The sequence below is a fragment of the Bradyrhizobium sp. Kon58 genome, assembly GCF_055807455.1.
Map to the genome: position 1 here is coordinate 281,379 of NZ_JBVVOT010000004.1, position 56,887 is coordinate 338,265.

General features: G+C 64.3%; 50 protein-coding genes (2 of these 50 only partly in view). 29 read left to right on the plus strand and 21 right to left on the minus strand.

The window, feature by feature from the left end; genetic code table 11:
• Both AC0L20_RS10055 and AC0L20_RS10060 read left to right on the plus strand, forming a co-directional pair.
• Positions 1–294, plus strand: the end of a protein-coding gene (locus AC0L20_RS10055; protein ID WP_473288380.1) for a polyhydroxyalkanoate depolymerase. It extends 1,035 nt beyond the left edge of the window; the window shows 294 of its 1,329 coding nt (coding positions 1,036–1,329); its start codon lies beyond the left edge, outside the window; it ends in the stop codon at positions 292–294.
• Between the two features lie 216 nt (positions 295–510).
• Entirely contained in the window at positions 511–1,350 is an 840-nt protein-coding gene (locus tag AC0L20_RS10060; RefSeq protein WP_007615997.1) for a M48 family metallopeptidase, read from the plus strand.
• A 177-nt stretch (positions 1,351–1,527) separates the two neighbouring features.
• Here AC0L20_RS10060 and AC0L20_RS10065 read toward each other — a convergent pair whose 3' ends face one another.
• Together AC0L20_RS10065 and AC0L20_RS10070 are read right to left on the minus strand one after the other, a co-directional pair.
• Positions 1,528–2,187: a hypothetical protein gene (locus AC0L20_RS10065; protein WP_473288381.1), complete on the minus strand. Its 660-nt coding sequence runs from the start codon at positions 2,185–2,187 to the stop codon at positions 1,528–1,530.
• A gap of 346 nt (positions 2,188–2,533) precedes the next feature.
• Positions 2,534–4,753 carry a transglycosylase domain-containing protein gene (locus AC0L20_RS10070; RefSeq protein ID WP_473288382.1) on the minus strand — a complete coding sequence of 740 codons (2,220 nt, stop codon included), beginning with the start codon at positions 4,751–4,753 and terminating at the stop codon, positions 2,534–2,536.
• A gap of 167 nt (positions 4,754–4,920) precedes the next feature.
• Between AC0L20_RS10070 and AC0L20_RS10075 the strand changes: the two genes are divergently transcribed.
• Positions 4,921–5,346 carry a DUF1330 domain-containing protein gene (locus AC0L20_RS10075; RefSeq protein WP_473288383.1) on the plus strand — a complete coding sequence of 142 codons (426 nt, stop codon included), beginning with the start codon at positions 4,921–4,923 and terminating at the stop codon, positions 5,344–5,346.
• Positions 5,347–5,406: 60 nt separating this feature from the next.
• Here AC0L20_RS10075 and AC0L20_RS10080 read toward each other — a convergent pair whose 3' ends face one another.
• From AC0L20_RS10080 to AC0L20_RS10090, 3 genes are all read right to left on the minus strand, one after another.
• Positions 5,407–6,633, minus strand: a complete 1,227-nt coding sequence (locus AC0L20_RS10080; RefSeq protein WP_007615994.1) for an ABC transporter substrate-binding protein — start codon at positions 6,631–6,633, stop codon at positions 5,407–5,409.
• A gap of 245 nt (positions 6,634–6,878) precedes the next feature.
• Positions 6,879–8,105, minus strand: coding sequence for an ABC transporter substrate-binding protein (locus AC0L20_RS10085; RefSeq protein WP_473288384.1), 1,227 nt, complete (start codon positions 8,103–8,105; stop codon positions 6,879–6,881).
• A 135-nt stretch (positions 8,106–8,240) separates the two neighbouring features.
• Entirely contained in the window at positions 8,241–8,684 is a 444-nt protein-coding gene (locus AC0L20_RS10090) for a DUF1304 domain-containing protein (protein WP_473288385.1), read from the minus strand.
• Between the two features lie 9 nt (positions 8,685–8,693).
• On the opposite strand from AC0L20_RS10090, the gene AC0L20_RS10095 reads away from it, so the two are divergent.
• Positions 8,694–9,224 (plus strand): methylated-DNA--[protein]-cysteine S-methyltransferase, encoded by a 531-nt coding sequence (locus tag AC0L20_RS10095; RefSeq protein WP_473288387.1) that lies wholly within the window; start codon positions 8,694–8,696, stop codon positions 9,222–9,224.
• A 93-nt stretch (positions 9,225–9,317) separates the two neighbouring features.
• Here the strand turns inward: AC0L20_RS10095 and AC0L20_RS10100 are convergent, their stop codons facing one another.
• A complete protein-coding gene (locus AC0L20_RS10100) occupies positions 9,318–9,686 on the minus strand; it encodes a nuclear transport factor 2 family protein (RefSeq protein WP_473288389.1) in 369 nt (122 codons plus the stop codon).
• A gap of 184 nt (positions 9,687–9,870) precedes the next feature.
• On the opposite strand from AC0L20_RS10100, the gene AC0L20_RS10105 reads away from it, so the two are divergent.
• Positions 9,871–10,773 carry a LysR substrate-binding domain-containing protein gene (locus AC0L20_RS10105; protein ID WP_473288390.1) on the plus strand — a complete coding sequence of 301 codons (903 nt, stop codon included), beginning with the start codon at positions 9,871–9,873 and terminating at the stop codon, positions 10,771–10,773.
• Between the two features lie 25 nt (positions 10,774–10,798).
• Here the strand turns inward: AC0L20_RS10105 and AC0L20_RS10110 are convergent, their stop codons facing one another.
• Positions 10,799–13,588: a [protein-PII] uridylyltransferase gene (locus AC0L20_RS10110; RefSeq protein WP_247357500.1), complete on the minus strand. Its 2,790-nt coding sequence runs from the start codon at positions 13,586–13,588 to the stop codon at positions 10,799–10,801.
• 187 nt (positions 13,589–13,775) lie between these two features.
• Between AC0L20_RS10110 and AC0L20_RS10115 the strand changes: the two genes are divergently transcribed.
• The 6 genes from AC0L20_RS10115 to AC0L20_RS10140 all read left to right on the plus strand — a co-directional run bounded on the left by AC0L20_RS10115 (position 13,776) and on the right by AC0L20_RS10140 (position 20,134).
• Positions 13,776–14,747: an aliphatic sulfonate ABC transporter substrate-binding protein gene (locus tag AC0L20_RS10115; protein WP_473288391.1), complete on the plus strand. Its 972-nt coding sequence runs from the start codon at positions 13,776–13,778 to the stop codon at positions 14,745–14,747.
• Positions 14,748–14,908: 161 nt separating this feature from the next.
• Positions 14,909–15,754, plus strand: coding sequence for an ABC transporter permease (locus tag AC0L20_RS10120; protein WP_473288392.1), 846 nt, complete (start codon positions 14,909–14,911; stop codon positions 15,752–15,754).
• 4 nt (positions 15,755–15,758) lie between these two features.
• Positions 15,759–16,544: an ABC transporter ATP-binding protein gene (locus AC0L20_RS10125; RefSeq protein WP_473288393.1), complete on the plus strand. Its 786-nt coding sequence runs from the start codon at positions 15,759–15,761 to the stop codon at positions 16,542–16,544.
• A gap of 53 nt (positions 16,545–16,597) precedes the next feature.
• The gene (locus tag AC0L20_RS10130) at positions 16,598–17,107 is read left to right on the plus strand and encodes an OsmC family protein (protein ID WP_027566043.1); all 510 of its coding nucleotides are present in this window, start codon (positions 16,598–16,600) and stop codon (positions 17,105–17,107) included.
• A 178-nt stretch (positions 17,108–17,285) separates the two neighbouring features.
• On the plus strand, positions 17,286–18,083 hold the full coding sequence (locus AC0L20_RS10135; RefSeq protein ID WP_473288394.1) for a hypothetical protein: 798 nt from the start codon (positions 17,286–17,288) through the stop codon (positions 18,081–18,083).
• A 374-nt stretch (positions 18,084–18,457) separates the two neighbouring features.
• Positions 18,458–20,134: a methyl-accepting chemotaxis protein gene (locus AC0L20_RS10140; RefSeq protein WP_473288395.1), complete on the plus strand. Its 1,677-nt coding sequence runs from the start codon at positions 18,458–18,460 to the stop codon at positions 20,132–20,134.
• Positions 20,135–20,243: 109 nt separating this feature from the next.
• Here the strand turns inward: AC0L20_RS10140 and mutS are convergent, their stop codons facing one another.
• Complete coding sequence (gene mutS / locus AC0L20_RS10145; protein ID WP_473288396.1) at positions 20,244–22,982, minus strand: DNA mismatch repair protein MutS; 2,739 nt, start codon at positions 22,980–22,982, stop codon at positions 20,244–20,246.
• Between the two features lie 214 nt (positions 22,983–23,196).
• On the opposite strand from mutS, the gene pcaF reads away from it, so the two are divergent.
• From pcaF to AC0L20_RS10175, 6 genes are all read left to right on the plus strand, one after another.
• Complete coding sequence (pcaF, locus tag AC0L20_RS10150; protein WP_473288397.1) at positions 23,197–24,405, plus strand: 3-oxoadipyl-CoA thiolase; 1,209 nt, start codon at positions 23,197–23,199, stop codon at positions 24,403–24,405.
• Between the two features lie 115 nt (positions 24,406–24,520).
• Entirely contained in the window at positions 24,521–25,414 is an 894-nt protein-coding gene (locus AC0L20_RS10155) for a dioxygenase family protein (RefSeq protein ID WP_473288398.1), read from the plus strand.
• A 92-nt stretch (positions 25,415–25,506) separates the two neighbouring features.
• Positions 25,507–26,208 carry a protocatechuate 3,4-dioxygenase subunit beta gene (gene pcaH / locus AC0L20_RS10160; protein WP_027514573.1) on the plus strand — a complete coding sequence of 234 codons (702 nt, stop codon included), beginning with the start codon at positions 25,507–25,509 and terminating at the stop codon, positions 26,206–26,208.
• Complete coding sequence (pcaG, locus tag AC0L20_RS10165) at positions 26,209–26,799, plus strand: protocatechuate 3,4-dioxygenase subunit alpha (protein WP_473288399.1); 591 nt, start codon at positions 26,209–26,211, stop codon at positions 26,797–26,799.
• Between the two features lie 207 nt (positions 26,800–27,006).
• The gene (locus AC0L20_RS10170; protein ID WP_473288400.1) at positions 27,007–28,698 is read left to right on the plus strand and encodes a methyl-accepting chemotaxis protein; all 1,692 of its coding nucleotides are present in this window, start codon (positions 27,007–27,009) and stop codon (positions 28,696–28,698) included.
• Between the two features lie 48 nt (positions 28,699–28,746).
• On the plus strand, positions 28,747–29,835 hold the full coding sequence (locus AC0L20_RS10175) for a phosphotransferase (protein WP_473288401.1): 1,089 nt from the start codon (positions 28,747–28,749) through the stop codon (positions 29,833–29,835).
• A gap of 52 nt (positions 29,836–29,887) precedes the next feature.
• Here AC0L20_RS10175 and AC0L20_RS10180 read toward each other — a convergent pair whose 3' ends face one another.
• Genes AC0L20_RS10180 through AC0L20_RS10190 form a run of 3 tightly spaced genes read right to left on the minus strand, consistent with a single transcriptional unit; the run spans position 29,888 to position 33,110 of the window.
• On the minus strand, positions 29,888–31,444 hold the full coding sequence (locus tag AC0L20_RS10180; protein WP_027566034.1) for an MDR family MFS transporter: 1,557 nt from the start codon (positions 31,442–31,444) through the stop codon (positions 29,888–29,890).
• Between the two features lie 15 nt (positions 31,445–31,459).
• Positions 31,460–32,635, minus strand: coding sequence for an HlyD family secretion protein (locus AC0L20_RS10185; protein ID WP_473288402.1), 1,176 nt, complete (start codon positions 32,633–32,635; stop codon positions 31,460–31,462).
• A complete protein-coding gene (locus tag AC0L20_RS10190) occupies positions 32,628–33,110 on the minus strand; it encodes a MarR family winged helix-turn-helix transcriptional regulator (RefSeq protein ID WP_007598134.1) in 483 nt (160 codons plus the stop codon). Before AC0L20_RS10190 ends, AC0L20_RS10185 begins: the two co-directional genes overlap by 8 nt.
• Before the next feature lie 157 nt (positions 33,111–33,267).
• On the opposite strand from AC0L20_RS10190, the gene AC0L20_RS10195 reads away from it, so the two are divergent.
• From AC0L20_RS10195 to AC0L20_RS10220, 6 genes are all read left to right on the plus strand, one after another.
• Entirely contained in the window at positions 33,268–33,762 is a 495-nt protein-coding gene (locus AC0L20_RS10195; protein WP_473288403.1) for a Fur family transcriptional regulator, read from the plus strand.
• Positions 33,763–33,798: 36 nt separating this feature from the next.
• Complete coding sequence (locus tag AC0L20_RS10200; protein ID WP_007615962.1) at positions 33,799–34,752, plus strand: DMT family transporter; 954 nt, start codon at positions 33,799–33,801, stop codon at positions 34,750–34,752.
• 12 nt (positions 34,753–34,764) lie between these two features.
• Positions 34,765–36,048 carry a flavodoxin-dependent (E)-4-hydroxy-3-methylbut-2-enyl-diphosphate synthase gene (ispG, locus tag AC0L20_RS10205; RefSeq protein ID WP_027514566.1) on the plus strand — a complete coding sequence of 428 codons (1,284 nt, stop codon included), beginning with the start codon at positions 34,765–34,767 and terminating at the stop codon, positions 36,046–36,048.
• Positions 36,049–36,190: 142 nt separating this feature from the next.
• Entirely contained in the window at positions 36,191–37,087 is an 897-nt protein-coding gene (locus AC0L20_RS10210; RefSeq protein WP_473288404.1) for a TauD/TfdA dioxygenase family protein, read from the plus strand.
• A gap of 82 nt (positions 37,088–37,169) precedes the next feature.
• Positions 37,170–38,507, plus strand: a complete 1,338-nt coding sequence (locus AC0L20_RS10215; RefSeq protein WP_473288405.1) for a Rieske 2Fe-2S domain-containing protein — start codon at positions 37,170–37,172, stop codon at positions 38,505–38,507.
• A 3-nt stretch (positions 38,508–38,510) separates the two neighbouring features.
• The gene (locus tag AC0L20_RS10220) at positions 38,511–39,332 is read left to right on the plus strand and encodes an N-acetylmuramoyl-L-alanine amidase (RefSeq protein ID WP_473288406.1); all 822 of its coding nucleotides are present in this window, start codon (positions 38,511–38,513) and stop codon (positions 39,330–39,332) included.
• A 26-nt stretch (positions 39,333–39,358) separates the two neighbouring features.
• Here the strand turns inward: AC0L20_RS10220 and AC0L20_RS10225 are convergent, their stop codons facing one another.
• From AC0L20_RS10225 to AC0L20_RS10235, 3 genes are all read right to left on the minus strand, one after another.
• On the minus strand, positions 39,359–40,966 hold the full coding sequence (locus AC0L20_RS10225; RefSeq protein ID WP_473288407.1) for a Na+/H+ antiporter: 1,608 nt from the start codon (positions 40,964–40,966) through the stop codon (positions 39,359–39,361).
• Between the two features lie 48 nt (positions 40,967–41,014).
• Complete coding sequence (gene bla, locus AC0L20_RS10230) at positions 41,015–41,884, minus strand: class A beta-lactamase (protein ID WP_473288408.1); 870 nt, start codon at positions 41,882–41,884, stop codon at positions 41,015–41,017.
• 194 nt (positions 41,885–42,078) lie between these two features.
• Positions 42,079–42,453 (minus strand): nuclear transport factor 2 family protein, encoded by a 375-nt coding sequence (locus tag AC0L20_RS10235; RefSeq protein WP_007598116.1) that lies wholly within the window; start codon positions 42,451–42,453, stop codon positions 42,079–42,081.
• Positions 42,454–42,547: 94 nt separating this feature from the next.
• Here AC0L20_RS10235 and AC0L20_RS10240 point away from each other — a divergent pair, with 94 nt between their 5' ends.
• Positions 42,548–42,976, plus strand: a complete 429-nt coding sequence (locus AC0L20_RS10240) for a GFA family protein (RefSeq protein ID WP_473288409.1) — start codon at positions 42,548–42,550, stop codon at positions 42,974–42,976.
• A 180-nt stretch (positions 42,977–43,156) separates the two neighbouring features.
• Positions 43,157–44,983 (plus strand): caspase family protein, encoded by a 1,827-nt coding sequence (locus tag AC0L20_RS10245; RefSeq protein WP_473288410.1) that lies wholly within the window; start codon positions 43,157–43,159, stop codon positions 44,981–44,983.
• 36 nt (positions 44,984–45,019) lie between these two features.
• On the opposite strand, the gene AC0L20_RS10250 is transcribed toward AC0L20_RS10245, so the two are convergent.
• Both AC0L20_RS10250 and AC0L20_RS10255 read right to left on the minus strand, forming a co-directional pair.
• Positions 45,020–45,712, minus strand: coding sequence for a DUF1345 domain-containing protein (locus AC0L20_RS10250; protein ID WP_473288411.1), 693 nt, complete (start codon positions 45,710–45,712; stop codon positions 45,020–45,022).
• Between the two features lie 7 nt (positions 45,713–45,719).
• Positions 45,720–46,643: a polyprenyl synthetase family protein gene (locus AC0L20_RS10255; RefSeq protein ID WP_027566019.1), complete on the minus strand. Its 924-nt coding sequence runs from the start codon at positions 46,641–46,643 to the stop codon at positions 45,720–45,722.
• 160 nt (positions 46,644–46,803) lie between these two features.
• Between AC0L20_RS10255 and mtgA the strand changes: the two genes are divergently transcribed.
• From mtgA to AC0L20_RS10270, 3 genes are all read left to right on the plus strand, one after another.
• On the plus strand, positions 46,804–47,478 hold the full coding sequence (mtgA, locus tag AC0L20_RS10260; RefSeq protein ID WP_473288412.1) for a monofunctional biosynthetic peptidoglycan transglycosylase: 675 nt from the start codon (positions 46,804–46,806) through the stop codon (positions 47,476–47,478).
• A 169-nt stretch (positions 47,479–47,647) separates the two neighbouring features.
• Positions 47,648–47,830, plus strand: a complete 183-nt coding sequence (rpmF, locus tag AC0L20_RS10265) for a 50S ribosomal protein L32 (protein WP_007598106.1) — start codon at positions 47,648–47,650, stop codon at positions 47,828–47,830.
• A gap of 143 nt (positions 47,831–47,973) precedes the next feature.
• Positions 47,974–48,615, plus strand: a complete 642-nt coding sequence (locus AC0L20_RS10270) for a hypothetical protein (protein ID WP_473288413.1) — start codon at positions 47,974–47,976, stop codon at positions 48,613–48,615.
• 6 nt (positions 48,616–48,621) lie between these two features.
• Here AC0L20_RS10270 and AC0L20_RS10275 read toward each other — a convergent pair whose 3' ends face one another.
• Positions 48,622–48,882, minus strand: a complete 261-nt coding sequence (locus AC0L20_RS10275) for a hypothetical protein (RefSeq protein WP_473288414.1) — start codon at positions 48,880–48,882, stop codon at positions 48,622–48,624.
• A 221-nt stretch (positions 48,883–49,103) separates the two neighbouring features.
• On the opposite strand from AC0L20_RS10275, the gene AC0L20_RS10280 reads away from it, so the two are divergent.
• Positions 49,104–50,798 (plus strand): EAL domain-containing protein, encoded by a 1,695-nt coding sequence (locus AC0L20_RS10280; protein WP_473288415.1) that lies wholly within the window; start codon positions 49,104–49,106, stop codon positions 50,796–50,798.
• Between the two features lie 18 nt (positions 50,799–50,816).
• Here AC0L20_RS10280 and AC0L20_RS10285 read toward each other — a convergent pair whose 3' ends face one another.
• From AC0L20_RS10285 to AC0L20_RS10300, 4 genes are all read right to left on the minus strand, one after another.
• Complete coding sequence (locus AC0L20_RS10285; protein ID WP_473288416.1) at positions 50,817–52,325, minus strand: tripartite tricarboxylate transporter permease; 1,509 nt, start codon at positions 52,323–52,325, stop codon at positions 50,817–50,819.
• Positions 52,326–52,329: 4 nt separating this feature from the next.
• Positions 52,330–52,815: a tripartite tricarboxylate transporter TctB family protein gene (locus tag AC0L20_RS10290; protein ID WP_473288417.1), complete on the minus strand. Its 486-nt coding sequence runs from the start codon at positions 52,813–52,815 to the stop codon at positions 52,330–52,332.
• Between the two features lie 82 nt (positions 52,816–52,897).
• Positions 52,898–53,872 carry a tripartite tricarboxylate transporter substrate binding protein gene (locus tag AC0L20_RS10295; RefSeq protein ID WP_473288418.1) on the minus strand — a complete coding sequence of 325 codons (975 nt, stop codon included), beginning with the start codon at positions 53,870–53,872 and terminating at the stop codon, positions 52,898–52,900.
• Between the two features lie 205 nt (positions 53,873–54,077).
• On the minus strand, positions 54,078–56,887 hold the 3' portion of the coding sequence (locus AC0L20_RS10300) for a PAS-domain containing protein (protein WP_473288420.1). Its footprint extends 58 nt past the window's final position; the window shows 2,810 of its 2,868 coding nt (coding positions 59–2,868); its start codon lies off the right edge, out of view — the gene reads right to left on this strand; it ends in the stop codon at positions 54,078–54,080.

Sequence of the window (56,887 nt, forward strand, 5' to 3'; positions counted from 1 at the left end):
GGCGAGATGACCCATCGTGGAACACGCGTCGATCCCTCCAAGATCACGCGCGTCGCGTTGATGACGGTCGAAGGCGAGAACGACGACATCTCCGGCATCGGTCAGACCGACGCAACGCACACATTGTGCAGCTCGATTCCCGATCACCGCCGCGTTCATTACGTCCAGAAGGGCGTCGGACATTACGGCGTGTTCAATGGCTCGCGCTTCAAATCGGAAATCGTGCCGCGCATCCATGACTTCATGGTCTCGGCGGCGAATCCGAGCTCATTGCAGGCGCTCGCGGCCGAATAATCGCGTTTTTCGGCTTTCCCGCTGAAAATCGACGCCTGTCGGAGGCTCCGACAGGGGCAAGTTCCCCCCAGATTCGCGGTATTTAGGTAGCTTTGTAGGAGTGAGTCCAACCTCACCCCTTGGGGGTGCCGCATGCGCTTGGCGGGGGCGAAAAAAGCCGGTTCCAACCCCAGTCTGTAGGGTCTCCCGGACGCCAGACCCCTGTATATTGGGCAAATGATTTGTTTTTGCGCCGAGCGCTTTCCCTGGCGGCGGTTATGGCAGAATCCGGGCGCTCTCCTGCCCCCCGGACTGACAGACATGGCCACTCGCGCACTCCTCTATCGCCGGCCCCACGAGCCGAAGACCCTCCTGATCACCCATGGATCGCAATATTTTGCGATTCGACTGCGCCGGCATCGCCGCGCGCGCCGTTACACGCTCAGAATTCATCCGAGCGATCGCGAAGCCATCCTCACCATGCCGCCGCGCGGCACGCTCGCCGAAGCAAAAGACTTCGCGCAGCGCCACGGCGCATGGATCGCGGCACGTCTCGGCCGTTTGCCGAAGGCCGCGCCGTTCCAACCTGGCACAGTGATACCGCTTCGCGGCGTTTCTCATCGCATCGTTCATCGCGCCGGCACCCGCGGTACGGTGTGGACGGAAGTGCGCGACAGCGGTGAACGCATTCTCTGCGTCGCCGGCGGCGTCGAACATGCGGACCGTCGCGTCAGCGACTTCCTCAAGCGCGAGGCCCGTCGCGATCTCCAGCGCGCGGCGGAATCCTATGCCGTTGAACTCGGCGTCAAGGTCAAGCGGCTCTCGATCCGCGATCAATCGAGCCGCTGGGGCTCCTGCACCTCGGCCGGCTCGTTGTCGTTCTCCTGGCGCCTGATCCTCGCGCCGCCCTACGTGCTCGACTACCTCGCCGCGCACGAGGTCGCCCATCTCGTCGAGATGAACCACTCGGCGCGATTCTGGCGCGTCTGCGGCAAGGTCTGCCCGTCGATGGAGCGCGCCAAGAAATGGCTCGATACATACGGCAACGATTTGCACCGGTACGGGGTCGAGGATTAGGTCCTCGCTGCCAGCCTCCATCTGACGCTGTCATCGCCCGGCTTCGACCGGGCGATCCAGTATTCCGAGACGGCTGTTGTTGAATCGAGAAGCCGCGGCGTACTGGATTCCCGCGTTCGCGGGGAATGACAGTTGAGAATGCGGCGACGTCCGCGCGAACTCAATTCATCCCTCTGCTCAGGCGCTGACATCCGCGCTTGTCCCCGGCTGCGTGCGCGAGGCGAGATAGGATGACTGCAATTGCGCGGCCGCCTTCTGGCCCTCGGCCAGCATCGCCTGGAAGGCCGCGTCGAGTTGATCGCGGCTATAGGTTGCGGAGCTGCTTTCACGCGGGGTCCATTGCGATTGCGTGATCGCGGTGGAAGCTTTTTCAACGGTGCCTCCGAGCCGCTCGGCGTATCTGTCGGCCCGCCACTGCGCCAGATCCGGGCCACTCAGACCGGGAGGATCGTCCAGCTTGCCGATCTTTGCAGCCGCCTCGTTGGTCATCGTCGAGGACCCGCCATTGTACAGGGTGGCGACCACCTTGCCGTCGACCTTCACCTGAGCATAGGTATTCTCCGGTGCATCGTCCGAGACGGCCGATTGAGTCGCGCTCGTATCATGGGTCATCAGCCAGTTCGTTGCCATGAGGTCGCGCAGGTGAGGATTGTCGGCCGCCGATATCGACTTGGCGCCTGTCAGCGGCTTGACCTGCGAGACGTCGATCCGAAAGCGGTCGGTCGCAGCATCAGTTGCATCCGGCACCGCCGGCTGAAGACTCGATGTCCTATTTGAAGCGGACGTTGATGCGGGCCGCAGATGAGGCAACGCCGCGCTGGATACACCGGACATCATGGAACGCTCTCCGATACTTGCTCAACCTATGAGAGCAAATCCCGGGCCGCCGACCGGGGTTTGAAGAGACTGGTGTTTTTGCGTTCCGGGAGCTGCGGGGATCGGTCGATTTTGCCATGGTAGGCAGGACTTGCCGAAGACGAGACCGGTGGCGAACAGGGATAGCCGAGATAGCGGCCGCGTTCGGCAGAACGGTTCTGTTTTGCCCGACGTGTCAAATGGCCTTGCTGCCAGAATCAGCCGTCTTGCGACTCGCGTAAGCCGTTGATTCCGCTATCACTGGCTACTGTGCATGGGGTTGTTTTCGCGATTTTTGTTTTGAGGCCACAACGACCCCACGCAGAACCTATCGATTTCCGCCGAACAGCCGGTCCATCAGCCAGCCATCGAGCCCTGCGGCTGCTTCCGGACGCGCATTGGCGCGCGTGGGGGGCGGGCGATAGCCGCCGTTGTTGGCCGGTGCCGGCGCCGGTGCGGGTGCTGCCGCGGTTGGCGGCGACACTTGCGACGTCGCCTGCGCCAGGTTCGACAGGCCCCAGCCACCTGGAGAGCTCGGCAGCGCTGCCACCGGGACGCCCTCGTGCGCCGTCTTCATGAAGCGCGACCAGACTTCGACCGGCAAGCCGCCGCCGGTCGCCTTCTTGGTCGGCGAGTTGTCGTCATTGCCGAGCCACACGCCGGTGACGAGGTTGGCGGTGTAGCCGATGAACCAGGCGTCGCGATAGTCCTGGCTGGTGCCGGTCTTGCCGGCCGCCGACCAGCCCGGGATCTCCGCCTTCTTGGCGGTGCCGCTGATCAGCGTTTCCCGCATCATCGCGTTCATCATGCCGACATAGCGGGGGTCGACCACCTGGTTGTGCTCGTCCGCCTGGCGCATGTAGAGCAGCTTGCCACCGAGCGTCCTGATCCGCGTCACGACATGCGGCGTCGCCGTGAAGCCGCCGTTGGCGAAGGGTGCGTAGGCGCCGACCAGCTCGACCATCGAGACTTCGGAGGTGCCGAGCGCGATCGAGGCGTTGGGCTCGAGTTTCGAGGAGATGCCGAGCCGGTGCGCGGTGCGCACCACGTTCTTCGGCCCGACCTCGAGGCCGAGACGGATCGCGACCGTGTTGAGCGACATCGCGAGCGCCTGGGTCAGCGTCACCGCGCCGAAATATTCGTGCGTGTAGTTCTCAGGCCTCCAGCCCTTGACCTCGATCGGCGCGTCCTGGCGGAGCGTGTCCGGCGTCAGTCCCTGCTCGAGCGCGGTGAGGTACACGAACGGCTTGAACGAGGAGCCCGGCTGGCGCCTGGCGGTGACCGCGCGGTTGTACTGGCTCTCGGAATAGTTCCGGCCGCCGACCATGGCGCGCACCGCGCCGTCAGGCGTCATCGCCACCAGCGCGCCCTGGCTGACATTGAACTTCACGCTCTTGGCCGCGAGTTCGTCGATGATGGCGGCTTCCGCCACGCTCTGGAGCTTCGGATCGATCGTGGTCTCGACCTTGATGCTCTCGTCGATCTGGCCGACCAGATCGTCCAGCACCTCGCCGATCCAGTCGGCGACGTAATTGACCGTGCCGGCGCCGACCGGCTTCACATTGTAGGAGGGTTGGCCGATCGAGGCCTGCGCCTGCGCTTCGGTGATGAATTTGGCATCCGCCATCGCCGTGAGCACGATTTTCGCGCGCGCTTCGGCGCCCTCGGGGTTGCGGTTCGGCGCGAGCCGCGAAGGCGATTTGACGAGGCCGGCCAGCATCGCGGCCTCCGCGACGGTGACGTTCTTGGCCGACTTTCCAAAGTAGCGCTGCGCGGCGGCTTCGACACCATAGGCGCCGGAGCCGAAATAGACGCGGTTGAGATAGAGCTCCAAGATCTCGTTCTTGGAATGCTTGCGCTCCAACCAGATCGCGAGCTCCGCTTCCTGCAGCTTGCGCGCCATGGTGCGCTCCTGGGTCAGGAACAGGTTTTTCGCCAATTGCTGCGTCAGCGTCGAGCCGCCCTGCGACACGCCGCGATGGAGCAAATTGGTGACGAGCGCGCGCAGGATGCCGACGGGGTCGATGCCGAAATGCGAATAGAAGCGGCGATCCTCGATGGCGATGAACGCCTTGGGCAGATATTGCGGCAGATCCTTCAGTGAGACGTTGGCGCCGGCCATCTCGCCGCGCTGTGCCAGCATGCTGCCGTCGATGCCGACGATCTGGATCGTCGGCGGCCGCTTGGGGATTTCCAGCGACTGGATCGGCGGCAGATGAGCGCCGACATAGATCACGACGCCGATCACGGCGATCGCACCCCAAAGGCCCAGCACCGCGCCCCAATAGACGAGGCGACCAAGGCTCGCGCCGATGCGTGACTTCGATCGCCGCTTGGCACTGCCGCGGCCGGCCGGCGCCTTCCGCTCGCGCGGCGGCTCGTCGCCGGTATCCTCGCTTTTGCGCTTGGCAGATGATTTCGTTGATTTCTTCGGCTTGTCGTCGCCGCCGGGAATGCGGTCGGCCGCGGTCAGGCGCAGATCGGCGAGTGCTGCAGGCAAGCCGAACAGCGGCTCCTTGCGCCCACCCTTTTTCTTTCCCAACCCCATACGCAAACGCCCGGTCAGCCCGCCCCGCCGCACGCTAGCGGTCGCTGTTTAAGGCCCGGTTACCCAGAGCTTAACGCGCGATTAGGAGGTGCGGCATTCGCTGGCCGCAGTTCCGCTGGGCAGTCGGCGGCGCTAGGATCGCCGGCATAAAACAAGAGGGAACGCAGATGGGCCACATCGATCCAACCAAGGAGATTTTCGCGCAGTTCCGGGACAACGACCGTCCCGGCCCGATCCACATGCTCAATTTGGTGCGCTTGCGCAAGGAGGCGGCCTATCCGGATGGGCGCAAGGCGAGCGGCGCGGAAGCCTATGCGGCCTATGGCCGCGAGAGCGGCCCGGTGTTCGAACGCCTCGGCGGCCGCATCGTCTGGCAGGGCAAATTCGAGCTGATGCTGATCGGCCCGGAGACCGAGCGCTGGGACCATTGCTTCATCGCCGAATACCCAAGCGTCGCCGCCTTCGTCGAGATGATCCGCGATCCCGTCTATCGCGACGCGGTGAAGCACAGGCAGGCCGCCGTGGAGGATTCACGGCTCATTCGGCACGCGGTGCTGCCGGTGGGGAAGAACTTTGGCGAGATACCGGATTGATTTTCCGTCATGGCCGGACTTGGCCCGGCCATGACGACGTTGAGGCAGTTGCTTCCGAGACTAACCCGCCGGACTCGCATCCTCAATGATCGGGCCGAACAGCTCCCAGCGCTCGCCGTTGAACTTCATCATCTGAAGCTGCTTGTTGACCCGGTAGTCGGTCGGTGAGGTGTTGGCCTTGATGCCGGGCAGCGCGGTGTCGCTGGTCACGTCCTTGAGCGAGGCGGCCTGCTTCATCACGTTCTCGCGCGTGAGGTCGTCGCCGCACTGCTTCAGCACATGGACCAGCAGCTGCGCCGTGCTGTAGCCGTAGGTGTTGAAGTTCGAATCCTTGTCGCCATCCGGATAATACTTGGCCATGAAGTCGAAATACCTCTTGAGGCCGGCATCGTCCTTCCAGGTCGGATCGAGCGGTTCCTTGCCGTAATTGACGCTGATCAGGCCCTTGGCGGCGTCGAGGCCGGCCGGCTTCAGCACCGCGCCGACCGAGGTGGCGTTGATGTCGACGATCTGCACCGGATGCCAGCCCATCTCGGCGATCTTCTTGATCGCCTGGGCCGCCTGCTTCGGCGTGGTGGCGCTGAAGAACAAATCGGCGCCGGCGTCCTTGATCTTGAGGATCTGCGAATCGACAGTCGGATCGGAGACTTCGTAGGAAGCTTCAGTCACGATCATCTTGGCAGCCTTGTCGCCGAGGCCGGCCTTGATGCCGTTCAGATAGTCCTTGCCGAGGTCGTCGTTCTGATAGAGCACGCCGATCTTGGCGTTCGGATGCTCCTTCAGTATGTACTGTCCGTAGATGCGGCCTTCGACGAAGTAGTTGGGGTTGAAGCCCATCGTCCACGGAAAGTTCTTCGGATCCGTGAACCTCGAGGCTCCGGTCGCCGCGAACAGTTGCGGCACCTTCTTCGAATTGAGATATTTCTGCACGGCTGCGTTCACCGGCGTGCCGATGATCTGGAAGGTCAGCAGGACCTCGTCGCTCTCGACGAGCTTGCGAATCTGCTCCACGGCTTTCGGCGGCGAGTAGGCGTCGTCATACTGGATCAGATTGATCTTGCGGCCGTTGACGCCGCCCTGGTCGTTGATCATCTTGAAATAGGCGGCCTGGGTCTTGCCGATCGACGAATAGGCCGACGCCGGTCCGGAAAACGGCATCGTCTGGCCGACCTTGATCTCGGTATCGCTGGCGCCCGGATCATATTTCTTCTGGGCATTGGCCGCCGAGACCGACAGCGCCAGGGTCAGCGCCGTTGCCGTGGCCAGATGCAGAATTCCATTCCTCATTCGCGTTTCCTCATTGTTTATTGCCGGTGATCAATCGGGTGCGCTTGTGCGCACGGGGCGTCACCGCTGAGGGCGAGTGTGAATGAGGCATTGTTGCAACGCAAGGTGCGCGTGCACCCGCAGTTCGTAGGGTGGGTTAGCCTTGCGGCTGCGCAAAGCGCAGTCCGCTGGGCGTAACCCACCGCTTCTCTTTCCGCGGAAGTCAAAGAGGTGGGTTACGCTGCGCTCACCCACCCTACCAGTAACTAACCCGCTGGACCCGCATCCTCCATGATCGGGCCGAACAGCTCCCAGCGTTCGCCGTTGAACTTCATCATCTGCATCTGCTTGTTGACGCGGTAGTCGTTCGGCCCGGTGTTGATCTTGATGCCGGGCAGCGCGAAGCTCGGGGTGAAGTCCTTGATACTGGCGACCTGCTTCATCACGTTCTCACGCGACAGGTCGTCGCCGCACTGTTTCAGCACCTGCGTCAGCAATTCGGCGACGGAATAAGCATAGGTGTTGACGGTGTTGAGCTTGTCGCCTTCGGGGAAATACTTGTCCATGAAGGCGAAGAACGCTTTCACGCCCGGATCGTCCTTCCACTGCGGATCGCCGGGCTCCTTGCCGTATTGGGTGGAGATGATGCCCTTGGAGATCTCGAGGCCGGCCGGCTTCAGCGTCGCCGAGATCGGGCTCGCGTTGATGTCGAGGATGTGCACCGGCGTCCAGCCGAGCTCGGCGACCTTCTTGATCGCTTGTGCCGCGAACTTGGGTGTCGAGGCATCATAGAAAAGATCGGCGCCCAACGACTTCAGCTTGACCACCTGCGAGTCCACCGTTGGATCGGTGACTTCGTAGGAGACCTCGCCGACGATCATGCCGGCGGCCTTGTCGCCGAGCCCGCTCTTGAGGCCGGCGAGATAGTCTCGCCCCATGTCGTCGTTCTGATAGAGCACGCCGATCTTGGCGTTAGGATGCTCCTTGAGAATGTACTTGGCGTAGATGCGTCCCTCGGACACGTAGTTGGGATTATAGGCGATGGTCCAGGGATAGTTCTGCGGATCGTTGAAGCGCGCGGCGCCGGTCGAGGCCAGCAGCTGCGGGATCTTCTTGCCGTTGAGATATTTCTGCACGGCGGCGTTCGCGGCCGTGCCGATGATCTGGAAGGTGAACAGCACCTCGTCGCCTTCGACGAGCTTGCGCACCTGCTCGACCGTCTTCGGCGGCGAATAGGCATCGTCATACTGGATCAGATTGATCTTGCGGCCGTTGATGCCGCCCTGATCGTTGATCATCTTGAAATAGGCGGCCTGGGTCTTACCGATATTGGCGTAGACGGAATAGGCGCCGGAGAACGGAACGGTCTGGCCGATCTTGATCTCGGTGTCGCTCGCGCCGGTGTCGTATTTCTTCTGGGCGAGAGCTTGGTTGGCGGAGAACGCGAGGGCGAGCGCCGCCGTGGCAGTGATGAAGGCTCTGCGATTGCTCATGTGGGGTTGTTCCTCCTGACGGAATTTCCGACCGACGGTCTTGTCCCGTTGATTGCCAACGGTCGCCATCGCTGTCGGAGATTGTGGAGGAACGGCAGGCGACGCGCAAGGATCGCGGCGCCGCGCTATGGCGTCTCAGGTCAGGAACAAGACTAACAATGCGAGCGCCGCCGGCAGCGCCTGCACCATCAGGATGCGCGTGCTGACGGTCGCCGCGCCATAAGCGCCGGCCACGATCACGCAGAGCAGGAAGAACGCCTTGATCTGGAACGCGAAGGCCGGATTGCCGTGCACCAGCCCCCAGACCAGGCCTGCGGCCAGGAAGCCGTTATAGAGCCCCTGGTTGGCGGCCAGCACCTTTGTGGTGGCTGCCTTCTCCGGCGTGTTGCGGAAAACCTTCAAGCCCTGCGGCTTGTCCCAGAGAAACATCTCCAGGATCAGGAAGTAAGCGTGCAGGGCGGCGACCAGCGCCACCAGGATATTCGCGATCCAGACCAAGTTGAGCTCCCCCAGCGTCAGCTTTCGGGTGGACGCTAGCACGGCCGGCGTGGCAATTGCGATGGCGTGTTTCAATGCCATGGTGCCGCGATGCCCGCGCGACCGACCAAATCACCTGTAAGCTTCGGCCTCGATCGGCTGGCGACGCCGATCGGGATTGCGCTGCTGATCACCGACGCTGCGGGCGCCTTGCGCGCGCTCGACTGGGACGATTACGAGCACCGCATGCGCGAGCTCTTGCGCCTGCATTACGGTGCGGTGGAGCTGAGTGACCAGCCCGCGCCCGCAGCCATGCGGACTGCGCTGTCGGATTATTTCGACGGCGATCTCGGCCAGCTCTCAGGCATTGCCTGGCGCATCGCCGGCACGCCGTTCCAGCAGAAGGTCTGGAATGCGTTGGCAAAGATCCCTGCCGGCACCACGATGAGCTATGGCGCGCTGGCCGCAAGGATAGACATGCCCAAGGCCATTCGCGCCGTCGGCCATGCCAACGGCTCCAACCCGATCAGCGTGGTGCTGCCGTGCCACCGTCTGATCGGCGCCGATGGTTCTCTGGTGAAGTACGGCGGCGGCCTCGAGCGCAAGCGCTGGCTGCTGCGGCATGAAGGCGTGGCGGTCTAAGCCGGTTCGACAACGCGTTGAACGATTGGCGGCGACCGGCGGAGGATCGTCAAGCGAACCTTCGGCCGCTCTCCTCTCTTGTGCCCGAATCCGTCAGGCGTTCGACGTCATCACTTTCTGCACGATCTTCCAGGTCCCGTTCACCTTCAAGCAAGACAACAGGTCCGTGAAGCAACGCGGCGGAATGCGCAATTTCACCTTCACAAGCGCGAGCTCTCCTTCAACATCCGTTGACAGGATCTGATCAGCTCGCTCGAAGCCCTGTTGCTTTGGAGCTTTCATGTTGCGGACCGCTGCCAGCCAGGTCGCAATCGGCGCCACGTTCACGTTGCCGTCCTCGGCGACCTTCGTCACGGAACTCAAGGGGTGAAATATGGATGCAAATTTCTCGGCATCCATTTCATAGGCAGCATCGAAATAGGTCTGCGCAAGGGAGCGCAAGGCGCGGACGTCCATATCCATTGTCATCCTCAAAGCTGTTACACCGGCTTCATTGATGCGGCCCGGCCAGCTGGGCCGAGCATCAACCTGCCACAACATGCAGGAAAGCACTGCACGGCGCTTTCTTGGTCGCGCAAGCCTACGGCGTCGTGGCTTATGAAACTAGACGTCTTGAATGGCGCAGCCTTATGAGCGATATTCATCAATGATGACCAACGAAATGAACGAACTGGCGACGTTTGCCATCGTGGCCCGTGAACGAAGCTTTACACGCGCTGCGGTAAAGCTGGGTGTCTCCCAGTCTGCCTTGAGCCACACGATCCGGAGGCTTGAGCAACGGCTTGAGCTGCAGCTGCTCGCTCGAACAACCAAGAGCGTTGCGCCAACCGCTGCGGGGGCAGCTCTTTTGGAAGACTTGTCTCCGGCACTTGAGCAAATTCGTCACGCCCTCGACAGGGCCCGAAGCGTTCGGCGCCGGCCTGAAGGTCGCCTTCGAATTGTAATGTCACGATCCGCTGCCGTGATGGTATTGTTGCCGCGGTTGAGAGCTTTCGCCGAAGCCTACCCGGACATCGTTCTGGACGTTGTCACCGTCACTGGCCCTGTGGACCTTGTGGCAGGCGAGTTCGATGCCGGTATCCAGCTTGGCGAGTACATTCAAAAGGACATGATCGCGGTTCGCGTCACGCCGGAGCTGCAATTGGCGGTCGTGGGGTCGCCACGCTATTTCGCTTCACGAAGCATTCCCAACAAGCCAAAGGATCTCAACGATCATCGGTGCATTACGCTGCGCCTTGCGGGCGGTCCATATCGGTGGGAATTTGAGCAGGGACGAAAGTCGGTCACGATCAACGTGAACGGCCCGCTCATCATTGACGATACTCACCTGGTGATTCAGGCGGCGCTCGCCGGGGTTGGTATCGGATTAGCCTATGAAGAGCAGGTCGCCGAATATGTCGCGGAGCGCCGCCTTGTTCGGGTGCTGGAGGATTGGACTCCGCCCATTCCCGGCTTCTTCATGTATTACCCCAGTCGTCAGCATCAACCGGCCGCGCTGTCGGCACTGGTGAACGCGCTGCGATTCTCCGAACAAAAGTCGGCGCGATGATTCAGCCCGAAATGATGAGAGAAAGTCACGCTGCCGGCTGAACCGCCTTGTCGCCGGCCATCACGTGGGTCAGCGCGCTCTTGATCGCGGCCTGGCGTGTCGGCGCGCTGATCTGTGCGCCCAGGAGATCGGTGACGTAGAACACGTCGCGGGCGCGCTCGCCGAAGGTCGCGACATGGGCTGAGGCGATGTTGAGGTTGAGCTTCGAGATCGCGGTGGTCAGCTCGTAGAGCAGGCCGGGCCGGTCGAGGCCGGACATTTCGATCACAGTGTAGCGGTCGGACCATTGGTTGTTGATGGTCACTTCCGGCTCGATCACGAACGGCCGCGCCTTGCCGCGCACGGTGCGCCGCGCCACCACTTCGGGCAGACGCAGCTTGCCTTCTAGAACGTCCTCGATCATCTCGCCGATACGCGTCGCGCGCCGTCCCTCGTCCTCGTCGCGGTCGTATTCCCTGGAGATCGAGATGGTGTCGAGCGCGCGACCGTCGGTCGTGGTGTAGATCTGGGCGTCGACGATGTTGGCGCCGGCCGAGGCACAGGCGCCTGCGATGATCGACAGCAGCCAGGGATGGTCGGCGGCGAAGATGGTCAGCTCGGTGACGCCGCGCACCTCGTCGAAGCCGACATTGATCGCGAGCTTGTGGCCTGCCTGCTCGCTGGCACGGACGAAGCGCGCGTGGCGGATCTTGCGCGGCAGCTCGACCTTGAGCCAATAGGCCGGATAGTGCCGGGCGATATAGGCATCGAGCTCTTCCGCCGGCCATTCCGCGAAGGCGTTGCGGAATTCGGCGTATGCGGCCGTGAGGCGCTTGCCGCGGTCAACCTCCGAGAAGCCGCCCGTCAGCACCGGTTCGGTCTCGTAGTACAGCGAGCGCAAGAGCTGCGCCTTCCAGCCATTCCATACGCCCGGGCCGACGCCGCGGATGTCGGCGGTGGTCAGGATCGTCAAGAGCTTCATCTGCTCGACCGACTGCACCACGGCGGCGAAATTCTCGATGGTCTTGCGGTCGGAGAGATCGCGCGACTGCGCGACCGTGGACATCGTCAGATGCTCCTCGATCAGCCAGGCCACGAGCTCGGTGTCGGCCGGACTGAAGCCGAGCCGCGGGCAAAGCCGTCGCGCCACCTTGGCGCCGGCGATCGAGTGGTCTTCGGGCCGGCCCTTGGCGACGTCGTGCAGCAGCGTCGCGATGTAGATCACGGAGCGATGCTCCGGCCGGATCTTGCGCATCAGGTCGCTCGCCACCGCGAATTCCTCGATGCCGCCACGCTCGATGTCCTGGAGAAAGCCGACGCAGCGGATCAAATGCTCGTCGACGGTGTAGTGATGATACATGTTGAACTGCATCATCGAGACGATCTTGCCGAAAGCGCGGATGAAATGGCCGAGCACGCCGGTCTCGTTCATCCGCCGCAGCACGATTTCCGCGTTGTCGGACGTCAGGATCTCCATGAACAGCCGGTTGGCCTCGGGATTCTCGCGCATCTGCGCGTTGATCAGGCCAAGCGAACGCGTCACGTCGCGCATCGCGTCCGGATGGAAGGCGAGATTGTTCTTCTGCGCCAGGCGGAAGATGCGGATCAGATTGACCGGATCGTGCTTGAACACGTCGGGCGCGGCGACGTTGATGCGGTTGTTGTCGACGATGAAGTCGTCGCTGTCGGGCACCCGCCGCTTCACCGCGGTGGGGCGCAGACGCGCCATCATCCGGCTCAGCACCGGTGCGGGCTTGGCCTGCTGGTCCTCGAGCTTGGCGCAGAGGATGGCGGTGAGATTGCCGACTTCCTTGGCGACCAGGAAGTAGTGCTTCATGAAGCGTTCGACGTCCTGCATGCCGGGATGCGAGGTGTAGCCGAGCCGGACCGCGATCTCGCGCTGGAGGTCGAAGGAAAGGCGCTCTTCAGGGCGACCGGAGTAAAAGTGAAGATTGCAGCGCACCGACCAGAGGAAGTCGGCGCAGCGGCGGAAGGTGCGGTATTCCTGCGCGTCGAACACGCCGCGGTCGACCAGCTCGTCGGTGTCGCTCACGCGGTAGACGTATTTCGCGATCCAGAACAGCGTGTGCAGGTCGCGGAGCGCACCCTTGCCGTCCTTGACGTTGGGTTCGACCAGATATCGCGATTGGCCGCCGCGGCGATGCCGCTCCTCACGCTCGGCGAGCTTTGCGGTGACGAATTCGGACGCGGTGCCTTGCACGACCTCCTTGTCGAAGCGGGCGACCAGCTCGTCATAAAGCGGCCGGTCGCCGGTAAGGAAGCGCGTCTCCAGGATCGCGGTGCGGATGGTCATGTCGCCGCGCGCCTGCCGAATCGACTCGTCGACCGACCGCGTGGCGTGACCGACCTTCAGCCCCATGTCCCAAAGACAATAGAGGATGGCCTCGGCCACCTGCTCGCCCCAGGCGGTCTGCTTGTAGGGCAGGATGAAGAGCAGATCGATGTCGGACTCGGGAGCCATCAGGCCGCGGCCATAGCCGCCGGTCGCCACCACCGCCATGCGTTCGGCGCCGCTCGGGATCGGCGAGCGGTAGAGATGGCGCGTTGCCGCCGAATACAGGATGCGGATGATCTCGTCCTGCACGTGGCACAGCCGCTCGGCGCAGCGCCGGCCGTGACGGTCCTTCAGCAGGATCGTCTGTGCCGCGGCGCGCGAGGCAATCAGCTCGGCCTTGAGCAGTTGCGCCATCGCCGTGCGGAATGCGTCCTCGCGTCCCTGGTGCTTCTCGGCAAGCGCATCGACCGCGGCGGTGATCCGCGCGGTGTCAAAGCGATCGTCCACCTCGGCCTTCTGCTCAGTCGCAACGCTGTCCATGTCTCACCGGATATAAGAGGCGGCCGGCGCTGTCACCCGCCATTCTCTCGCAATAGTCGTTCCATGCTGGAAAGGTGCGGCTTTGGGCAAAGCTGTTCTCAGCCGGCGCGCTTTCGAGGGATGGATTTTCTCGTTGATTTCTAGATATAACTCATTGAAAAACAATGAAGTTTTGAGGAGGCCGGGCATGACCAGGATTACACGACGCATACTGCTGGCGGGAGCGGTCGCTCTCGCCGTGTCTCCCGCGGCGCGGGCGGCGGATCCGCTCAAGGAAATCCGTATCGACTGGGCGACCTATAATCCGGTGTCGATGGTCCTGAAACAGAAGGGGCTCCTGGAAAAGGAGTTCGCCAAGGACGGCATCACCGTCATTTGGGTGCAGTCGGCCGGCTCCAACAAGGCGCTCGAATTCCTCAATGCGGGCTCGATCGACTTCGGCTCGACCGCGGGCTCGGCGGCGCTGGTCGCGCGTATCAACGGCAACCCGATCAAGTCGATCTACGTCTATTCGCGTCCCGAATGGACGGCGTTGGTGACATCGAAGGATTCCAAGATCGCCGATGTCGCCGACCTCAAGGGCAAGCGCGTCGCGGTGACGCGCGGCACCGATCCGCACATCTTCCTGGTGCGCGCGCTGCTTGGCGCCGGTCTCACCGAAAAGGACATCACGCCGGTGCTGCTCCAGCACGCCGACGGCAAGACCGCGCTGATCCGCGGCGACGTCGATGCGTGGGCCGGGCTCGATCCGATGATGGCGCAGGCCGAGGTCGAGGACGGCGCGAAACTGTTCTACCGCAAGGCCGACGCCAACACCTGGGGCATCCTCAATGTGCGCGAGCAGTTTTTGAAAGACTATCCGGATGTCGCCCGCCGCGTCCTTGCCGTTTACGAAGAAGCGCGAAAGTATTCGCTGGCGAATTACGATGAGCTCAAGAAGACCTTCATCGCCGTGACCAAGCTGCCGGAGCCTGTCGTCGACAAGCAGCTCAAGGAGCGTACCGAGCTGACCCACAGCCGCATCGGCGCGCCCCAGCGCGAATCGATCCTCGCCGCGGGCCTCGCCCTGCAACAGGCCGGCGTGGTCGATGCCAAGGTCGATGTGAAGGCAACGCTCGATGCTCTGATCGACGACCAGGTCCCGCTGCCGACGAATTAAGGTTGGCCTTGTAGCCCGGATGGAGCGCAGCGAAATCCGGGGCGGTCCATCCTGGGGCACGATTCCCGGATTGCGCTTCGCTCCATCCGGGCTACTCAGGTAGCGGAAGGCGCGGCAAGAGTAGTGTTGCATTCCCTGACGAGACGCGCTTCCTAACCGCCATGATCTCCGACGCGCCAGTCCTGCAACAGACTACGGAACCGGCCGAAAGCGCCGCCGCGCCTTCGTGGTTGTCGCGTTATGCGCGTCCATTGCTGGGTGTGTTGCTGCCGCTGACCCTCGCGCTCGGTTGGGAGTTCCTGGTCTGGCGCGGCTGGTCCAACGGCCGGCTGGTGCCGCCGCCCTCGCGCGTGTTTGCCACCATCGTTGATCTTGCCCGCTCCGGCGAGTTGGTCCGTCACATCGCCGCGACACTGTGGCGCGTCGGTCTTGGCTTTGCGTTCGGCGTGGTCGCGGGCACCTTGCTCGGCGCCATATCCGGCTATTGGTCGCTGGCGCGGCGGCTGCTTGATCCGACCGTGCAGGCGCTGCGCGCGATCCCTTCGCTGGCCTGGGTGCCGCTGTTCATTCTCTGGCTCGGCATCTTCGAGACCTCGAAGATCGCGCTGATCGCGGTCGGCGTGTTCTTCCCGGTCTATCTCGGCGTGATGGGCGCGATCCTCATCGTCGATCGCAAGATCGTCGAGGTCGGTCGCACCTTCCGTCTCTCCGGGCCTGCCATGATCCGCCGTATCCTGCTGCCCGCGGTGCTGCCGGCCTATGTCGTGTCCTTGCGCGTCGGACTTGGTCTGGGCTGGATGTTCGTGGTGGCGGCCGAGCTGATCGGCGCGTCCGAAGGCCTCGGCTATCTCCTGCTCGATGGCCAGCAGCTCGGCAAGCCTGCGCAGATCCTCGCCGCCATCGTGATCTTCGCGATCCTCGGCAAGCTCACGGATTGGCTGATCGAGATCGCGGCTGCGCCCTTCCTGCGCTGGCAGGACGCCTTCGGGCGTACGGCGGGAGCATAAGGCGATGCTGGCGCTCGACCGGGTCAGCAAGACCTATCCCAACGGCGTGCAGGCGCTGGCGCGCTTTTCCGCCGAGATCAGGCAAGGCGAGATCGTCGCCGTCATCGGCGGCTCGGGCTGTGGCAAGTCCACGTTGCTGCGCGCCATCGTCGGCCTCGACCGCGCAAGCTCGGGCACGGTGACGCTCGACAACGAGGCGATCGCCGCGCCGCATGCCAAGATCGGCATCATCTTCCAGGAGCCGCGGCTGCTGCCCTGGCTCAGCGTCGCCGACAATATCGGCTTTGGGCTTGCCGATGGGCCCGCGACCGAGCGGCGTGAAAAGGTGGCGCGTGCGCTCGAGCGTGTCGGGCTCGCCGAGAAAGCCCAGGCCTGGCCGCGCGAGCTCTCGGGCGGGCAGGCACAGCGCGTCGCGATCGCCCGCGCGCTGGTGCCGCAGCCCGAGGTGCTCTTGCTCGACGAGCCGTTCTCGGCGCTCGATGCCTTCACCCGCAGGGATCTCCAGGATCATCTGCTCGATCTGTGGGCCGACACGCGGCCGACGCTCATCCTCGTCACGCATGACGTCGACGAAGCCGTGGTGCTGGCCGACCGCGTGCTGGTGATGCGGCCGCGGCCGGGCCGGCTGTTCGACCAGATCGAGATCAATCTCGGCCGGCCACGCGACCGCAATTCACCGCTGTTCGAGAATTTCAAGCGAAGTGTGCTGACGTCACTCGACCGCTCGCTCGACCGCAACGTGCCCGACCGTGACGCAACCCAGGGTCCCGGTCAGGCCATGTGGTGGTGACAATTTCTCTCCAAGCCGGTACATCGAGAAGCAATTTTACCGGGAGAGACAAAATGGACGCCGCAGCACTGCGCCAGATGCAGGCCCCGATCAAGGAGCGCTACAAGACCGACCCCAAGACCGCGATGATCACGTTGAAGGCCAAGGGCTCGACCGACAGCGAGGGCATCGCCTGCAAGGTCGAGACCGGCCGCGCCATCGCAATGGCCGGATTGCATCCCGCGACCGGCGGCTCCGGCCTCGAGCTCTGCTCCGGCGACATGCTGCTGGAGGCGCTGGTCGCCTGCGCTGGCGTCACGCTGAAATCGGTCGCGACCGCGATCGAGGTGCCCTTGAAGACCGGCAACGTCTACGCCGAGGGCGATCTCGATTTCCGCGGCACGCTCGGCGTCGACAAGGAGACGCCGGTCGGCTTCGCCGAGATACGTCTGCGCTTCGACGTCGACACCGATGCGCCGCAAGACAAGCTCGACCTGCTGCTCAAGCTCACCGAGCGCTATTGTGTGGTCTATCAGACCATCAAGAACGGCCCGAAGGTCTCGGTGTCGATGCAGCGGATGTAAGGCGCGGACCGCAGTCAAACAATCGGTGTCGTCCTGGCGAAAGCCAGGACCCATTACCCCGACGCCGATTGTGTTGCGATACTGGCGACTACGACCGTCTAACACAGCGAAGCCCGTGGTTATGGGTCCTGGATCGGCGCTCACTCCGTTCGCTTGTCCAGGACGACAAAAGAAAAAAATGTCCCCCGAGCTCCACTTCATCCTCATCCTCGTTCTGCGCATGATGGTCGCGGCGGCGTTCGTCGTGACGGCGTCGATCATCACCGAGCGCTCAGGGCCGGTGATCGGCGCGCTGGTCGCGACCTTGCCGGTTTCGGCCGGACCATCCTACGTCTTCCTCGCGCTCGACCACGATGCCGCCTTCATCGCGCAGGGCGCACTCTCGAGCTTGCCGGTCAATGCAGCGACGATCTTCATGTGCGTCACCTATGTGGTTCTGGCACAGCGGCGCAGCCTTCTGGTGAGTTGCGGAAGCGCGGTCGCGGTCTGGATCGTGTTCGCATCGATCATCAAGCAGTTCGACTGGCCGCTCACCGCCGGGCTCGCCGCCAATCTGGTCGCGTTCGGCATCTGCATTCCGCTGCTCGCAGGCTATCGCCACGTCAAGATGCCGCTGGTGACGCGGCGCTGGTATGACGTGCCGATGCGGGCCGCACTGGTCGCGACCCTGGTCGCGATCGTCGTCTCGACCTCGGGCTGGGTCGGTCCCCGCATCAGCGGCATCATCGCGCTCTATCCGGTCGTGTTCACCAGCATCATGGTGATCCTGCATCCGCGCATCGGCGGTCCGCCGACCGCCGCGGTGCTGGCCAATTCGGCCTGGGGCCTGCTCGGATTCGGAATGGCGATCGCCGTGTTGCACGTGACGGTGGTGTGGTTCGGTTCGGCCGTCGGACTTGGGCTTGCACTCGCCACCTGCATCGCTTGGAATCTGACGCTGTGGAGGATCGGGCGGCGTACGTCGCACAAGGCGTGACAAGCACCGTGACACTACGGACATGCGGCACGGCATAGCCGGATACTTCCGTAGCAAACTCGCCATGGCCGATCACGAGACGCTTTCCTTCAAAATCCCTGAAGGACCAAGGCCATTTCAAGTCACAGCGCCGACCGAGCAGCGTGTAAGGCGTGCCGTCGTACAGCTTTGGGCTGCTTTGTCGGCCATCGGCTTTCCCAGAATTCGTTAGCACTTTGTTCGAGTCTTATGGGTATTGAATCATCTTGCGTATCCGCCTCGGTCTTCGCAACGCGAGTTTACCGGCGGAATTTTCGATTGGAATTCGGCGCGTGTGCCGCGCCGTCACGTCCCCTGATCCCGTCACGCAATTTCATGACTTTGGAGATTCACTGATGTTTGGTCGCAAGTCCCGCAACGACGCGGATGCTCAGCTCGCAGCCATCGGGCGCTCGCAGGCCATGATTGAGTTTGCCATGGACGGCACGATCCTGACCGCCAACCAGAATTTCTTGAACGCCCTCGGCTATTCCCTCGACGAAATCAAGGGAAAGAAGCACGCCATGTTCATGCCGGCCGATCAGCGCGACGGCGCCGAGTACAAGGCGTTCTGGGCCGCATTAAACCGCGGCGAGTACCAGGCAAGCGAGTTCAAACGGATCGCGAAGGGCGGCCGTGAGATTTGGATCGAAGCATCCTACAATCCGGTCCTCGACGGCAACGGCAAGACGGTGATGGTCGCCAAGATTGCGACCGAAATCACCGAGAAGAAGATTCGGGCCATGACGGACGCTTCGAAGCTCGGCGCTATCGGCCGGGCCCAGGCCGTGATCGAGTTCAAGCTCGACGGCACCATCGTCACGGCCAACGAGAATTTCTGCAACGCGCTTGGCTACTCGCTGACCGAGATCCAGGGCAAGCATCACAGCCTCTTCGTGCCCCAGGCCGAGCGCGACGGCGCGGCCTATCGCGAGTTCTGGGCCAAGCTCAACCGCGGCGAATACCAGGCTGGCGAGTTCAAGCGCATCGGCAAGGGCGGCCGCGAGGTCTGGATTCTCGCCTCCTACAATCCGCTACTCGATGAGAATGGCAAGCCCTACGGCGTCGCCAAGTTCGCCACCGACGTCACGGCGGAGAAGCTGAAGACGGCCGATCTCGCCGGCCAGATCGCGGCGATCGAGAAGGCGCAGGCGGTGATCGAGTTCAACATGGACGGCACGATCATCACCGCCAACCCCAATTTCCTCGGCGCCCTCGGCTATTCGCTGGCGGAGATCAAGGGCAAGCACCACAGCATGTTCGTCGAGCCGTCGGAGCGCGATGGCAATGACTATCGCGAGTTCTGGGCGGCGCTCAACCGCGGCCAGTACCAGGCGGCCGAATACAAGCGCATCGGCAAGGGCGGCAGGGAGGTCTATATCCAGGCCTCCTACAACCCGATCATGGATCTGAACGGCAAGCCGTTCAAGGTCGTGAAATATGCGACCGACGTCACGAAGCAGGTGCTGGTCCGCATGGGCAACGAGCGCGTCCGCAGCATGATGGAATCGGTCGCCGCGGGTTCGGAGGAGCTGAACGCCTCGGTGCGGGAGATTTCCGAGGCCATGACCAAATCGCGCGAGACCGCGATGAGCGCGGTGGAGCAGGTCGCGTCCGCTGATGCCCAGGCCCAGCGCCTCACTGAAGCGGCGCTGGCGATGAGCGGGATCGTCGAGCTCATCAACAACATCACCGGGCAGATCAACCTCCTGGCACTTAACGCCACCATCGAATCCGCCCGCGCCGGCGAAGCCGGTCGGGGCTTTGCGGTGGTGGCCTCGGAGGTCAAGAGCCTCGCCAACCAAGCCAAGCAGGCCACTGACAAGATCGGCGCGGAGATCGGCAGCCTCAACGGCATCTCCGGAGACGTCGTCACCGCCCTGGCTTCGATCAAGACGGCCATCAGCAACGTCAGCGAATATGTGACGTCGACGGCCGCGGCAATCGAAGAGCAAAGCACGGTGACCAACGAGATGTCGACCAGCATGCAGCGCGCCGCAGCGGAAGCAGCGGCGATCTCGGCGAGGGCATAGCCAGCGCTCCGAACGGTAGGGTGGGTTAGCGGAGCGTAACCCACCTCTTTGGTTTCTGCGGTGACAGAAGTGGTGGGTTCCGCCTTCGGCTGACCCACCTACGGCACCGTCACTGCTTCGGCAGCTTGGCCTTCAACGCATACAGCGCATCGAGCGCTTCGCGTGGCGACATCTCGTCCGGATGCAGCGCCTTCACCGCGTCGATCAGCAGTTCGGCCTCGCTCAGTGGGGCGGCTTCTGCGGCGGCGCGCGAGGGTACTGCGAACAGCGGCAGATCGTCGGCGAGCGCCCGCGCCGTCTGACCGCGGTCCTGGGCTTCCAGCTTCGCCAGCACCGATTTCGCGCGCGTGATCACGGCCGGCGGCAGGCCGGCGAGCTTGGCGACCTGGATGCCGTAAGAGCGATCGGCGGAACCCGGCAGCACCTCGTGCAGGAACACGACATTGCCCTGCCACTCCTTCACCCGCACCGTGGCGTTGAACATCCGCGGCAGCTTGGCCGAGAGCGCGGTCAGCTCGTGATAATGCGTCGCGAACAGCGTGCGGCAACGATTGCTCTCGTGCAGATGCTCGATCGCGGCCCAGGCGATCGAGAGGCCATCGAAGGTGGCGGTGCCGCGGCCGATTTCATCAAGGATCACGAGCGCGCGCTCGCCGGCCTGGTTCAGGATCGCGGCCGTCTCGACCATCTCGACCATGAAGGTGGAACGGCCGCGGGCGAGATCGTCGGCGGCGCCGACACGCGAGAACAGGCGGTCGATGATGCCGATCCGCGCGCGTGTCGCCGGCACGAAGCTGCCGATCTGGGCAAGCAACGCAATCAGCGCGTTCTGGCGCAGGAAGGTCGACTTACCGGCCATGTTCGGACCGGTCAGCAGCCAGAGCTGGCCGGATTTTTGCGCAGGGCCCGGCGAGAGGTCGCAGGCATTGGCGATGAACGGCTCGCCATTGCGCTTCAAGGCCTGCTCGACCACCGGATGACGGCCGGCCTCGATGGCAAAGCCGAGAGAGCCGTCCACCTCGGGCCGCACATAGTTCTCGTCGATCGCCAGCTTGGCAAGCGACGTCGCGACGTCGAGCAGCGCAAAGGCGTGGGCGGCGGCGCGCAGCTCCTCGCTGATTGCCAACGCCTTGGCGCAGAGCCGCTCGAAAATCTCGAGCTCGAGCCCGAGTGCGCGGTCGCCGGCATTGGCGATCTTGGCTTCGATCTCCCCCAGTTCCGAGGTGGTGAAGCGGACCTGGCCGGCCAGCGTCTGGCGGTGGATGAAGGTTGCGTTCAGCGGCGTCGACATCAGCTTGTCGCCGTGCTGCGCGGTAACTTCGACGAAATAGCCGAGCACGTTGTTGTGCCGGATCTTGAGACCCTTCACACCCGTGTTGTCGGCGTAGCGCGCCTGCATCGAGGCCACCACCAGGCGCGAGGCGTCGCGCAGGTTTCGCGTTTCGTCCAGCGCAGGCTCATAGCCCTGGCGAACGAACCCGCCGTCCCGCTTGATCAGCGGCAGTTGATCGTCGAGCGCCCGGGCGAATTCCGCCGCGAGCTCGCGCGACGGCCTTTGCAGCGCCGCCGTCACCGCGGCGATCTCCTGCGGCGGCTGGTCGAGTTCGTCAAGGCGCGTCAGCACCTGGTCGGCGGCGATGATGCCGTCGCGCAGGCCGGCGAGGTCGCGCGGCCCGCCGCGGCCGACGGATATACGGGCCAGCGCCCGCGACATGTCCGGAGCGCCGCGCAGGATGCTGCGGATGTCCTCGCGCGCGGCCGAGTCGGCAACGAAGCTGCCGACGGCATCGAGCCGCCGCGCAATCGCCGCCGCATCGGTCAGCGGCGCGGCAAGCCGCTGCGCCAGCAGGCGCGAACCGGCCGAGGTCACCGTGCAGTCGATCGCATCGAGCAGCGAACCGCGGCGTTCTCCGGCCAGCGTCCGCGTCAGTTCGAGATTGGCGCGCGTCGCCGGATCGATCGCCATGGTCGCGCCTGAGGCTTCGCGCGCGGGCGGCGACAGCGGCGGATGTTTGCCGACCTGGGTGCGGTCAACATAGGTGACGGCAGCGGCGGCAGCAGTGGCTTCCAGCCGCGTGAGCTGCGACAGTCCGTCCATGGTCGCGACGGCAAAATAGTCGCACAGCCGCTTCTCGGCGGTGGCGCCGTCGAAGACGTCGCGGGTCAGCGGCGTCACCGCCGGCAGCTCGCGCAGGGTCTGCCCAAGCTCGCTATCGTTATAGAGTGCGTCGGTGACGATCACCTCGTTCGGATTGATGCGCGCGAGCGTCGCGGCGAGTTCGCCGCCCGAACATTCCGTCACCATGAATTCGGCGGTCGAGATGTCGATCCAGGCGAGGCCAAAGCGGTCACCGCCCGCCGATGAGCGCGCGCGCGCGAGCGCCAGCAGGTAATTGTTGGCGCGCGCGTCGAGCAGCGTGTCCTCGGTCAGCGTGCCCGGCGTGACCAGGCGCACCACGCCGCGCCGCACGACGCTCTTGTTGCCGCGCGCCCTGGCGGCGGCGGGATCCTCGGTCTGCTCGCACACCGCGACCCGGTGGCCGCCGGCGATCAGCCGGTGCAGATAATCCTCGGAGCGCTCGACCGGCACGCCGCACATTGGGATATCGGCGCCTTGATGCTTGCCGCGCTTGGTCAGGACGATGCCGAGTGTCCTGGAGGCGATCTCGGCGTCCTCGAAGAACAGCTCGTAAAAGTCGCCCATCCGGTAGAACAGTAGCAGGCCCTGATGCGCCGCCTTGATTTCAAGGTATTGTTCCATCATCGGCGTGACGCGCGCGGCGGCTTCCGCCTGCGGCGCGGGCGTATCGTCGGGGGGCGGTACAGGGATCGGTTGTTGCATTGTCATGGGCGGCGCAACCTACAAAATTTCGCCCCGCGCTCCTATCGCTTTGGCCGGGAAGGGGAGGTTTTCCACGTTGTCCGCTCCGCGGCATGCGCCGCAGGCGTGCACGTCCCCGGAACACGCGCGCCCCAGTCAATTGACCTGCCGCGGGCACCCTCCTAAAACTCCGCCGACATTGAAGAATTTGGCCGGACCGCGGCAATCAGGGAGAACAACGATGCGTGACGTCTTTATCTGCGATGCCGTGCGGACCCCGATCGGCCGGTTTGGCGGATCGCTCGCCAAGGTGCGTGCCGACGACTTGGCGGCGGCCCCGATCAAGGCTCTGATGGCCAAGCACCCCAATCTCGATTGGGCACAGGTTGACGAGGTCTTCTTCGGCTGTGCCAACCAGGCCGGCGAGGACAACCGCAACGTTGCACGCATGGCGCTCCTGCTTGCGGGTCTGCCGGATTCGGTTCCGGGCCAGACCCTGAACCGGCTCTGTGCCTCCGGCCTCGATGCGGTCGGCGCCGCCGGCCGCGCCATCCGTTCCGGCGAGATCGAGCTTGCGATTGCCGGCGGCGTCGAATCCATGACGCGTGCGCCCTTCGTGATGGGCAAGGCGCAGGAGGCGTTCTCGCGCTCGGCTGAGATCTTCGACACCACGATCGGCTGGCGCTTCATCAATCCGCTGCTGAAGGCGCAGTATGGTGTCGACGCGATGCCCGAGACCGGCGAAAACGTCGCCGAGGAATTCCAGGTCTCGCGCGCCGATCAGGACGCCTTCGCGATCCGCTCGCAGCAGCGCGCGGGCGTCGCGATCGCGGCCGGCTATTTCGCCGAGGAGATCATCCCGATCACCATTCCCGGCGGCAAGGCGGGCCCTGTGACCGTCGACAAGGACGAGCATCCGCGTCCCGAGACCACGCTGGAAGCCCTGACCAAGCTCAGGCCGATCGTGCGCAATCCCGGCACGGTGACCGCCGGCAACGCCTCCGGCGTCAATGACGGCGCCGCCGCGATGATCCTGGCGTCCGAGGCAGCCGTGAAGAAGCACGGCCTGACGCCGCGCGCGCGCATCCTCGGCCTCGCTTCGGCCGGCGTGCCGCCGGGCATCATGGGCATTGGACCTGTGCCGGCCACCCGCAAGCTGATGGAACGTCTCGGCAAGAAAATCAGCGATTTCGACCTGATCGAACTCAACGAAGCCTTTGCCTCGCAGGGTATCGCCTGCATGCGCCAGCTCGGCGTTGCCGACGATGCCGATTTCGTCAATCCGCATGGCGGCGCGATCGCACTCGGTCATCCCCTCGGCATGAGCGGCGCGCGCCTTGCGCTCACCGCGGTGCACGGCATGGAAAAGCGCGGCGGCAAGCTGGCGCTCGCCACCATGTGCGTCGGCGTCGGCCAGGGCGTCGCCGTCGCTATCGAGAAGCTGAACTGACGGGACGCGAAGCGCGCCGTCATCCCGGGGCGGTGCATTTGCACCGAACCCGGGATCTCGAGATTCCGGGTTCAGCCCTGTCGGGCTGCCCCGGAACGACAGGGAGAACCGTGCCATGATCATCGCGAGCGAGCAGGACGTCACGGCTGCGGCATTGGCGGTGATGGAGCAGACGTCCAATCCCCGGCTGCGCCAGATCATGGTCTCCCTGGTCAAGCATTTGCACGGCTTTGTCCGCGACGTTCGCCTGACCGAGAAGGAATTCCGCGACGCCACGGCTGTGATCGCCGAGCTCGGCAAGCTCTCGACCGACACGCATAACGAGGTCGTGCTGATGGCAGGCTCGCTCGGCGTCTCGCCGCTGGTGTGCCTGCTGAACAACGGCGATGAGGGCAACACGGAAACCGACCAGTCGCTGCTCGGACCGTTCTGGCGGCTGAACTCGCCGCGGGTGGAAAATGGCGGATCGATCGTCCGCTCCGAGACCCCAGGCGCGCCGCTGTTCGTCAACGGCCGCGTCGTGGACAGGGACGGCCGTCCCGTCGCCGGCGCCGAGGTAGACGTCTGGCATGCGTCGCCGGTTGGTCTCTATGAAAACCAGGACCCCGAGCAGGCCGACATGAACCTGCGCGGCAAGTTTACGACCGACCAGGACGGAGCCTTCTCTTTTCGCTCCGTGATGATGGTTGGCTATCCCATTCCGACCGACGGCGTGGTCGGCCGCCTCCTGGAGGCGCAGAGCCGGCATCCCTATCGTCCCGCGCACCTGCACGCGTTGGTCTTCAAGGCCGGATTCAAGGTGCTGATCTCGCAGGTCTACGACCCCGCCGATCCGCATATCGATAGCGACGTGCAGTTCGGCGTGACGAAGGCACTGGTCGGCAAGTTCCTGCGCCATGACACGCCACACCCGACCGAGCGCGACGTGGCGACGCCGTGGTATTCGCTCGACCATGTCTACCGGCTCGAAGCCGGCGAGGCCGTCCTGCCGCGTCCGCCGATCAAATAGGGCGCAAAGCCGCTTCCCCCAATTAGTTATATCCTATAATGATTGGCGGAAGCGTTGACCGGTCGGAAAAGGGCCGGGGGAGGAGTTCGCCAATGACATTCATCTATCCCGTCGACAGCAACACGGCGCATCCGTTGCCGCTGTCGCCCGAGTACAAGAGCTCGATCAAGCGCGCGCCGAACAAGCCCTTGATCCCGATGCGCCATACGCTGTCGGAGCTGACCGGCCCGGTCTACGGCCACGAGACAGTGCGCGAGGGCGACAACGACCTCACCACCCAACACACCGGCGAGCCGCTCGGCGAACGCATCATTGTGCACGGCCATGTGCGCGATGAGGACGGCCGCGGCGTACCGAATTCGCTGGTCGAGATCTGGCAGGCCAATTCCTGCGGCCGTTACGTTCACGTCCGCGACCAGCATCCGGCGCCGCTGGATCCGAACTTTACGGGCGCCGGTCGCACCGTGAGCGACGCCTCCGGTTACTACCGTTTCGTCACGATCAAGCCTGGCGCCTATCCTTGGGGCAATCATCACAACGCCTGGCGTCCCGCACACATCCATCTCTCGGTATTCGGGCACTCCTTCGTCACGCGTCTCGTGACGCAGATGTACTTCCCGGCCGATCCGCTATTCCCGTTCGATCCGATCTTCAATTCGGTGCCGGACGAAAAGGCGCGGGCGCGGATGGTGTCATCGTTCGATCTCGAGAACACCCAGCCCGAATGGGCGCTGTGCTACCGCTTTGACATCGTGCTGCGCGGCAAGAACGCCACCCCTATGGAGAACCATTAAGTGCAGGACAATGGGATCACGCCGTCGCAGACCGTCGGCCCGTTCTTCAAATATGGCCTGACGCCGACCGGCGAGTATGCCTGGAACGATGCGTTTACCAACTCGACCCTGACGCCCGACGTCACCGGCGATCGCGTCCGGATCGAGGGCCGCGTGTTCGACGGCGATGGCGTGGTCGTCCCCGATGCCATGCTGGAGATCTGGCAGGCCGACGCGCAGGGGCGCTTTGCCGATCCGCAGGACAAGCGCGCGCTGCCGAATGCGAGCTTCCGTGGCTTTGCCCGCTGCGGCACCGACAAGGACGGCAATTATTCCTTTGAAACCGTCAAGCCGGGCGCGGTGCCCGATCCCGACGGCAAGCCGCAGGCACCGCATATCCTGCTTGCGGTGTTTGGCCGCGGCATGCTGCGGCATCTCTACACCCGGATCTATTTCAGCGACGAGGCCGGCAATGCCGCCGATCCCGTGCTGGCGGTGGTGCCCGCCGACCGTCGCGCCACGCTGACGGCCGTGCGCGAGGCCGGCAAGCCGGTGTACCGGCTCGACCTGCGGCTTCAGGGCGACAACGAAACGGTGTTTTTCGACGTGTGAGTCCAGCGTCGTCCCGGACAGGCGGAGCGCCGATCCGGGACGACAGCAAAGGACGGGCCTGATTTCGCTGCCCGAAACCGTTCACCTGACGCCGTTTCCCGTACTTTTTCGGAGTTCGTGCGATGCAATTTCCGCGCGATGCAATCCCGTGTTTACCGTAATCCTTTAGGGTCCGTGGGATTCGGCGCGGCCCCATTGGATTGTTCCATGAAAATTCGCCTTTCGCTTTCTTCCGCAATCATTGCTTTCGGCGTCGTTCTGGCGATCGGTTTCACCGCGGTGGTCTCCACCAGCCTTTACGCCTTGAAAGAGCTCAAGGTCGGCGGCCCGCTCTATTCCGACATCAAGCTCGGCAATGATCTCATCGCCGACATCCTGCCGCCGCCGGAATATGTGATCGAGGCCTATCTCGAGGCCACGCTCGCCATGCGCGAGCCCGACCAGCTGGCGGCCCATGGCGAACGCCTGGTCCAGCTCCGCAAGGATTACGACGAGCGCAAGGCATTCTGGGTCACCTCCAGCCTCTCGGCCGACCTGAAGACGGCCCTGGTGTCGAAATCCGACGCCGAGGTGCAGAAGTTCTGGAAGCTGTTGTCCGACCAGCTCCTCCCCGCGCTCAAGGCCAAGGACACGGCCGCCTCCGAGCGCGCCTACGCGCAGCTCAAGGACGCCTACACCGCGCATCGCGCCGTCATCGACAGCATCGTCGAGAGCGCCAACAAGCAGAATGCCGACATGGAGAAGCTGGCCGCGGACCGCGACAGCTCCATGCTTTATATCCTCCTCGGCGTCTCCGCCGCCGTCCTCGCCTTCATTGCGGCGGGCCTGCTCGGCGTCGCCCTCGGTGTGATGCGCCCGATCGTGCGCATGACCAGCACGATGCAAAAGCTCGCGACCGGCGATCTCGCCGCCGACATTCCTTTCGCGCACCGGCAGGACGAGGTCGGCTCGATGGCGGGCGCGCTCCTGGTGTTCAAGCAGGCGGCGGTCGAGAATTCCCGCCTGCGCGAGGAGCAGTTGCAGAAGGCGCAGGAGGCGGCGCTCGCCAAGCGCGGCGCCCTGCAGCAGATGGCCGAAACCGTCGAGCGCGAGACCGGCCGCTCGGTCGACACCGCGAGCGCCGCAACGCAAGGCGTGGAGCGTGCCGCCTCCAGTCTGTCCGAGATCGCAAGGTCGCTCTCGACACAATCGCAGGCGGTCGCAGCCGCCTCCAACCAGGCTCTCGGCAGCTCGCAGACTGTCTCGGCCGCAGCTGAAGAACTCAGTGCTTCGATCCGCGAGATCGCAACCCAGGTCGCGCGGACCAGCACGGTGACGAAATCGGCGGTCGCTGGTCGGGAACAGGCGCGCTCGACTATCCAGACGCTGGCCGGATCGGTGAAGAAGATCGCCGAGGTCTCCGACCTCATCGGCGGCATCGCCGGCCAGACCAATCTGCTGGCACTCAACGCCACCATCGAGGCGGCGCGCGCCGGGGAGGCCGGCCGTGGCTTCGCGGTGGTCGCCGCCGAAGTGAAATCCCTCTCCGACCAGACCGCCAAATCCACCGAGGAGATCGCGCGGCTGATTGCCGAGATCCAGGCCTCGACGCAGGCCGCAGTCGATGCCGTCGAAACCATGGGAGGTCACATCGTCGAGATCGACGGCGTTGCCACCTCGGTTGCCGCCGCGATGGAAGAGCAGGACGCGGCGACGCGAGAGATCACGCGGTCGATTTCCGAATCGGCGTCCGCGGCCAAGGAGGTCTCGGCCAAGATCGGTGATGTCAGCCGCGACGCCGCCTCCGTGAACGAGCGCGCCGCGGAGGTCAGACAGGCGATCGCCGGCATGGCAGCCAATCTCGAACAGCTCCGGTCGGTCGTGGTCCGGACGGTGCGCGACTCGACAGCGGCGGCCTGAGCCGGGCGCGACGTCGTTCGCTGGCGCCTGCGGCCGTGATCGTGCAGTATGACGCGGGGCAGGGGCATCGTGGTTATGACAACTCCACAATTGCCGGCGGTCGTTGAGCCCGCCCAACTGACAGCTGCGCTGCGCAGGAGTGGCGTACTGGACGCTGGTGCAGTGCGCGAAGTGAAGGTGCTGCATCAGCGCGACACCGTCGTCTCACACATCGTTCGCCTCGGCCTGCGCTATGTCGGGGAATCCGCCGGTGCGCCGCAATCGCTGATCCTGAAGACTGCCAATTCCGACTTCGCCAAGACCCTTGCAGATGCTGGTCGACAGGAAGTGGCTTTCTACACGCAGCTCGCGCCAAGCATGCCGCAGGGGCTGGTGCCGCGCTGCTTCGATGGGAGTTTCGACGAGGAGAGCCTCGATTGGCACCTGCTGCTCGAGGACCTCACCGACAGCCATGAGATCGCGACGCAATGGCCGCTGCCGCCGTCACGTGAGCAGGCGGTGGCGATCGTCACGACGCTGGCACGCTGGCATGCGGCATGGTGGGACCATCCTGGTCTTGGTGATACCGTCGGCACCTGGGCGAGCCCCGAGGACCGCATGCAGCACATGGAGACCTTCGCCGGCCATTACGACCGTTTTGCCGATCTGCTCGGCGACCGCCTTAGCGAAGAGCGCCGCACCCTCTACCGCCGCCTGATCGAGCAGTCGGCCCGGCTATCGCAGCGCTATCATTCGCGACGTCACATCAGCATTGCTCATGGTGATGCCCATGTCTGGAATTTCCTGCTGCCGCGGCCCGGCGTCGCGGATACCGCGCGCATCTTCGATTTCGATCAGTGGCGCATCAACGTGCCTACGAGTGACCTCGCCTACATGATGGCGATGCAGTGGTATCCGGACCGCAGGCAGATGCTCGAGCGGCCGCTGCTCAATCTGTATCACGAGACGCTGATCGCCAGCGGCGTCAGCGGCTACACGCGCGGCGCGCTCGACCAGGACTATCGTCTGTCGGTGCTCTGGCACATCACGAGGCCGGTCTGGCAATGGAGCATCAACCTCCCGCCGTTGATCTGGTGGAATAATCTGGAGCGCGTGATGATGGCGGTCGAGGATCTGGGCTGCGAGGAGCTTTTGTAACTGCTCGCGCCACAAAACCGCTGTCGTCCCGGCGAAGGCCGGGACGACGGCGTTACTCCATCACGGCATGTTCCGGCCCCGCTGCCTGCTTGCGCAGGGTGGCCTTGGTCGAGCCGATCAGCAGGGCGAGCGGGATGGTGCAGAGGATGAAGAACATCACCAGCTCGTAGTCATGCGCGAAGGCGATGATCTGCGCCTGCACGCTGACCATGCGATCAGCCATGGCACGGCCGGCGTCGGTGGAGAGATTGATCATGCCGCTGACGCTGGGCATCTGGAGCGCATGGTTGAATGGGTTGATGTGCTCGGACAGGATCGCGTAAGTCCGCCGCGTGCCCTGTGTCAGCTGGGCGATGACGACCGAAATACCCACCGAACTCGCGACGTTGCGCATCAGGGTCAGCATCGCGGTGCCGTCGGTGCGCAGCTCATTCGATAAGGTGAGGAACGCCACCGTCGATAGTGGCACGAAGACGAGGCCGAAGCCGAAGCCCTGGATGACGCTGACCGTCACGATCTCCGGCACCTGGGTCAAATCGGTCCAGCCGGTCATCTGGAACAGCGAGCCCGCGGTCAGCGTCAGGCCGGTGATGATCAGCGTGCGGGCTTCGATGTAACGCATCATGCGGCCGACCAGCATCATGGCGAAGAAGGTGCCGAAGCCGCGGCTCGCCAGCAGCAGGCCCGCGGTGATGATGGGATAGCCGATCACGTTCTGCATGTAGGGCGAGGCCAGCGCCATGGTCGAGAACAGCACGAGGCCCATCACGACCATGAACATGCAGCCGGTGACGAAATTGCGATCCCTGAACAGCGCGAAGCGGATGAACGGCGTCGAGGTCGTGAAGGAGTGCGCGATGAAGAAGTAGAAGGCGACGGCCGAGACGATGAACTCCGCAAGGATCTCGCCCGATTCGAGCCAGCCCAATTGCTCGCCGCGGTCGAGCGCGAGCTGAAGCGAGCCGATCGCGACCGCCAGCGCCGCGAAGCCGAACCAGTCGAATCTGAGACTGAGATCCTTCCGGGTCTCGTCCATGAAGATGATCAGCCCGATCACGGTGATGGCGCCGAACGGCAAATTGACGAAGAACACCCAGTGCCAGGAATAAGTCTCGGTCAGCCAGGCGCCGAGCGAGGGACCCATGATTGGCCCCATCATCACGCCCATGCCCCAGATCGACATCGCCTTGGCGCGTTCCTGGAGCGTATAATAGTCGAGCATCACCGATTGCGACAACGGCACCAGGGCGGCGCCGAACACGCCCTGCAGCAGGCGGAACAGCACCATCTGGTTGATGTCCTGCGCGAGCCCGCACAGCACCGATGCCATGGTGAAGCCGGCCGAGCAGATGATGAAGATGCGCTTGCGGCCGAAGCGGTTGGCGATCCAGCCCACCGGTGCCGTCATGATCGCGGCGGCGACGATATAGGATGTCAGCACCCAGTTGATCTGGTCCTGCGAAGCCGACAGCGTGCCCTGCATGTAGGGCAGGGCGACGTTGGCGATGGTGGTGTCCAGCGCCTGCATGATGGTCGCCGTCATGGCGCAGATCGTCACCATGTTCCGGCGCAGGCCGGGAACCATCAAATGGGCATTCGGGCCGGACATCGGATCAATCCTGTCTCAGTCTTTGTCCGTATCTTTGTCTTGGCTCGCGGTCGCCGACAGGCCGAGCAGGCCGGCGAGCGAGCGCCGGTGGCCGGTGTCGATGGTCGCGTAGACGCTCATGCCGGCTTTCAGCTTGCGCACGGATTTATCGGTCTCGTCGAAATAGATGCGGATCGGCACGCGCTGCACCACCTTGACGAAATTGCCGCTGGCGTTCTGCGGCGGCAGGATCGCGAATTGCGCGCCGGTGCCGGGCGAGAGCGAGCCGATCTTGCCCTTGAAGGTATGGTTCGGGAACGCGTCGACCTCGAGCGTGACCGGCTGTCCTTCGGTGACGTAGGTGAGGTCGCTCTCCTTCGGATTGGCGTCGACCCAGGGATGGGCCACGTCGATGATGGAGAACACCGGCGTGCCGGCAGCGACGTAGCGGCCGAGCTGGATCTGCTCGACCTGGGTTGCCACGCCATCCATCGGCGCCCGCAGCACGGTGTGGTCGAGGTTGCGCTGGGCATCGTCCAGCTTGGCTTTCGCTTGCGCATAGGCCGGGAACTGCTCCAGCGGCAACTCGGGATTGCCGAGCAATTGGGTCTTGGCGTTTGAGAGTTGCTGCTTGATGTATTGCGCCTGCGCGCCAGCGGTCACCAGTGCGTTCGATGCGTTGTCGAGATCGAGCTGCGAGCCGTAATTGTTCTTCACCAGCGACTGTTTGCGCTCGACGTCGCGCTGCTTCAGGTCCATGCCCTGCTGAGCGAGATTGAGCATGTCGCCGTAGATCTTGATGTTGGCAACGAGATTGTCATAGGTGACGCGGGCTTGGGCGAGTTGCGCTTTGGCTTCTTCCAATGCGTGACGGAACGGAGCGGGGTCGATCTCGAACAGCTCGTCGCCGTGCTTGACGATCTGGCCCTCCTTGACGACGACCTTCTGGATTTTGCCGGAGATATCGGGCGTCACCAGCACCTTCTGGGCGCCGACATAGGCGTCGTCGGTGCCGACGTAACGGCCGCCATTGAGATAGAAGGTGAAGCCGGCAGTCGCGACGACGAGCGGCAGCACGACCAGGAGCAGCACGCGGCGATAGCGGCGCAGGCCCGCCACCAGGCGGCGGCGCGGATTGGTGCCGGCTTTCTTGGTGGGCTTGCCGCCATCGATTTTCTGCTCGGGCTGGAACTTGAGAACCTGATCAGCCATAGCGCTGCTCCTTACGCGCTTGTTCCGCTCCGCTGGTCTGGATCGCGGACCGCACGTTTTCCTTGATTGTTTCGAGTTGGGTGAGGAGGCGGTGGGCGTCCGCCGGAGTGATGCCGTCGAGCGCGTTGGCCGTGAGCTCGGACTTCAGCCCGCTCATCCGCCCGAGCAATTGCCGCCCGGCCTTCTTCAGGTACAGCCGCTTGACGCGGCGGTCCGAAGGATCGTTGCGTCGCTCGATCCAGTCGCTGTCGCAGAGTTTGTCGATCAGGCGTGTCAGCGTGATCGGCTGCACCTCGAGAAGCTCGGCGAGCTCCGACTGCTTCATGCCCTCGCTGCGCTCGACCTTGGCCAGCACCGCCCATTGCGCGCGGGTGATGCCGAAGCGCGAGGCTTCCTTGTCGGCATAAACCCGGAGCAGGCGATAAAGCTCGGCGAGCGTAAACAGGAAATTCTGGTCCACGGGCCCCGGGCTCATGAGCTTGGTCTCCAATAAGCTTGGAATATAATAAGCAAGCTTATGATTATTTCATGGCGGGTTTGCGGGACACTGTCCCGCAGGCCGAGCATGGCTGATGGCCGCATCGCGGGTCCCGCTTTGGGTTCCCCTTTCGAAATGCTAGAACGCCGGTCGCATGACCCTCGCAAAGCCGGCATTTCCCGCGCCCGACCACGATCACGGCCGCTGCACCGCGGATGCGCTGGCGCATGCCGAAGCCGTCTGCGGAGAGCGCGCGCAGAAATTCACGCCGATACGCCGCCATGTGCTGGGGGCGCTGCTCTCGAGCCACCGGCCGCTCGGCGCCTATGAGGTGATCGACGAGCTGGCAAAGTCGATGCCGCGGCCGGCGCCGATCACGGTCTATCGTGCTCTCGATTTCCTGATGGCCAACGGCCTCGTGCACCGGATCGAAAGCCGCAACGCCTATCTCGCCTGCGCCGCTCACGACCACGACGCGACCTCGGCGGTGACGTTCCTGATCTGCGAGCGCTGTGGTCTGGTCGGTGAGATTCCGTCGGCTTCCTTCGCCAAGGACCTCAACGCCGCGGCGCGCAGCTCAGGCTTCGCTCCCAAATTGTCCGTGGTGGAAATCACGGGCGTTTGTACGCATTGTCAGAAAGCTGCATAGAGCAACAACGGCGCAAAGCCGGTTTTTCAGGAAGAAATGTCCTCACCTCAAGCCATACCGTCCGCCGGTCGTCCCCTCAGTGCCGGCGCCATCGCCCTGATGCTCATGCTGTGCCTGACCTGGGGGTTCAACCAGATCGCGGTGAAGCTGGTGCTGCCGGACATCCCGCCGATGCTTCAGGCCACGTTCCGTTCGATGGGCGCGCTGCCGGTGCTGTTCATCATCGGCAGCTTGCGCGGCGTTAAATTCTTCGAGCGCGACGGCACCTGGAAGCCGGGCGTGATCGCCGGACTGATGTTCGGCATCGAGTTCGTGCTGATCTTCCAGGGCCTGCGCTTCACACCGGCGTCGCGGGCGGTCGTGTTCCTCTACACCGCGCCGTTCTTCGTCGCGCTCGGCTCCTACCAGGTGCTCGGCGAGCGACTTGGCGGGACGCAATGGCTGGGGCTCGCCATCAGCTTTGCCGGCGTCGCACTCGCGATCGGCGTGCCGCAGCCCAACGTCGATTCGCATGTCCTGCTCGGCGATCTCATGATCGTCGGCGGCGCCGCGCTGTGGGCGGCGACCACGCTGGTTGCCAAGGGCACCCGGCTGCGCTTCGCGGCGCCCGAGAAGGCGCTGGGCTATCAGGTCGCGACCTCGATCCCGATCCTGGGGCTGGCCGCCTGGCTGTTCGGGGAGACCATCCCCCACACCCCGTCGCCGCTGTCACTGGGCCTGATGGCCTTCCAGGCGATCTGGGTCGTGGGAACCACGTTCACGCTTTGGTTCGCGCTGGTGAAGACCTATTCGGCCAGCAAATTGTCGGCTTTTACCTTCATCACCCCTTTGTTTGGCGTGGTGGGTAGCTATTTCATCATGCACGACACGCTGAACCTGACATTCGGGGCTGCCGCCGTCCTTGTCATTGCTGGGCTTTTTCTGGTTAACCGTCCCAGCCAATCCGCTGCGGCACCGCGCGATGCATTGCTGAACGTCACCAAAACCTGATATTTGGACGCCATGAACAAGCTCGAAAAGACCATCGATTCCGACGTTGCGGGCCCCGCGCCCCGGCACAAGACCACCCAGGTCAAGGTCGGCGACGTCGCCGTCGGCGGCGGTGCGCCGATCGTCGTGCAGTCGATGACCAACACCGACACCGCCGATATCGACGGCACCATTGCCCAGGTCGCAGCGCTCGCCCGCGCCGGCTCCGAAATGGTCCGCATCACCGTGGACCGTGAGGAGGCCGCCGCCGCCGTCCCGCACATCCGCGACGGCCTGCTCAAGCGCGGCATCACCACGCCGCTGATCGGCGACTTCCACTATATCGGCCACAAGCTGCTCGCGGCCTATCCGGCCTGCGCCGAGGCGCTCGCCAAATATCGCATCAATCCCGGCAATGTCGGCTTCAAGGACAAGCGCGACACCCAGTTTGCCGACATCATCGAGATCGCCAACAAGAACAACAAGCCGGTGCGCATCGGCGCCAATTGGGGTTCGCTCGACCAGGAGCTCTTGACCAAGCTGATGGACGAGAACGCCGCGTCCGCCGATCCGCGCGACGTGCGCGCGGTGACGCGCGAGGCCATGGTGCAGTCCGCGCTGCTCTCGGCCGCGCGCGCCGAAGAGCTCGGCATGCCGAAGGATCGCATCATCCTCTCGGCCAAAGTCTCGGCCGTGCAGGATCTGATCGCGGTCTATCAGGATCTCGCCAGCCGTTCCGATTACGCGATCCATCTCGGCCTGACCGAGGCCGGCATGGGCACCAAGGGGATCGTGGCGTCCTCGGCCGCGCTCGGCATCCTGTTGCAGCAGGGCATCGGCGACACCATCCGCATCTCACTGACGCCGGAGCCCGGCGGCGACCGTACCCGCGAGGTTCAGGTCGGCCAGGAGCTCCTGCAGACCATGGGCTTCCGCACCTTCGTGCCGCTGGTTGCGGCGTGCCCCGGCTGCGGCCGTACCACCTCGACCACGTTCCAGGAGCTGGCCAGCTCGATCCAGGGTTTCATCCGCGACGAGATGCCGACCTGGAAGACGAAATATCCCGGCGTGGAAGAGCTCAACGTCGCGGTGATGGGCTGCATCGTCAACGGCCCCGGCGAATCCAAGCACGCCAATATCGGCATCTCGCTGCCGGGCACGGGCGAGGCGCCGGCTGCCCCGGTGTTCGTCGACGGCAAGAAGTTCCGCACCCTGCGCGGCCCGACCATCTCCGCCGACTTCAAGGCGCTCGTGATCGACTACATCGAGCAGCGCTACGGCCAGGGCGCCAAGGTGCCGGTGACCGCGGCGGAGTAGTATTGCTCCGCTTTTGCGGCGTGTAGCCCGGATGGAGCGCAGCGAAATCCGGGTTCTCGCAAGCTGACGAACTCAACCCGGATTGCGCTTCGCTCCATCCGGGCTACGATGTCCCCAATCAAGAGCGATCGGGAGACACGCCATGAGCTCACTCGCCGGCAAGCAGGGTCCGCGCTACCGCCATGCGGCGGACGACGGCGCGCCGTACGAGACCATCGCGGTCGAAAAGCTCACGCCCATCATCGGCGCGGAAATCTCCGGCGTCGACATTGGCAAACTCGTTTCCGACGATGCCCGCTCCAACCGGCAGATGGACGAGGTCCATCGCGCGCTTGCCGAAAACCTCGTCATCTTCTTCCGCGACCAGGCCATCACGCCCCAACAGCATCTCGCCTTCGGTCGCAAGTTCGGCGAGCTGCATTTTCATCCCGCTGCTCCGCATGAGGATGAAGACCCGGCGCTGATGAAGATCTATGCGGATGCGAATTCGCCGCGCGCCAACGGCGAGGGTTGGCATTCCGACGTGTCCTGCGATCTCGAGCCGCCGATGGGCTCGATCCTCTACATCAAGCAGTGCCCGCCGCGCGGCGGCGACACGTTGTTTGCCAACATGTACGCAGCGTACGAGGCGCTGTCGGACCGGATGAAGGCCTATCTCGACGGCTTGACCGCGCTGCATGACGGCGAGCCGATCTATCGCGGGCTCTACGCCAATTACGGCGTCGCTGACCGCCCGTCCTATCCGAGTGCCGAGCATCCCGTGGTGCGCACGCATCCGGTCACCGGCAAGAAGGCGCTTTACGTCAACCGCGGCTTCACCCGCCACATCAACGGAATCCCGCGCGACGAGAGCGATGCGATGCTGGCCTATCTCTACCAGCACGCCGAGAACCCGCTGTTCCAGTGCCGCTTCCGCTGGACCGAGAACGCCATCGCGTTCTGGGACAACCGCTGCACCCAGCACCGCGCGATGTGGGACTACTGGCCGCACACGCGCTCCGGCACGCGCGTGACGGTGAAGGGGGAGCGGCCGGTTTAACCCGCCTGCGCACCGCGTTCCGCGTTGACGTCTTCCCGCATCCGCGCCAATCTTCCCGAAAAACAAATCGGGAGGATCATCCATGCTCCGCGCCGAGGACAACAAATTCCTGACTGAGTCCGGTCCCGGAACGGGCATGGGCGAATTGTTGCGCCGGTTCTGGATTCCCGTGCTTCTGTCCGAAGAACTTCCCGAACCCGACGGCGAGCCGAAGAAGATCGTCGTGCTCGGCGAGGAGCTGCTCGCGTTCCGCGATACGCGCGGCGTTGTCGGATTAATCGACCAGTATTGCCCGCATCGGGGCGCCAATCTCTGGCTTGGGCGCAATGAGGAATGCGGCATCCGCTGCGTCTATCACGGCTGGAAGTTCGATACCGACGGAAGCTGCGTCGACATGCCGACCTCCTATCCCGATCTCAACGCCAAGGATCTCATCCGCATCAAATCCTATCCGGCGCGCGAATGGGGCGAGATGATCTGGGCCTATATGGGTCCCGCGGATGCGATGCCCGAGCTGCCCGATCTCGAAATGGCGCTGCTGCCGGCCTCGCACCGCTACGTCAGCAAGAAATGGCAGGACTGCAACTGGGTGCAGGCGCTGGAAGGCTCGATCGACACCGCGCATTTCACCTTCGCCCATCTCTCCTTCGACAAGGAGGAGAACGAGATTCTGGACATCAAGAAGCATTTCGTGAATCCGGTCGCGCGGATGTCGAGCGATCACATGCGCTGGATCGCCGAAGACCCACGGCCTGTGATCAAGATCCAGGCGCACCCGGCTGGCCTCACCATCGCCGGCGGGCGGCTCACAGGCGGCGACAACATCTACTGGCGCATCGCGCAATTTCTGATGCCGTTCCACGCCTATGCCCCGAGCGCGATGCCGGGCGAGAACATCTTTGGCCAGACCTTCGTGCCCGTCACCGACACCAATTGCTGGATCTACACCTATGCCTGGAACCCGGAGCGGCCGCTGACGCAAGCCGAGCGTGACGCCTTTGACCGCGGCAATGGCGTGATCGCGGAGGTCGGTGACAATTACGTGCCGCTGCGCCACAAGGGCAACGACTATCTGATCGACCGCAAGCTGCAGAAGACCAGGAGCTATACCGGCATCAAGGGCGTCTCCGAACAGGACGCGGCCGTGCAGGACAGCCAGGGCCCGATCGCCGACCGCACCCGCGAGCATCTCAGTCCGACCGATCTCGGTATCATGCATTTCCGGAAAGTCGTGATGGAGCTGGCGCGGGCGCTTCAGCAGGGCGAGCCGCCGCCGCAGGCCACGCATCAGGATCGCTACGCCGTGCGCTCGGGCGCCTGCGTCACCAGCAAGGCCAAGGACCTTTCCGCGGTGATGCTGGAGCGTTTCGGTGACGTCACGGGCTTTGTCGGCCGGCCGCGAATCGCGGCAGCGGAGTAGCGTTTGGGGCAGCCGCGCAGCATCATCGCAAGTCTCGTCTCGACGCTGGTCGCGTCGATCTTGCTATGGTCGCTGGCGCCTGCAGGTGAGGGCCATGCTGCTGTCACTCGAAAAATCGTGAAGCCCAAGCCGCCGCACGCGCCGGTCAAATGTGAGATGTCGAAATTCCGGATCGTCGTGGATGTCGGGCACACCCCGGACTCCTACGGCGCGTTGAGCGCACGCAACGACACTGAGTTCGGCTTCAACTTCCGGCTTGCGAGTCTGATCACGGCGAAGCTCAAGGCCGAAGGCTTTGCCGCGACCCGGCTGCTCGTCACCGACGGCAAGGCGCGGCCGAGCCTGCTCAAACGTGTCAGTACTGCGAATGACGGCCGGGCCGATCTCTTCCTGTCGATCCATCACGATTCGGTGCCGGACAAGCTGATCGAGACCTGGGAGTTCGATGGCGCGAACAGCTATTTCAGCGATCGCTTTTCGGGCCACTCTCTGTTCGTGTCGCAGCGGAATCCGCACTACGCCGCAAGCCTGATGCTGGCCCGGATGATCGGCCGGCAGCTAAAGGATCAGGACCTGCATTATGCCGGCCAATACACCCTGCCGGTGATGGGCCGCTACCGGCGCCAATTGCTCGACAAGGATGTCGGTGTCTACCGCTATGACGGGCTCGTCGTGCTCTCGCAAACGCGCAGCGCCGCAGTGCTGCTCGAAGCGGGCTCCATCATCAACCGCGACGAGGAGATGGCGATGAACTCCCCGGAGCGGCAGGAGATCATTGCGGGCGCCGTGGCGGTGGCGATGAAGGAATTTTGCGAGAGGCGGTAGCTTGCGCCGCTAGCAATGACGGGAATCTATAGCGGCCCTCCCCGATACTCCCGGTTCGCCAAACTCGCCTCCTCCAGATCCAGATCCCGCTCGATCCGCCGCCGCGTCTCGTCGGTGATCTGGCCGTCGCGCAGCAGCTCGTGAATGAATTTGCGCTCGGCGGCGATCAGGTCGCGGGTCAAGGCGGTGCCGGCGGCGGAGACGTCGTGGTGGGCGGGATCGAGCGAATCGGGCAGCTGGTTGACCCGAATCTCGTGTCGCGCGCGCAGGAGCCGCATCACCTCGTCCGACACGTCCTTCTCCTCGGTCAGCGCGTCGAGCGACTTCAGGGCGGCATCGAGGGCCTGGCGCCGTGCCGCGATCTCGGCCTCGTGCTCGGCGGCATGCTCGCTGCGGCCGGCTTCGGCGACACCGAGCCAACGCACCACCGGGGGCAGGGTGAGGCCGACGCCGATCAGCGTGATGAAGATGACGCCGAAGGCAACGAACAGGATCAGGTCGCGAAACGGAAAGGCCTCGCCGCCCGGCAGCGTGAACGGCAGCGCCAGCGCTGCCGCCAGCGACACCGCGCCGCGTACGCCGGTGAACGCAAGCACGAACGGCCATTGCCATGGTGGTGACGGATCGCGCGCGCGCAGCGACTTGCTGAGGATCCGGGGCAGATAGGTCGCGGGATAGAGCCACGCGAAGCGCGCGATCACGACGACCGCCAGCACCACGACGGTCGCGATCACGATGTCGTCGAGCGGGAACGCCTTCGACTTCTCGTAGAGCGCGCGCATCTGGAACCCGGTGAGCAGGAACAGCAAGCCCTCGATCAGATAGATCACGAGGTCCCAGAAGAAGATGCCTTGCAGGCGCGTCGATGCCGAGATCAGCAGCGGGCCGTTCCAGCTGACATAGAGGCCACAGGCGACGGTGGCGATCACGCCGGAGCCGCCGAGATGCTCGGGCAGCCAGTAGGACACGTAGGGCGTGATCAACGACAGTGTCAGCTCGACCTGCGGATCTCCCGACCATTTGCGGAACCGTAGGGAGAGCCAGCCGACACCGATGCCGAAGGCGATCTCGCCGGCGACGATGAGCAAGAACTCGCCGCCCGCCAGAGGCAGCGAGAAATGCCCGACCATGATTGCGGCGAGCGCGAAGCGGTAGAGGATCAGCGCGGTGGCGTCATTCGCGAGCCCTTCGCCTTCGAGGATGACCATGAGCCTGCGCGGCAGATGCAGCCGGCGCGCGATCGCGAGCGGCGCCACCACGTCGGGCGGCGCCACGATGGCGCCGAGCAGGAAGCCGATGGTCCAGGGCAGGCCGATGAAATAATGCGTAGCGGTTGCGACCAACGCCGCGGTGAAGATCACCGCGCCGACCGCCAGCAGCACGATCGGGCGAAGATTCTTTTTGAACTCGCGCCAGCTCATCGCGACGCTCGCCGAGTAGATCAGCGGCGGCAGCACCATCAGCAGCACCAGTTCCGGCGGCAGCTCGACCGGCGGCATGCCCGGCACGAAGGCAAGGCCGACACCGGAGAGCATCAGCAGAATGGCGGGCGCGATGTTGAAGCGGCGGGCGACAAGCGCGGTGCCCGCCAGTACGGCGAGCAGGATGAGAAAGGTCTGAAATTTCGCTTCCATGATGATCTGTCTTCACCCGGAAGCGGCCGGAAGGTCAATGCATGCGGCTCACGCCAGCCGCTCGGCCACGACGCGGCCGATGCGTGCGAACACGGCTTCGATCTGTGTCGCGCTCGGCGTGCCGCCCTGGGTATAGGCCGCGATCAGGATCGGCGCATCCGGCTTCGTGTCGATTTTGGGCCAGGCCACCGCGATATCGCCGGAGGCGTCCTTGCCGTTGTTGCCGGTCTTGTCGCCGATCTTCCAGCTTGCGGGGAGCCCGCCACGCAGCCGGTTCGCACCGGTCTTGCAACCCACCATCCATTCCGTGAGTTGAGCACGCGAGGTGGCCGACAGCGCCTCGCCCGTGAGCAGCCGGCGCAGATTGCCTGCCATCGCCGCCGGCGTCGTGGTGTCGTGGGGATCGCCGGGCGGTGAGCGGTTGAGCTCCGGCTCGTTGTGGTCGAGCCGCGAGGTGGTGTCGCCAAGCGATCGCCAGAACGCGGTGAGTGCGGCGGGACCGCCGATCCGCGCCAACAGCAAATTGGCGCAGGTGTTGTCGCTGAGCTCGACGATCGCCTTGCACATCTCGGTGACCGACATTGCGCCGGCGGCAATGTTCTGCTTGGCGACCGGTGCGTACTCCAGCAGGTCGGCCTTGCCGTACGGGATCATGGCCGCAAGCTGATCCTCCCCGCGATCGACCCGCGCCAGGACGCAAGCCGCCAGCGAAGCCTTGAAGGTCGAGCACATGACGAACCGTTCGTCGGCGCGCCAAGCGAGCTTTGCGCCGGTCGCGAGGTTCTCGGCATAGACCCCGATCCGGCCGCCACTCTCGCGCTCATAGGTTTCGAATTCAGGTAATGCGTCTGCGGCGAGCGTGGGGGAGGCGGCAATCCAGCACAGCGAGGCGAGCAGCGAACGGCGATCGAGAGGCATGGGGGACCTTTTGAGCGGGACGGGCGGCGCCGTGGAGATGCGGCGTGCACTCCATCCGCGCAGTCATTGCGAGCGCAGCGAAGCAATCCAGCCTGCCTCCGCGGAAAGACTCTGGATTGCTTCGCTTCGCTCGCAATGACGGAGGATGTGGGACGAGTGCGCCCGATTTCGGGCAGCGGAAGATTAGGCCCCCCTCACTCGCGCAGGTCATACCGATAAGACTTCGATACGATCTGCCAGCCATCGGCGAGCTTCATCGCCACCAGATAGTCGGTGAAAAAACGCGGCGGCAGTTGGCACCGGACCTTGATGAAGGCGGTCTTGTCGTCGGAACGGTCGATGGTGACAATGAAATCCTCGCGCGGCTTGCCTTCGGCCTTGCCGGAGGGGCGCTTGCGCACCCGGTCGAGCCAGTCCGGCACGGTCAGCACCTGCAGCTCACCCTTCTCGACCCAGCGCAAATCGGCCGAGGGATGGAAGATGGCGCCGAGTTTTTCGGCATCGCCCTCGTAAAGTCCGTCGAAATAGGATTGCACGACGGCTTCGACGCTCGAACGGTTCTGGCTCATGGGTCATCCCTTTGACTGATGGCTCGGGGCGAACTTAGTCGTACAGATCGAAATGCGCTATGGGAGTGCGTACCATTTGCGCGAGGACACTGTGATGACCGGATCAGAGAATTCGAACGCTCGTATCCTGGTCGGCGAATGCTATTGCCGCGCCGTGCGCTACGAGGTGGCGGACGCGTTCTCTTATGCGTTGAACTGTCATTGCTCGGATTGCCGCCGCACCACCGGCGCCGCCTTCAAGCCGTTCGCCGGCATCGAGCAGAGCAAGCTCCGCATCGTCAGGGGCGAGAACCAGCGAACCATCTACGGTGACGACACAACCCACGACGCCCACTGCGCCCGTTGCGGGTCGCTGCTTTATTCCCGGGTGCGCGAGGGAAAATGGGTCCATGTCGCCATGGGAACCCTGGTCGATGCCCCCTCGATCCGACCGAGCGCCCACATTTTCGTGGGCTCGAAGGCGCCCTGGCACGAGATTACGGATAATCTGCCGCAATATCAGGGCCACGTGGGAGATGCCTGAGGGAACCTGCTGCGCGCCTGTTTCTCGGCGAACCACGCCCGGACTGGCGCGACAAACAAAAGGGGCCTTTTGGCCTGCCGCTGGCGCCACCTTCGTGACCTCCATCACAAGCGCTCGCGGCGGATCCTGCTAAAGCCATCCCAAAGGGGCTTGAAATGCCCTGAACCCGGAAGTCGTGCCATGCGCAAATTGCTCAGACTTTGCCCCCTTCTCCTTGCCGTCGCGCTGCTATTCGGCACCGGGCCGGCTTTCGCCGGAAAGCGCGTCGCGCTGGTGATCGCCAACTCCGCCTATCAGCATGCGCCGTCGCTGACGAACCCCGTCAATGACGGTTCGGTGATGACCAGGACGCTGAAGGAGGCCGGGTTCGACATCGTCGATTCCCGGCGCGATCTGACGGCGCAGGACACGCGGCGCGTGCTGCGCGAATTCGCCGACGGGACCCGCGATGCCGATATCGCTGTGGTCTATTATGCCGGCCACGGCATCGAGGTCGAAGGCTCGAACTATCTGATCCCTGTCGACGCCAAGCTGGAGCGTGACACCGACGTCTTTGACGAGGCGCTCTCCCTCGACCGCGTCCTGGTTGCGGTCGAACCGGCCAAGCAGCTTCGCCTGGTGATCCTGGATGCCTGCCGTGACAATCCCTTCGGCAAGACCATGAAGCGCACGGTTGCCTCGCGCGGCATCGGCCGCGGCCTCGCCCAGGTTGAGCCGACCAGCCCCAACACGCTGATCGCCTATTCGGCCAAGGCCGGCTTCACGGCGCAGGATGGTGACGGTGCCAACAGCCCCTTCACCGTGGCGCTGTCCAAGCATCTGACGACGCCGGGCCTCGACGTCCGCCGCGCCTTCGGCTTCGTGCGGGACGACGTGCTCAAGTCGACGGGTAACAAGCAGGAGCCGTTCGTCTATGGCTCGCTCGGCGGCGAGGACGTGCCGCTGGTGCCGGTCAAGGTGACGGCCGCGGCTGCCGCTGCGCCCGCGCCGAACCCTCAGGCCGACATCCGCCGCGATTACGAGCTCGCGCTCCAGGTTGGCAACAGGCCGGCGTGGGATGCGTTCCTCGCCCAGCATCCCGACGGCTTCTATGCGAGTCTCGCCAAGCTTCAGGTCGAAAAAATCGGCGCCGAGCAGGCTCATGCGGCGGCCACCGAGAAGGCGAAACAGGCCGAGGCCGAGCGCGATCGTCTTGCCGCACTTGGCGCGCAGAAGGATACGCAGGCCAAGGCAGCCGCCGATGCGAAGGCCGCAGAGCAGGTACAGCTTGCCGCGCAAAAGGCCAAGGAGCAGGCGCAGCAGCAGGCGGCCGCCGCCGAGCAGCAGCGCGTCAATCTCGCCGCCGCGGCGCCGGGTGCAGCGCCAGCCAGCACGGCGAGCCCAGCCGGCACCAACGTCGCGTCGCTGACGCCGGCCACCGCGCCGGCCGATCTCAGCCGCTCGGTACAGACCGAGCTCGGCCGGGTCGGCTGCTTCTCCGGCGCCGCCGACGGCAACTGGACGACGTCCGCGCAGCGCTCGTTGTCGCAGTTCAACCGTTACGCCGGCACCAAGCTCGACGTGAAGGTGGCGAGCACCGATGCACTCGATACGGTCAAGTCAAAGCAGTCGCGCGTCTGTCCGCTGGTTTGCGAGCACGGCTTCAAGGCCGACGGGGATAAGTGCACCAAGATCGTCTGCCGAGATGGCTATGCGCTCAACGACGACAACGAGTGCGAGAAGCAGCGTGCGGCCAAGCCCGCCAAGCCTTCGACCGCAAAGCGTGACGACGGCGACGAGCGTCCCGCACGGCAGCGTCGTCAAACTGGCGGCGAAGCTGCCGGAGCAGCGGGTGGCTTTGGCGGCGCTGCCGGCATTGCTGCTGCCGCTGGCGCCAGCCGTCGCTCGAGTGGCGGACAGCTATTCTGCAATAGCGGCGGCTGCCGTCCGGTCAACCGAGGCTGCCATCTCGAATATCGCGGCGGCGGCGGCCCCGGCAACGATGCCAATGCCGAGGTCTGTAATTAACTCCCAATGTCGTCCTGGCGAAAGCCAGGACGACGACTACGTCGAGATCGCGCTCGCCGCGATGTTGACCGTCAGCGCCAGCAAGGCCGTATTGTAGATGAATGAGATAATGCCGTGCGCGGTGGCGGTGCGGCGGATGGTCTTATCGGATATGCCGACGTCGGAGACCTGCGCGGTCATGCCGATCACGAACGAGAAATAGACGAAGTCCCAATAATCCGCGTGGTCTTCCTTGTCGCCGCTGGGAAACTGAAGGCCGCCCGGCGTGGCGTGCCGGTAGTAATCATGCGCGTAATGCAGCGCGAAGATCGTGTGCACGGCGGCCCATGACAATACGATGGTGGTGATTGCGATGCTCAGCTCCAGGACGCCGCGATGCGGCGTCCCAAGCTCGGAGACGATCGCGGCGATGCTGGCGAAGGCGCCGATCGCCGTCACCAGCAGGATCACGAAGCGACCGTCGTCCTGCATCGCAGCGGCGCGGCGGATGTGCTGGTGGTCGTTGCACAGCATCATCGCGTAGACCAGCACCAGATAAACGGCGATCAACGCATCCCAGCCGAACAGAAGCCGGGTGACCAGCCGGTGCGAACCCGGGATGAGCAGGCAGACGAGAATACCAACGGCAAGCGACATGAACGTCCGCGGCCGCGCATAGATCAGCCGCATCGGCCGCGACATCTTGCGAAAGCGGGCGAGGGCGGGGTCTTCCTTGTTGCCGCCCGCCATCGCCCTATCAGCTCTTCCGTTCGGCCACGAACCGCGCAGCCGCTTGCAGCACGGCGGCGCGATCGCCGAAAATCGAGACCGCGCTGTCGGCGCGCGCGAGCAGGTCGCGTACGCGCTGCTTGGCGCCTTCGATGCCGAGCTGGGTGACAAAGGTTGTCTTGCCGAGAGCTGCATCGGCGCCGGCAGGCTTGCCAAGCGCGGCGGCATCACCTTCGACGTCGAGCAGATCGTCGGCGATCTGGAAGGCTTCGCCGAGCGCGCGGCCGTAATCGTCGAGCGCCTGATATTCCTTTTGCGAGGCCTGGCCGAGGATCGCGCCGGCGATGCAGCCGTAGCGCAGCAGGGCGCCGGTCTTCATCTGCTGAATGCGGGCGACGTCGATCGGCTCGTTGCCGCCAAAGCGGCCTTCGCCGGCAAGGTCGAGAATCTGGCCGCCGACCATGCCGCCGATGCCGGCGCAGCGCGCCAGCGCGCGGGTCAGCAGGAGCCTGACATTGGCGTCGCGATGGATCTCGTCGCGGGTGATGATGTCGAAGGCAAGCGTCAACAGGCCGTCACCGGCGAGGATCGCGGTCGCGTCGTCGGTCTTCTTGTGCAAGGTCGGACGGCCGCGGCGCAGGTCCGAATTGTCCATCGCCGGCAGATCGTCATGGATCAGCGAGTAGCAGTGGATGCATTCGAGGGCGGCGCCCACGAGCAGCGCGGCTTCGCGGGGAACACCGAACACCGCCGCGCTCTCGACCACCAGGAAGGGCCGCAGGCGCTTGCCGCCATTCAGGCTCGAATAGCGCATTGCGTCCATCAGTCGCTTGGGCCGGGCGATCTCATCGGGCAGGATGTCGTCCGACAGCAGGCGCCCGAGCAGCGCCTCGGTGTCATCAGCGGTCTTGTCCAGACGTTTGGCGAAATCGGACGGGGACGTGCCGGTCATCAAGAAGGGCTCCAGAACTAAAATTCGGCGGGACAATCCTTTATGCGCCCGCCTCAGTCAATCGTTTGGAAGGCCTAAAAAGTGCTGGAAAAGGCCCGAATTATCACAGACTTAATGCCGGGCCCGTGGCCGCGTTTCGTTCTGCGCCGGAAAGGTTGATTTGCGCGTCGTCAAAACCCTTCTCCTGGTGCTCGCGGTCGCGGCTCTCGCGCCCTATGTCGTCGCGCCGTTCTACCGCACCGGTCATCCCGTTTCGACGCTGATGATCTGGCGCTCGCTTCGGGGTGCGCCGATGCAGCGGGAATGGATCGATCTGGCGGCGATGTCGCCCTCGCTGCCACGCTCGGTGGTGGCGGCCGAGGACGCCCATTTCTGCAAGCATCACGGTATCGACTGGGGCGCGCTGCGTGAGGCGGTCGACGATGCCCGGGAGGACGGCACCCCGTTCCGGGGCGCTTCCACCATCACCCAGCAGGTGGCGAAAAACCTGTTCCTCTGGCAGGGGCGGGACTTCGTCCGCAAGGCGCTGGAATTCCCGCTGGCGCTGTGGATCGATCTCGTCCTGCCCAAGGCACGGATCCTGGAGATTTACCTCAACATCGCCGAGCTGGGGCCACAGGGCCAGTTTGGGGCCGAGGCGGGCAGCGCCTATGCCTTCGGCAAATCGGCGGCGAACCTCTCCCCCCGGGAGGCGGCGCTTCTGGCCTCGATCCTGCCGAATCCGGTCAAACGCAGCGCCAGGACGCCGGGACCGGGTGTCCGGCGGCTGGCCGGGACCTATGTGGCGAGGGCGCAGGCCAGCTCGCTTTCGACCTGCTGGCGGGAGAATCGCTGATTTCCGGTCCTTTTCGGGCGCATTTTCCGGCCCAGAGCCCTAGATTTAAGGCAGGCCTTCCTCTATAAGCCCGGCCTTGACCGGCATTCAGCTCGCCTCGGTTTGCGGGTGCTGAGCCGTCCCTCCGCGGACGATGCCCTGATGACACCAATCCCTAGAGGATACTGAAATGGCCGTTCCGAGAAGAAAAACCTCGCCGTCGCGCCGCGGCATGCGCCGCTCGGCTGACGCCATCAAGAAGCCGACCTATGTGGAAGACAAGGATTCCGGCGAACTCCGTCGTCCGCACCATCTCGACCTCAAGACCGGCATGTACAAGGGCCGTCAGGTCCTGAAGAAGAAAGAGTCCTGAGTTCGGGACCTTTCTTTGGGCAGGACGATCGGCCCTGCCTGATTTCGGCCAACCCATGAGATATGACAGTGACGGCGGCGGAGCGAATGCTTCGCCGCCGCATTGTCCTGTCTGGATATCTTGATCGAGAAGGCATTTCGCCGATGGTCGGTTTCCCGCTGCTCCTGATCCCGCTCGCGGTCTACAACATCATCGCCTTCCTGATGCCTAGCGTGTCCTTTGCGGACGTGCTGTTCAGGGTGCCGATGATCACGGGCGAGGCCTGGCCGGTCACGCTCGCCGACGTGATGCTCGCGCTAGGTGTCGTGCTGCTGCTGCTCGAGGTGGTCAAGGGCGCGCGGCCCGGGTCGAAATTCCTGATGGATCATTTGCTGTCGCTGATCGTGTTCGGCGCGGCTGCGGCCGAATTCGTGATGTGGCCCAAATTCGGCAACTCCACCTATTTCCTTCTGGTGCTGCTGGCGATGGCCGATTTCCTCGGCGGAATCGCCCAGCGCACCCGCCGCCGCGTCGCTTATGTCGCCGAAACGACGGTGCCAGCGCCGCGCAAGGCCAGGCGTCAGGCCGAGACGCCGGCGGATGAGTTCGAGCCCAAGTTCGAGCCAGTGTCCGCTCCGCAACCAGCTCCGGCGGAGCCGCCCGCGCCCACGGCGCAATCGGTCGCCGAATCCGTACTGATGGATCATCCCGCGCCGAAGCCTGTGAGTACGCCCTCGCCGGAAATCCCCTCGCCGCATTTGCAGCCGGGCAACGGCACCCAGCCGTCTCCCGACGCGCCGCGCTGATCTACTTCAAGCCAGCTGCCGCGTGCGCGCGGTGACGCTGGGAAGTGAGCGCTTGCTGCCATAGGCGACCTGCGCATCCGCGGAAGACACGCGGCGGAGCCGGCTCGCCTGGGGCAGGTGCTCGGCATTGGCGATGAGCTGGGCGACGAAGCTCGGATCGGGGCGCGGCAGCGGTGCCTTGTGGACCCACTGCAAAACCGGCATCAGCGGCACCAGGGCCGAGCCTGTGCCGTTGTCCGCCACGTCCACTTGATCCGTACTCAACATCGCAATCACCGTTGACCCGGCCTGGATTGTCGCGTTTGGAGACGCTGGCGCCGGTGCGTGTCATGTACTCGCAAGGCCTATGCCGGGCGGGCCGGTTGGGTTCCTGTGCGAGGACAAACGTGGTTTCCAAATTGTTTATCAACTTTGCCTAGGGTCAATGGCGAATCTGGCTTTATCCTGTGCCGACTCAGGACTCCCCGCTGTCCCGAAACGAGGCGATTTTGACCCCCGCATTGCCGCAAGCCTCCGACATCCTGGCTGCCCTCGGCCAGGCCGTGTTCGCCTGGGACATCGCCAGCGATGCCATCGTCTGGGGTGAGCAGGTCGGCGCCATCTTCCCCGGGATTCCCACCGAACGGCTGGCCACCGGCGCCGAATTCGCAAAGCTGATCGAGCCCGCGCAATCGCTGCGGACCGCCGCGCTGGCGCAGACCTCGGCCGTGCATGGCGCCGACGGCACGCCCTACCGGGTCGAGTACGGCGTGCGCATGAGCGCCGCCGATCCCGTGGTCTGGATCGAGGAGACCGGCCGCTGGTTCGCCGGCCCCCACGGCCGACCGGTGCGTGCGATCGGCTCCGTCCGCATCAACAATGAACGCCATGCCCGCGACGAGGAACTGACGAAGCTCGCCCGGCTCGATCCGCTGACCGGCGAGCTCAATCGCTCGCATCTGATCGCCGCGCTGGCCGAGGCCATCGAGGAGACGACCCGTTTCCGCTCGACCGCGGCCTTCATGCTGGTCGGCATCGATCATCTCGCGCGTGTCAACGAAGCCTTCGGCTTCGACGTTGCAGACGCCGTGATCCTCGACGTCGCCACGCGCATTCGCGCGCGCTTGCGCGGCGGCGACGTGCTCGGCCGCTTCTCCGGCAACAAGTTCGGCCTGATCCTGAAGAACTGCACCGTCGACGACATGAACGTCGCCGCCGAGCGCTTCCTCGCCGGCATCCGCGACGAGGTGGTGCCGACCAAATCCGGCCCGGTGTCGGTCACCGCCTCGATCGGCGCGGTCAGCGTGCCGCGCTATGCCCGCAACACCGATGAAGCCGTCAATCGCGCCCACGAGACCCTGGACACCGCGAAACAACGCCGGGTCGGCTCGTTCGCAGCCTGGCGCCCGGATGCCGCGCGCGACGCCCAGCGCCGCGTCAACATCCGCGTCACCGACGAGATCGTCACCGCACTGAACGAGCGCCGCATCAAGCTGGCCTATGAGCCGGTGGTTGCCGCCCTCTCGCGCGAGTGCGCTTTTCACGAATGCCTGGTGCGGATGGACCAGGGCGACGGCCAGGTGCTGCTCGCGCCCGACATCGTGCCGGTCGCGGAACGGCTCGGCCTGATCCGCCTGGTCGATCACCGCGTGCTCGAGCTCGTGGTCGCCGAGCTCGCCGCCGCGCCCGACATCTGCCTCAGCCTCAACATCTCGCCGGACACCACCATGGATCCCGATTGGTGGGCCGGAATCGAATCGCTGATGCGGGCCCATCCCGGCGTCGCCGAGCGGCTGATCGTCGAGATCACCGAGACCGTCGCGATCCAGGACATCGACGATGTGCGCGGCTTCGTCACCCGGCTGAAAAATTTCGGCAGCCGCATCGCCATCGACGATTTCGGCGCCGGCTACACCTCGTTCCGCAATTTGCGCAAGCTCGGCGTAGACATCGTGAAGATCGACGGCGCCTTCGTGCAGAACATCACCCGTTCCGCCGACGACCGCGCCTTCGTGCAGACCCTGATCGACCTCGCCCGCCGCCTCGACATCAAGACGGTGGCCGAATGGGTGCAGGACGAAGAAGCTGCGAACATGCTGCGCGACTGGGGCTGCGACTACATCCAGGGCCGCCTGATCGGGCTCGCCTCAGCCGACCGCCCCTGGGGCGCGCCGCCGGACAGCGCGCTGCCCGCGGCAGGGTAAGACAACCCTACCAAGCCTTCACGCCCCCTCGTCCAGCGCCACGAGCTCGCGCTTCTTGCGCAACGCGGGTAATAGCGGCGCTATCAGCAGCACCAGCGCGAGCGCAAGACACGCCGCCGAGATCGGGCGCTGCACGAATGTCCAGAGGTCGCCCTGCGACAGGATCAGCGACTTGCGCAGATTGTTCTCCATCATCGGTCCCAGCACGAATGCCAGCACCAGCGGCGCGGGCTCGAAGCCGAGCTTGCGCATGAAATAACCGATGATGCCGAATGCGATCATCACATAGACGTCGAACACGTTGTTGCTTGAGCAGTAGACGCCAAGGATCGTGAACAGGATGATCAACGGAAACAGGATATTGTAGGGCAGCTTGAGTAGCTGCACCCACATGCCGATCAGTGGCAAATTGAGGATCAGCAGCATGACATTGCCGATATACATGCTGGCAACGATGCCCCAGAACAGGCCGGGGTTTTGCGTGATCAGCAGCGGTCCCGGTTGCAGGCCGTGGATGACAAAGGCGCCGAGCAGCAGCGCCATCACCACGTTCGGGGGGATGCCCAAGGTCATCAGCGGAATGAACGCGCCGCCGGCCGCCGCGTTGTTGGCGGATTCGGGACCCGCTACGCCCTCGATCGCGCCATGGCCGAAACGCTCGGGCGTTTTCGACAGCCGCTTCTCCAGCGCATAGGACGCGAATGAGGCCACCACCGCGCCGCCGCCCGGGAGAATGCCGAGCAGGAAGCCGAGTAACGTGCCACGCGCCACCGGGCCGGCGCTCGCTTGCCAATCGGCCTTGTTGGGCAACAGCTGCGTGATCTTGGCGTTGATGATGTCGCGTTTGATCGCCTGCTCGGTATTGAGCAGCACCTCGGCGACGCCGAACAGGCCCATCACGACGGGCACGAGCCCGATGCCGTCGATCAGTTCCATGCGGCCGAACGTCAGCCGCGGCTGCGCCGTGATGCTGTCGAGGCCGATCAGTCCGAGCACGACGCCGATACATGCCATCAGAAGCGCCTTTGGCATCGATCCCTGAGTAAGGAAAGTGAGTACGATGAGGCCGAGCACCATCAGGCTGAAATATTCGGCTGGGCCGAACGCGATGGCGATGTTGGCGAGCCGCGGTGCCACCAACATTAGCGCAACGAGCGAAAATGTGCCGGCGATGAAGGAACCGAAAGCGGAGATGCCCAGCGCAGGGCCCGCGCGGCCCCGCTTCGCCATCTGGTGACCGTCGATACAGGTCACGACGGAAGCTGCCTCGCCGGGAATGTTGACCAGGATCGAGGTGGTCGAGCCGCCATACATCGAGCCGTAATAGATCCCCGCCATCATGATGATGCCGGATTCCGGCGTTCCTGACAGTGTCACCGGAAGCAACAACGACATCGCCGAGATCGGTCCGATGCCTGGCAGCACGCCGACTAACGTACCGATGAAGACGCCGATGAAGCAGTAGAGCAGGTTGATCGGTAGGAGCGCGATGCCAAACCCGTGCGCGACGTTGACGAGCGTATCCATGCGATCAACCGATCCCGAACAGGCCCGAGGGCAGCTGGATCAGCAGCAGCCGCTTGAGTACCCACCACATTCCGAGCGGCACCAGCACCGCGATCGGCATCGCCAGTGTCCAGCGCACCGGATCGATCAAGCGCAACAAAAGCAGCATGAGCGGGATCGACGACAGCAGGAATCCCAGCGGCTCGAGGGCAAAGGAGAACGCGGTGAGGCAGGCGATGACGAGAAGCGGCTTGCTCCAGCTCACATTGTCCCAGCGCGAAGCCAGCGTCGGCCCGCCCTCGGTGATGGCCGAAATGATGATGCTGGCCGCGAACACGCACATCAGGATGCCCGTGTAGAACAGCACGTAGCCGGAGCCGGGGTCGTTGATGGTGCCAAGCTTGAGCTTAACGCCCTGCCAGATCACGAAGCCGCCCAGCGCGAGCCCGATCAAGCCGCCCCAGAGTTCGGAGTTGTTGAGACGGAGTTTGACGGTGGTTTGGTCGTTCATCGATACCCTCTCGGCCGTGCCCCGGACGCTACGCAGCGCGACGCGGTGCGCTGCAGATCCGGGACACGAAAGTGGCTCAATCCTACTTCTTCGCAAGCCCGAGAGTGTCGATCACCTTGCGCTCTGACTCCGTGACCTCGACGACGAACTTTTTGTAGTCCTCGGTATTCTTGTAGCTCGGCACCATGTCGTATTTGGCGAGCGTGGCGATCACCGCGGGGTCTTCGACCGCCTTCTTGAAGGCGTCGTGCAATTTGGCGACGATCTTGGGATCCATGCCCTTGGGTCCTCCGATGCCGAACGGGGAATCGTAGACCATGGGATAGCCGAGTTCCTTCAGCGTAGGCACGTCAGGATAGTTCGGCGATCGCGCGCCGGTCCACACCATAAGAAGCTTCAGCTTGCCGGCGTCAACCAAGGGCCGCCAACCGGTGGAGTCGGCTTGCAGCATGGTGTGCTGGCCGAGTACCGCGGCGTTGGTTTCCGCCCCGCCCTTGAACGGCACCTGTGTGAGCTTGATGCCGGACATCGCGGCGATCTGCTCCATGCCGATATGAAGTGAGGTGCCGGTGCCCGGCGTCGCGTAAGTCACCTTGCCGGGATTTGCCTTCGCGAACTCGACCACGTCCTTCCAGGACTTGAACTGCGACTCCGCGCTGGTGGTTACGCCGAAGGTGTAGCCGGTGAGATGAATGATGTAGGTAAAATCCTTTGTCGGATCCCAGGACACCTCCTGCATCAGGGGCAGGCGGAAAACGGTGATCGGAAGCTGTGAAATGGTGTAGCCGTCCGGCTTCGCGGCCGCGGCCATCGTGGCAGGTCCAACCGTGCCGCCGCCGCCGGCCTTGTTGTCGATCACGATCGGCTGCCCCAGGACCTTGGAGGCGCTATCGGCGATCGCGCGCATCGAGATGTCGGTCGACCCGCCGGCCGGCCACGGCACGATCAGCGTCACCGGTTTGGTGGGATAGTCCTGCGCACCGGCAGCAGTCGAGAGCAACGCGCCCACGACATGCATGGCGGCAAAGGCGGTTGTCTTCAGCCCGTATCGCGACATCGAAACTCCTCCCTCGCGGTGGCCTCGTGCGGGCCGCCGTTTTCTCATTGTTATGACGGGATTGTCCCCGAAATCATGGGAGAAGAAAAGCGCATTGCGCGGCCGCTCCGCGGAGGCGAGACGGTGATCCCGCCGAAAAACGCACGTGCGACAATTGGTCGTTTGGAAGCGTGCCGAGATACGGAATTTGCCTTCGGCTGAGCCCTTACGCGACGCGGCGGACTGCGCCCAGCGTCTCGATCATGCGTCCGACCTCCGCGGCCGGGGAGGGCTTGCCGAAATAATATCCCTGCACGGCGGTGCAGCCGCATTCGCGGACGAAGTCGAGTTGTTCAATCGTCTCCACGCCTTCTGCCGTGGTCTCGACGTTGAGCACCGAGCCGAGGCTGGCGATGGTGCGGACGATCGCCATACTCTCAGGGCTTTCACTGAGCGTGCCGACGAAGGAGCGGTCGATCTTGATGCGGTCGAACGGAAATCTGCGCAAATAGCTCAGCGAAGAATAACCGACGCCGAAATCGTCGAGGCTGACGCGCACACCCAACGCGCGGAGCTGGTGCAGGATCTCGATCGTCGATTCGCTGTCGTCGAGCAGCGCCGTCTCGGTGAGCTCGAGCTCGAGCCGATGCGGCGGCAGGCCGGCCTCCGCAAGCGCGCTCGTCACCATCGCCACCAGCCCGCGCGAGCGGAATTGCACCGGCGACAGGTTCACCGCGACGGTGAGATCGGGCCAGGTCGCGGCGGTCGCGCAGGCCGTGCGCAGCACCCACTCGCCGATCGGAACGATCAGGCCGTTCTCTTCCGCAATCGGAATGAATTCGGCCGGTGAGACGGGGCCGCGCGAAGGATGCTTCCAGCGCAGCAGCGCCTCGAAGCCGGTAAGTTCGGTGGTGTCGAGCCGCACCTGCGGCTGGAATGCCAGGTGGAATTCACGGGCCTCCAGCGCGCCGCGCAGATCGTGCTCGAGCGCGTGCCGGCTGCGAGCCTCTTTCTCCATTTCGGGCTCGAACAGCTGATAGGCGCCGCGCCCCTTGGCCTTGGCTTGGTACAGCGCGAGGTCGGCGCATTTCATCAGCTCGTCGGCGTCGAGCCCATGATCGGGCGCGATTGCGATGCCGACGGAGACGCCAACATGTATCGACTGGTGCTCCAGCGGCGGCGGGTGACCGATGATCTCGACCAGGCGGCGCGCGAGCCTTTCCGCCGATTGCGGCTGCGGCCCGCGCTGGAGAACCGCGAACTCGTCGCCACCGAGCCGCGCGACGGTGTCGTGCTCGCCGACATTCTCCTGCAGCCGCGCCGCGACCCAGCGCAACAGCCGGTCGCCGGCCGCGTGGCCGAGGCGGTCGTTGACGGTCTTGAAATTGTCGAGGTCGAAGCACAGCACGGCCATCGCGCCGCCGGCGATCGCGACCTGGTTCAGTCCCTCGCCCATCTTCTCGCGGAACAGAGTGCGATTGGGCAGGTCGGTGAGTGAATCGTGCCGCGCCATGTGCGCCACGCGGGCCTGGGCCTTGTGGCGTTCGGTGACATCCTCATAGGTGACGACCCAGCCTCCATGCTCCATTCGCTTGTGATTGAGCTTGATGATGCGGCCGTCGCCCAAATAGCGGTGCAGTGTGTGCTCGCCCTCGCGCAGCCTCTCGACATAGTCGGCATAGAGCCGCGCGGCGGTGGTGTTTGGATGGATGCCGAGCTCGCAGCTGTGCTCCATGATCTCGCGCATCGACACACCCGGCTTCACCAATTCGGGTGACAGTCCGTACATCTCGATATAGCGCCGATTGCAGACGATGACGCGCAAGCTCGAATCGAGCATGCACAGGCCCTGGCTCATGTTGTTCAGGGCCGCGTCGAAGCGCCGATACTGCTCGCTCAACTCCTCGACTGCGTGCTCGCGCTCGGTGATGTCCTCGTAGGTGGCCACAAAACCACCCTCGGCCAGGGCGCAATAGCGCACCGAGATCGTGGTGTCGTTCGACATCCGCCGGCGTATCGGCGAGGAGTTGCGGTCGGCAATCCTTGCGCTGGCGGCTTCCAGGAGTTGTTGCGGACTATACTCGGACGAGAACGCGCCGTTTGCCATCGAGCGTTCGATCAGTTCGCCGAGATGCGTGCCCGGCTTGGATTCCTCCGGCGACAGCCGATAGATCTTTTGGTAGGTGGTGTTGCAGACGCGCAGGCGCATGTCGCTGTCGTAGAAGGCGAGCCCGTGCGCCATGTTCTCCAGCGCCGCATCGAGCATGAAGTTCTGCTGCCTCAGCATCTCCTCGTATTGCAGCCGCTCGGTGACGTCTTCGTGCACCGTCACCCAGCCGCCGTCGGGCAGAAAGCGGGAAACCACCTGCACCATCCGTCCGTCATAGCGCATCACCAGCAGGGTTTTCGTCTTCCTGGTGCGCACGTCCTCCAGCCTGGTGTAGTGGAATTCGTCGCCCGGCATGCCCGGCAGGTTGCCGCGCGAAAGCCAATGATCGATGGTCGCGCCGTGCGTGACGCCCGGCTTCACGATGTCCGGGTCGAGATTATAGAGCTTCAGGAAGCGATCGTTGCAGACGACGACGCGGCTGTCGGCATCGTACATGATCAGTCCGTGCGACATGTTGGCGAGCGCGTGCTGGCTGCGCTCGGTCTGCACGCGCAGCTCCGCCTCGACCCGGGCGAGGCGGCTGACGTCGTCGCAGATCGTCATCCAGCCGCCGCCGGGAAGCGGCTTCAGTTCGAGCGCCATGACGAGGCCGCTTGCAAGCGTCTGTTGAGTCCGGAACGGCTTGCCGGCTGCGATCCGTGCCATGCGCGCGGCATAGAGTGCGTCGACTTCCTCTGCGGGGATGTTGCCGAGGGCCACACTGTGGGCGAGCACGTCGCGATAGCTCGTGCCGACCCGCACTTTCTCGGCCGACATGTTGAACAGGCTGAGATAGCGCTGATTGACCAGCACGATCCGGTTGCCGGCATCGTAGACGCAGACGCCTTGCTCCATGTGGTCGAGCGCAAGCTGGCTCAGCCCGACCA

Coding starts and splice junctions, on each gene's coding strand:
- AC0L20_RS10060 (WP_007615997.1), top strand. CDS start 511: ATGATTTGTTTTTGCGCCGAGCGCTTTCCCTGGCGGCGGTTATGGCAG.
- AC0L20_RS10065 (WP_473288381.1), bottom strand. CDS start 2,187: ATGATGTCCGGTGTATCCAGCGCGGCGTTGCCTCATCTGCGGCCCGCA.
- AC0L20_RS10070 (WP_473288382.1), bottom strand. CDS start 4,753: ATGGGGTTGGGAAAGAAAAAGGGTGGGCGCAAGGAGCCGCTGTTCGGC.
- AC0L20_RS10075 (WP_473288383.1), top strand. CDS start 4,921: ATGGGCCACATCGATCCAACCAAGGAGATTTTCGCGCAGTTCCGGGAC.
- AC0L20_RS10080 (WP_007615994.1), bottom strand. CDS start 6,633: ATGAGGAATGGAATTCTGCATCTGGCCACGGCAACGGCGCTGACCCTG.
- AC0L20_RS10085 (WP_473288384.1), bottom strand. CDS start 8,105: ATGAGCAATCGCAGAGCCTTCATCACTGCCACGGCGGCGCTCGCCCTC.
- AC0L20_RS10090 (WP_473288385.1), bottom strand. CDS start 8,684: ATGGCATTGAAACACGCCATCGCAATTGCCACGCCGGCCGTGCTAGCG.
- AC0L20_RS10095 (WP_473288387.1), top strand. CDS start 8,694: ATGCCCGCGCGACCGACCAAATCACCTGTAAGCTTCGGCCTCGATCGG.
- AC0L20_RS10100 (WP_473288389.1), bottom strand. CDS start 9,686: ATGGATATGGACGTCCGCGCCTTGCGCTCCCTTGCGCAGACCTATTTC.
- AC0L20_RS10105 (WP_473288390.1), top strand. CDS start 9,871: ATGATGACCAACGAAATGAACGAACTGGCGACGTTTGCCATCGTGGCC.
- AC0L20_RS10110 (WP_247357500.1), bottom strand. CDS start 13,588: ATGGACAGCGTTGCGACTGAGCAGAAGGCCGAGGTGGACGATCGCTTT.
- AC0L20_RS10115 (WP_473288391.1), top strand. CDS start 13,776: ATGACCAGGATTACACGACGCATACTGCTGGCGGGAGCGGTCGCTCTC.
- AC0L20_RS10120 (WP_473288392.1), top strand. CDS start 14,909: ATGATCTCCGACGCGCCAGTCCTGCAACAGACTACGGAACCGGCCGAA.
- AC0L20_RS10125 (WP_473288393.1), top strand. CDS start 15,759: ATGCTGGCGCTCGACCGGGTCAGCAAGACCTATCCCAACGGCGTGCAG.
- AC0L20_RS10130 (WP_027566043.1), top strand. CDS start 16,598: ATGGACGCCGCAGCACTGCGCCAGATGCAGGCCCCGATCAAGGAGCGC.
- AC0L20_RS10135 (WP_473288394.1), top strand. CDS start 17,286: ATGTCCCCCGAGCTCCACTTCATCCTCATCCTCGTTCTGCGCATGATG.
- AC0L20_RS10140 (WP_473288395.1), top strand. CDS start 18,458: ATGTTTGGTCGCAAGTCCCGCAACGACGCGGATGCTCAGCTCGCAGCC.
- mutS (WP_473288396.1), bottom strand. CDS start 22,982: ATGACAATGCAACAACCGATCCCTGTACCGCCCCCCGACGATACGCCC.
- pcaF (WP_473288397.1), top strand. CDS start 23,197: ATGCGTGACGTCTTTATCTGCGATGCCGTGCGGACCCCGATCGGCCGG.
- AC0L20_RS10155 (WP_473288398.1), top strand. CDS start 24,521: ATGATCATCGCGAGCGAGCAGGACGTCACGGCTGCGGCATTGGCGGTG.
- pcaH (WP_027514573.1), top strand. CDS start 25,507: ATGACATTCATCTATCCCGTCGACAGCAACACGGCGCATCCGTTGCCG.
- AC0L20_RS10170 (WP_473288400.1), top strand. CDS start 27,007: ATGAAAATTCGCCTTTCGCTTTCTTCCGCAATCATTGCTTTCGGCGTC.
- AC0L20_RS10175 (WP_473288401.1), top strand. CDS start 28,747: ATGACGCGGGGCAGGGGCATCGTGGTTATGACAACTCCACAATTGCCG.
- AC0L20_RS10180 (WP_027566034.1), bottom strand. CDS start 31,444: ATGTCCGGCCCGAATGCCCATTTGATGGTTCCCGGCCTGCGCCGGAAC.
- AC0L20_RS10185 (WP_473288402.1), bottom strand. CDS start 32,635: ATGGCTGATCAGGTTCTCAAGTTCCAGCCCGAGCAGAAAATCGATGGC.
- AC0L20_RS10190 (WP_007598134.1), bottom strand. CDS start 33,110: ATGAGCCCGGGGCCCGTGGACCAGAATTTCCTGTTTACGCTCGCCGAG.
- AC0L20_RS10195 (WP_473288403.1), top strand. CDS start 33,268: ATGACCCTCGCAAAGCCGGCATTTCCCGCGCCCGACCACGATCACGGC.
- AC0L20_RS10200 (WP_007615962.1), top strand. CDS start 33,799: ATGTCCTCACCTCAAGCCATACCGTCCGCCGGTCGTCCCCTCAGTGCC.
- ispG (WP_027514566.1), top strand. CDS start 34,765: ATGAACAAGCTCGAAAAGACCATCGATTCCGACGTTGCGGGCCCCGCG.
- AC0L20_RS10210 (WP_473288404.1), top strand. CDS start 36,191: ATGAGCTCACTCGCCGGCAAGCAGGGTCCGCGCTACCGCCATGCGGCG.
- AC0L20_RS10215 (WP_473288405.1), top strand. CDS start 37,170: ATGCTCCGCGCCGAGGACAACAAATTCCTGACTGAGTCCGGTCCCGGA.
- AC0L20_RS10225 (WP_473288407.1), bottom strand. CDS start 40,966: ATGGAAGCGAAATTTCAGACCTTTCTCATCCTGCTCGCCGTACTGGCG.
- bla (WP_473288408.1), bottom strand. CDS start 41,884: ATGCCTCTCGATCGCCGTTCGCTGCTCGCCTCGCTGTGCTGGATTGCC.
- AC0L20_RS10235 (WP_007598116.1), bottom strand. CDS start 42,453: ATGAGCCAGAACCGTTCGAGCGTCGAAGCCGTCGTGCAATCCTATTTC.
- AC0L20_RS10240 (WP_473288409.1), top strand. CDS start 42,548: ATGACCGGATCAGAGAATTCGAACGCTCGTATCCTGGTCGGCGAATGC.
- AC0L20_RS10245 (WP_473288410.1), top strand. CDS start 43,157: ATGCGCAAATTGCTCAGACTTTGCCCCCTTCTCCTTGCCGTCGCGCTG.
- AC0L20_RS10250 (WP_473288411.1), bottom strand. CDS start 45,712: ATGGCGGGCGGCAACAAGGAAGACCCCGCCCTCGCCCGCTTTCGCAAG.
- AC0L20_RS10255 (WP_027566019.1), bottom strand. CDS start 46,643: ATGACCGGCACGTCCCCGTCCGATTTCGCCAAACGTCTGGACAAGACC.
- rpmF (WP_007598106.1), top strand. CDS start 47,648: ATGGCCGTTCCGAGAAGAAAAACCTCGCCGTCGCGCCGCGGCATGCGC.
- AC0L20_RS10270 (WP_473288413.1), top strand. CDS start 47,974: ATGGTCGGTTTCCCGCTGCTCCTGATCCCGCTCGCGGTCTACAACATC.
- AC0L20_RS10275 (WP_473288414.1), bottom strand. CDS start 48,882: ATGTTGAGTACGGATCAAGTGGACGTGGCGGACAACGGCACAGGCTCG.
- AC0L20_RS10285 (WP_473288416.1), bottom strand. CDS start 52,325: ATGGATACGCTCGTCAACGTCGCGCACGGGTTTGGCATCGCGCTCCTA.
- AC0L20_RS10290 (WP_473288417.1), bottom strand. CDS start 52,815: ATGAACGACCAAACCACCGTCAAACTCCGTCTCAACAACTCCGAACTC.
- AC0L20_RS10295 (WP_473288418.1), bottom strand. CDS start 53,872: ATGTCGCGATACGGGCTGAAGACAACCGCCTTTGCCGCCATGCATGTC.